Origin of the sequence: Gardnerella sp. DNF01198P (assembly GCF_049244165.1) — a bacterium.
GTDB classification, from domain to species: Bacteria; Actinomycetota; Actinomycetes; order Actinomycetales; family Bifidobacteriaceae; genus Bifidobacterium; species Bifidobacterium swidsinskii.
Window position 1 is genome coordinate 519042 of sequence record NZ_CP058382.1, and the last position, 57671, is coordinate 576712.

Here is a 57671-nt window from a genome sequence, read left to right on the forward strand (position 1 = left end):
GCTAACTTTTGCTGCAAATATGTTAGATAATGATGTTGAAACCGCGGATGCTTTAGAGCAAGAGTTTTTTGCTAAAGCTCAATCTTGGAGAGAATATAAATACTTGCAGCGCAACTCGTCTAAAACTAGTATGCAACAAAGCGATGCTGCAAATAGCAGATTGTGGAAGTATGATTCTCAAATCAATTGGCAGCAGGAATTATTAGAATCCGCGCGCTTAGGAGAATCCATTGTTGAACTTTCCGGATTTAACATCAACGAATCTTCGCAACTGCTATTGCGCTCAGATGCTTCCTTGAGAAATGTGTAAAACTTGCTCCTTATCAGACAATTCTACAGACTAAGCGGCTTTTGGAATTTGCGTTCTGGGATTGGCTTTAAACGGTAAATAGTTTTGGCATCAATGAACATTTCTTCGGCAGCTCTAGTGCCGTTTGCTGCAGGATCTCGAAGTAAATGAAGCATTACCCCGTCCCACTCGAGTACGTGCCCAATTGCATCATGATACTCGATTTTTTGTGTTCCATTGTTATTGTCTTCTATAATTTTGTAAGTTCTTACTACTATGCGCGAGCCTGCAGGTATTTGCTGTGGTAGTGTAGTTAAATTCCGTGTTTGTGTGTTCATAACATGCTCCTTGTTGTATTATGCATGTGACTGAAGTATATGGCAAACGTTTTGTTTTAAACTTTTATGGAAGGGTGAGTTAAGTATGAGCAACAATAAATTTGTTTCTGAAAATTTCTTAGGCTTACCTTCTAAATATATGAGTTTAATAGATGATTATATTGATTATGTTCGTGCTAATAAAGGCTTGGGTGAACGCACGCAGAAAGCTTATGCCAGTGATATTTTGCAATGTTTAGCATGGTGTAATCGGCACGGATTTAATAATATTTCGGAGCTTACTACGGATGATTTGCGTTCGTGGATGGCTGATGAGTCGCGAAGTCATGCGCGTTCAAGTTTGGCTCGCAAAGTAGTTGCGGTGCGTGGTTTTTTTGCGTGGTGTCAGCATGTTGAATACATAAGCGGTAATCCTGCAGAAATTTTAATGACGCCAAAAATTAAAAATATGCTGCCATCTGTTTTGGATGAATATCAAGCAGAATCATTAATGAATAATGTTGATTCTAAAGCTAATGTTTCAACTTCGTGTCCCAAAAATCAGAAAGCTATAGGACTTCGCAATGCTGCAATTCTGGAGCTTTTATATGCGACTGGTATTCGTGTTGGTGAGCTTACTAGTTTAAATATTCAGGATATTAATTTTTCCTCGCACACTATAAAAGTTACTGGTAAGGGAAATAAGCAGCGTGTTGTGCCTTTTGGGGTTCCTGCTTATAAAGCTTTATCTGCTTGGATTTCTAAAGATGGACGAGAAATTTTATTGCGAAATTCTGTTGAAGAGGCAGTATTTCTTGGTACTCGCGGAAAGCGTATTGATCAGCGTTTGGTAAGGCAGATTGTGCATGACGAGGCTAAAAGTGCGCATGTTCCGGATATTTCTCCTCATGCTTTGCGGCATAGTGCTGCTACGCATATGTTGAATGGAGGGGCAGATTTACGCGAAGTGCAGGAATTATTGGGTCATTCATCGCTTAATACTACTCAGCGTTACACTCATGTTTCTATTGAATCTTTAAAACGTAAGTATTCTCAAGCTTTTCCGCGTGCATGATAGTAAATGTTTTAAACATTCAATTATTCATATTTAACATGTTTTTTACATAATAAATATGTTAATTTACATTTTTGTAATATACATATATCTATAAAAAACAATAAATTTTACTATATAAATAATAAAATTTTCGGTATTTATAATTAAATCTAGACTTAAATAATTAATTATTACTAATATACAATATTTTTTTCAATTTTCTTTTACTATTGCATTGTTTGTAAAAATACGTATCATTGAATTTTAATCAACGAAGAGGCCTCGTCATTGGCTTGCGAGAATCCATCTGGCAATAAAAACCGGATGGATTTTTATGTTTTAGCTGATGTTTGGCTTTTTTGTGATATGACAATCCTGCCTACCAGACGTTAGGAGAAAAATATATGAAGAATAAGGCTTTGGCTTTCGCTGCTGCTGCCTGCTCGCTGGCAATGTTACTTGGTGGCTGTGGCTCTTCCGCTAAGAATGCACAAACAAACGGTGGCAAGGTTATTATTACCGTTTCAAACTCTGAGCCACAAAACGAATTAGTCCCTGGAAATATTAACGAAAATGCTGGCGCTCGTCCTGCCATGTTGGTTAATTCCACGTTGGTAACTTTCGATGAAAAAGGTAATCCTGTGAATGAGGATGCTGAAAGCATCACTCCAAATGCTGATGCTACCCAGTACACCGTGAAGGTTAAGAAAGGAAAGAAGTTCAGCGATGGCACTCCTATTACAGCCGAAAGCTTTGTGAAAGCTTGGAGCTTCGTCGCTAACGCTAAGAATGCTCAGAAGTGTGCTTCCTTCTTCCAAACCATTAAGGGTTATGCTGATTTGCAGAAGGATGGTACTAAGGGTGACGAACAGCTTTCTGGTTTGAAGGTTGTTGATGAAAATACTTTTACCGTTGATTTGGAACAGCCAGATTCTGTATTCCCAATTAAGGTTGGCTACTTGGCATTTGCTCCACTTCCGGAATCCTTCTACAAGGATCCAAAGGCTTATGGCGAAAAGCCTGTTTCTTCTGGTCCATACTTGTTCAAGTCTTGGGATCACAACAAGCAGATTGAAGTTGTGAAGAACCCAGATTACGATGGTCCACGTAAGGCTCAGAATGATGGCGTAACTTTCAAGGTTTATACAGATGGTAACGCTGCATACCGCGATGTGCAGGCTGGAAACCTCGATATGACTGATAATATTCCAGATACCCAAACTAAGACTTTCCAGAAAGATACAACTGTTAAGGCTTACAACCGTCCAGGTTCTGTAATCCAACAGTTCACTATTCCTTCAAGTCTCCCGCACTTTGATGTAAAGACTGAAGAAGGTAAGCTTCGTCGTCAAGCTATTTCTATGGCTATAGACCGTAAGGTGATTATCAACAAGATTCTCAATGGCACTGCTTCTCCTGCGAACGAATTTACTTCTCCATTGACTCCAGGCTATAAGGCTGATCTTAAGGGTCATGAGAACGTAGAATTTAATGCAAAGAAAGCTAAGGAACTTTGGGCTAAGGCAGATAAGATTTCTAAGTATGATGGATCTCTTACTTTCTCCTACAATGCCGATGGAAATGCAAAGTCTGTGTTTGATGCTGTTGTGAATTCCCTCAAGAATAATCTTGGAATCAAGGCTGAGACCACTCCAATTCCTACATTCCAGGAATTCCGTAATGCTTGCGCTAAGCGTCAGATTAAGGGTGCATGGCGTGCAGGTTGGATGCCAGATTATCCAAGTGCAGAAAATTACTTGACTCAGGAATTTGCTTCCGTTGCAGCTGATGGCAATGGTTCCAACGAAGGTGATTATAAGAATCCAAAGTTCGACGATTTACTTAAGAAAGCTGCATCTGCTAAGCCAGAAGAGGCTATTAAGCTCTATCAGCAAGCAAACGAAATCCTTCTTGAGGATCTTCCATCTGTCCCATTGTTCTACTCGAACGCTAAGGCTGTGATGGTTCCAACTTTGAAGGGCTTCACAATGGATTGGCAGAATATGCCGCTGTACTATCAGCTTCACAAATAAGCTGGTAGCTAATTAAGAAAACAGCATAGTGTTACATACTTTTTAGAAAGTTAGTAGGTAACACTAGTTGGTTCCTCTTAATAATTTAATATCGCTTATTGCGAAATTGCTGCTCCAGCTAAACTAGTTAAATAAAACTATTGAGCTGGAGCGGCACTTTGTTGTTTTTTGAGTAAGTTTTAACAATTCAAGGAGAATTCGATGGGTAAGTACATTCTGCGTCGTATTTTGCAGATGATTCCTGTTGTTCTCGGCACAACATTATTAGTTTATGCTTTAGTATTTGCTTTGCCTGGAGACCCAGTAAAAGCAATGTTTGGAGAAAAACCTGTTAATCCTGCAGTGGCTGCACAAATACGAGCCGAGTATAACTTAGATAAACCATTTATTATTCAATATTTACTTTTCTTAAAGAATGCTCTTACCCTCGATTTTGGTCATACTTTTGCAGGTCAACCAGTTATCGATGAAATTGGTCGTGCATTCCCGGTTACTGTTCAACTAGCAATTATGGCATTCGCTTTCGAGGCAATATTTGGTGTCATATTTGGCATAATTTCAGGTTTGAAGAAAGGCAAGTGGTATGACAGTGTGATTCTGGTTGTATCTCTTCTTCTTATTTCTGTTCCAACATTTGTGACAGGTTTCGTAGGACAATACTTATTTGGTGTTAAATGGCGCATATTACCAGTTACAGCTAGTAACGATCCTGGATTCTTCGATTTGCTTCTTCCTGCAATGGTTCTTGGTTCTGTGTCTATGGCGTATATCATTCGACTTACAAGATCTGAAATTTCTTCAAATATTTCGCTCGATTATGTGCGTACAGCTCGTGCAAAGGGCTTAAAAGAAGGCTCTGTTATTGTTCGTCACGTTTTGCGCAACTCGCTTATACCTGTCGTCACCTTCTTAGGTCAGGATTTGGGTGCTCTTATGGGCGGTGCAATGATTTCGGAAACGATCTTCAACATTCATGGCGTTGGATTCCTCACATATCAAGGGATTCTAAAAGGAGAAGGAAACCTTGTTGTTTCCATTGTCACGCTTTTGACATTGATATTTGTATTTAGCAATTTTCTTGTTGATATGTTGTACGCGGCTCTTGATCCGCGCATTCGTTACGCGTGAGGGGAGTACACTATGGAAGATAATTTGATGAAAAATGATTTGATTGCAAATAATGCTTCAAATTGCGATATATTACCGGGGCAAGAACGCTACGTTGCACCATTAGACGATACGCCTATTCAAGAAGTGGATTCCGTAGACGAATCCGCTGCTGCAACGAGTATGTGGGCAGATACTTGGAGAACTTTGCGCAGGAATCCATTGTTTATTGTTTCTGCAATTTTGATTATTGCAATTATTTTTGTTGCGTTCTTCCCAAGCATTCTTACAAAGCACAATCCTAATTATTGCGTTTTGGAACACTCTCTTGAGCCAGCTTCAGCCGCGCATCCATTTGGTTTTGATATGCAAGGTTGCGATATTTATGCTCGAGTTGTTTATGGTACTCGTACATCGCTAAGTGTTGGTTTGCTTGCAACTATTTTGGTTGTACTTGTTGGTTCTTTAATTGGTGCGTTAGCAGGATTCTTCGGAGGCTGGGTTGATACTATTCTCAGCCGAATAACTGATATCTTCTTGGCTTTACCAATGCTTCTTGGTGCAATCGTAGTTTTACAAATGTTCCGTACATCTAAATCAATTTGGAAAATTGTGCTTGTTATGGTGCTTTTTGGATGGGTTAGCGTTGCTCGTATTGCACGAAGCGCTGTTATGGAATCAAAAAATCTTGAATTCAATACCGCATCTACTGCTTTAGGATCTACTCCAATACGTAATCTTTTCAAACACATTATCCCGAACTCTTTGGCTCCAATCATTGTTGTTGGAACAACTTCGCTTGGAACTTATATTGTGTTGGAAGCAACATTAAGCTTCCTTGGAATTGGTTTACCAAGTACTACTGTCAGCTGGGGTGGAGATATTTCTACCGCTAGAAATGTTCTTACTACGAACCCAGAAGTCTTGTTCTATCCGTCTATTGCACTCGCAATTACTGTGCTCGCCTTTATTATGATGGGTGATGCTGTAAAGGATGCATTAGATCCGAAGAGCCGTAAGGCGTGAATTTAGCGTGGAGGAATAAAACTTATGAATACAACACGTAAAGATATAGACATTCGCGCCATGCAGCTAGAGCAAGGGCCATTGTTGGAAGTAAAAAATCTCCAGGTTGATTTCACAACAGACTCAAAAAAAGCTGTTCATGCTGTTAGAGATGCTAGCTTCTGTGTTTATCCTGGTCAGTGGGTTGCAATTGTAGGTGAATCTGGTTCAGGAAAGTCCACTTCTGCAATGGCTGTTCTTGGTCTTCTTCCTGGAACCGGTCATGTTACAGGTGGATCTATTAAGCTCAAGGGTAAAGAAATTAGCAGTTTGAAGCCAAAAGAGATTGCTGCCTTGCGTGGTACTGCAATGGGCCTAGTTCCGCAGGATCCTATGAGCAACTTGAACCCTGTGTGGCGTATTGGCGAACAAGTTAAAGAAGCATTAATCGCAAATGGTGTTGACGTTGATCACGAGAAGCGTTCTTCATTAGCTGAGGCTCTTGCAGGCGATTCTGTTCAAGTCAAAAGCAATGAGGATGAAACATTCCTTGGCTCTAAAGAATTACCAGATTTGATTGAAGTTGCTAAGAAAGCTTTGAAAGAAGTTGGGCTTGATGAGCATAACGATGCTGAAAAGTTCAATGAAGCTATTGATTACTACAAGAAAGAGTGGGTTCCAGGCTCTGAAACTCGTTGGCGCGTAGCAGACGATTTAATCAAATATGGTGTAAATGACGACGAAGCTTGGGAAATTGCCAAAAAGTATGTTGTAGGTGCAAGCGTTGAAGATCGTATTGCTGGTTTGCTCGATGAAGCTGGTTTGCCAGATGCTGCAACTCGTGCACGTCAGTTCCCACATGAGTTTTCCGGTGGTATGCGTCAGCGCGCTTTGATTGCTATTGGTTTGGCTTGCCGACCGGACTTGCTTATTGCAGATGAGCCAACTTCCGCTTTGGATGTTACTGTGCAAAAGCGTATTCTTGACCATTTGCATACACTAACTGATTCGCTCGGAACTTCTGTTCTCTTCATTACACACGATTTAGGTTTGGCTGCCTCTCGCGCGCAGCATGTTGTTGTTATGTATAAGGGTCGTGTTGTTGAGTCTGGCCCATCGTTGGAAGTTTTGCAGCATCCTCAGCATCCGTATACAAAGAGACTTGTTGCTGCCGCTCCAAGCTTAGCTTCTCAGCGCATTATTTCTGTTAAAGAACACGGTGGTAACGCTGATAACTTGCTTGAGCATCATGTAGTAGGTGAGCAAACTCTCGAAAAAAGTGAGCATATTATTACTGTGGATCACTTAACTCGTGAGTTTAAGCTTCCTCGCAAGAAAGAGCTTTTTAAGGCTGTTGACGACGTTTCATTCTCTATTAAGCGTGGTACGACGTTAGCTATCGTTGGTGAATCTGGTTCAGGTAAATCTACTGTTGCGAATATGGTTTTGCGACTTCTTAAGCCAACAAGTGGAACTGTTACTTACGAAGGTAAGAATATTTCCGATTTAAAGGGTTCGGATTTGCTTGACTTCCGTCGCCATGTGCAGCCAGTTTTCCAGAATCCGTATGGTTCTTTGGATCCTATGTACTCAATTTATCGTTCAATTGAAGAACCTTTGCGTATTCATAAGATTGGTGATAAAAAGAGTCGTAAAAACCGTGTGGTAGAGCTTCTAGACATGGTTCGTATGCCTGCTTCAGTTATGACTCGATTCCCGAACGAACTTTCTGGAGGACAGCGTCAACGAATTGCGATTGCTCGTGCTATGGCTTTGGACCCAGATGTTATAGTTTGCGATGAAGCTGTATCTGCTTTGGATGTGCTTGTGCAAGATCAGGTTTTGCACTTGCTTAACGATTTGCAGGCGGAGCGTGGTTTGAGCTATTTGTTCATCACACACGATTTGGCTGTCGTTCGTCAGATTGCAGACGAAGTTGTTGTTATGCAGCATGGAAAGCTTGTTGAGCATGCAACTACAGATGAGGTATTCGATCATCCACAGATGGAATACACTCGCGATTTGCTTGATGCAATTCCAGGAGGAAATTTGGAACTTGGTTTAGACTAAATAGTACAAGCTGATAAAAAGGTGCAGGTTTTATAGAATCTGCACCTTTTTATTTTTCTATTAATTCCGTGTTTATTGGTTGAGTAATCCATAACTTGTAATCTGTGTTGGTTGCGTGATTTATGTCTGTTGCTTAGTGGTGGAGCTGTTTGTGTTGTGTACATATTAGAGTTGATTACATGATTACAATTACGACTTCGAATTTAAACGGTATTCGTGCAGCTGAGCGCAAAGGTATGCTTAACTGGTCTGACGCGCATACTCCAGACGTGTGGTGTATGCAAGAAGTGCGCGCTCCGCAGGATGCAATCGACCCAATTATGACAAAAATTGAAATGGGATATTGTACGTCTGAAAATATCGTAAATTCTATAAAAAACGATAATTTTACTTATACAAATGAAGTTTGCCGTGTAAAAGGTCGAGCTGGAGTAGCTCTAGTTACGTCTCTTCCTGTAGTTGAAAAACGCTACGGTTTGCCTGGTTTAAGTGAGGATGTTGATTCTGGGCGATGGGTTGAAACTGACGTGCGTACCCCTGAAGGGTATGAAATTACTATTGCTTCTGTGTATGTTCATGCTGGAAATGTGGACGATCCGCAAAAAATGCAACAAAAATTCCGCTTTTTAGACACAATGCTTATACGCTTGGGGGAGCTTCGAAATATTGCAGCAAGTGGCGGAAATCAAGCGATTTTGTGCGGTGACTTTAATATTGCGCATACTTCACTTGATATTAAAAACGCTAAGGCTAATGAAAAAAGTGCAGGATTCTTGCCAGAGGAACGCGCTTATATTGATCGCTGGATTAACGAATATGAATTTGTGGACGTTATGCGCATGCTTGCAGGAGATATTCAAGGACCATACACTTGGTGGAGTCAGCGCGGTAAAGCTTTCGACAATAACGTTGGCTGGAGATTAGACTACCAGTTCGCAACTCCTGAAATTGCGGAAAGCGCTCGCGGATTTGTGATCGATCGTGCTGAAAGTTATGAGGCAAGATGGTCGGATCACGCGCCTTTAACCATAAAATACGGTGTGTGATTATTAATCACATTAACTGAAATAAATAAAGTAATAGCATTTGCTCATATGCATATTTTCAGTGCTTTGTTTATGATAATCTGGTGAAGTTGAGCAATTTACGACGATTAGCATTATGCTTATTGTTGTGCTTGTTGTTTTAAGAAATGAGGAATAATGGGTTGGTTATTTGGCCGACATGAAGAAGAAAAATCTTCAAAAGTTGAAGACAAAATCGTAGAGGTAAAAACTGGTCCATGGGATTTCAATGATGAAGATGCTCCTGATTTTAGCGATTATCTAGATTTTGGTTCAATCTATATCCCATATTTTCAAGGCATTGAGTTGCGAGTAAAAAAGCAGCATGAAACATCGCAAGTTCTTGGTATGACAGTAACTTATGGTTCTTCAAGCGTAGAAGTTGAAGCTTTTGCTGCGCCTAAAACATCTGGTATTTGGCTAGAAGTGTGCAAAGATTTGCTTGATGGTAATAGTCAAGCGTGTACAGTACAAGGCGAATTTGGTACTGAGCTACTGTTACCTGTAAAAGTTGGAGAAAAAACCATTACAACGCGTATTGTTGGCGTTGATGGTCCTAGGTGGATGCTTCGCGGAGTATTCTCTGGACCTGCAGCAACAGAGCTTGCAGATAATAATAACGAAACAAAACAATTAGACGAATGGTTTAAGGGGATTGTTGTAAATCGTGGTGAAGAGCCGCTTGCGCCTCGCGATTTTATTCCTATGCATGATCCAGTAACTAGAGAAGAAAAAGAAGCTGCTTTAAATGCAGAAAATAGCGGTAAAGATGGGGAAAATAATACGTCTGATGAAGATGCTAATAATGCACTAAAAAAAGACGATAAACCATTAGGTTACGACCAACAAGTAGAAGTAAAAACTACGCTTACACGCGGTCCAATGTTTGCTGAAATTAGATAATGCAAATAGTAGAAAGTTAATTGAATGGATTCACAAGAATCTTTACAGAAATCCGAAGAAGAGTTTTCTTCGCAAGAGTTTTCAAATGCAGTAAAACTCAACGATTCTGCGCAAACCAACGATTCTGCGCAAACCAAAAAACGCTCAGGACTAGCGACATTGGCTTCAATTGGAGCCGAAGGATCTACATTTTCTGTAATTGATTCAATGGGTGGCGTTCGAGGCGTAATCGAATCCATGCTTCCAGGCTTGCTGTTTGTTATTTGCTTCGTTGTAACACGAAATGTGCAAACAACGGTTATTGTTGCAGCTGTGATTGCTGTTTTGCAAGTTGTGATTCGTCTTATTCAAAGGCAATCGCTTATGGGAGCAATTAGTGGGCTTGTTTCCATTGGAATCTGCCTTGTTTGGGTGTGGACGAGTCACCAAGCGCGCGACTACTATATGATGGGCTTTATTACGAACGCTGTTTATGGTGTGCTTCTTGCTATTTCGCTGATTGTGCGCGTGCCTGCTTTAGGGCTTGTGATTGAGTCAATTCGCAAAATGCCTACGGAAAACTTTGGCTCGTGGCTTCACGAATGGCTCGATTATAAGCCGCTTAAGCGAGCGTATATGTATGTGACAGGATTGTGGATTGCTGTTTTTGTGCTGAGGCTCGTTTTGCAAGTGCCATTATATTTGACGAATCACGTTGTGTGGCTTGGTACCGTTCGCTTGATTATGGGATTGCCGTTCTGGGCACTCGCAATTTGGGTTTCTTACTTGATTATCGCAACGCCGTTTATGCGTCTTCACCATAAAAATCGCGAAGAAAATTATCGCGAAGAAAAGCAGATTGACGAAGATGAAAACGATGTAAATTCAGTGAAGTAAAATCATCTTAACAAAAATCAGCGTTAGAAAATCAGCGTTAGAGAATCAGCTTAACAAAACGCAAAACTAAGGGGTAGTACATGCAAGTAACGATGCGAATCGAGCGATATGCGGATCAAGGTAGATGCGTAGGTCATCTCGAAGGACGCGTTGTATTCGTGCGATTTGCCCTTCCTGGTGAGCTGGTTGTTGTGCGCATGGATGAGCCGATGCGTGCAAAAGCGCACTTTTTTACTGGCGAAGTTGTAGAAGTTTTGGAGCCTAGTGCGGATCGTGTGGAGCCGCAATGGAAGCTCGCTGGTCCTTTGGCTCAGGGCGGCGGAGTTGGCGGCGCGGATTTAATTCACGTTTCTTTGCCTGGTCAGATTCGTTGGAAGGCTTCCGTAATTGCCAATCAATTCCAGCGTTTAGCGCATATGGATGTTGCGGAAAGCGATGTTAGTGTTGAGCGCATGCCAGGGGACGAGGAGCTTAACGGGTTTAATTGGCGTACGCGCATGGAGTTGGTTGCGGATGATGAAGGGCGATTGTCTATGCGTAAGCGCGAGTCGCATGATCGCATTGCGATTGATACTATGCCGCTTGCGTCGCGCGCAGTTTTGGCTGTTGCGGATTCTTTGGACTTGTGGAATCGTTCTTTTTCGCCAAATGCGCAAATTCGTCTTGCTGTTCCAGAGCCTAGGGTTGATGGTTTGGATTTTGGTGTTTCTGGCGATAAGGCTGCGCTTCTTAGTGCGATTGGCGAAAATTATGCGCTTATAGTAAATGATGAGTTGGTTGCAGGCTCGGCTTTGCTGCGAGAGCGCGTGCGAGTTGCGGTTGATGGTGATTCGTCGCGTATGCGTACTTTTGATTACGATGTTGACGCGCGCGGTTTTTGGCAGATTCATCGCGCAGCTCCAGAGCATTTGGTGAACTACGTTTTGGGATTAGTTCGTTCTGCGCTTGGTGGGCGTAGTAAGAATACGGTTTTGTGGGATTTGTATTCTGGATCTGGTTTGTTTACGATTCCGCTTGCAACTTTGGCTAATGTTGGCGGAGATTCTTATGGTGCTTATGATGCTGTAGGCGCTTTTGGTGCTGCTGAACCAGCTCGCGTGCTTAGCATTGAGGGTGCGCCGATTGCTGTAAAGAATGCAAGGCGAAACATTGGGCGTGCTGGTCTTAGCAGGGATGTTGTTGAAGCGCTTGAAGGCGATGTTGCGCAAACGCTTGAATCGCAGGTGTTTAAGGCGAGTAAGTCGTCTAAGATTGTTCGCCGATTTGCGCATCCTGATGTTGTTGTGTTAGATCCTCCGCGCGCTGGTGCTAAAGCTCAAGTTTGTAAGCAGATTGCGAAGTCTGGAGCAAGAAGCGTTGTGTATGTTGCTTGCGATCCGACTAGTCTTGCTCGCGATGTTGGAACGTTTAGTGAGCTTGGCTACAGCGTTCAGTCTTTGCGTGTGTTCGATATATATCCCAACACTCACCACGTCGAGACTGTCGTATTGATGTCAAAGGCTTAATAGGTGGGTGCATTTTTGCCTTTGTGTAGCAAGGCTTAGCGAGGGCTATCGTTAAAAGGTTTAATGCGAAGTGGCTTCAAGCTGGGTTCTTGCGGTTTTTGAGAGTGATTTTGCTGTATGAGGGAAGATATCAACGCTCTAGGGTCGAGTGCACAGGATGTTAACGTTAAAAAGTGCACACACTTTGCACCCACCCTGTGAAGTGGGAAAATATAGCTCAAAAGGTAAAATGAAACCTGATTATTAGTATGTGCACGAGGAGGTGCTTAAGGAATGGATAATAAGAAGTTTATCGCAGAGACGAAAGATGTTCGTTTAACGGTGAAACGTGCTGATACCTTTGGTGTGAGCTTTGTTAACTGTGAACAAGATATATTGAGGGTTGAGGAAGCGCAAAATGTTATAAGGCTTATTCAAACTAAAAAAGTCTCAGCTTCGAATTGGGTGAGGTGGCTTACTCAGGGTATGCCTGAAATTGTTGTGAGTTTGCCACATGATGTGGAAGTTTGTGAGGTTGAATCTGATTCTAATCAAGTGCTCATCACGGATATTGAGATTGGTAAGCTTTATGTAGAAGTGAACAATGGCAAGGTAGAAGTTGTTAATTTGAAGGCGGATGATGTCTTTCTTAAATGTTATAATGGGTTGGCTTCAGCAACAAACGTAGAAGTAACTCATGTTTGTACGCTTGATACGTTAAATGGCATGAGTATTTTAGAAGGAACAATCACCAAGGATGCAAGCCTTGAAGTAGATTGTGAGAATGGTGTCACCGAGGTTTCAGATAAGAAGAAGGTAAATTGTAAAAACGATGGATTTGCGCATTACATGGTGCACTGTCTTAATGGGAAAGCTATTGCGAAGTAGCAGACATATAGATCAAAAAAGAAGCAATAAAACTTGATATAAGTTGGAATTAGAGCGTATATAGACATACCGATAAAGGAGGAAGCCGTATATGCTCTATGTAAAATTTGATGATTTCGAAGATGTTAGCGTCATGGGAAATGAGAAAGATCATGGAATGTTTATTCCGATTAAGGATGGGAATGTGTATGCTGAGTGCGAACGGTGCGGTGTAGTTGAAAGGATCACCTCACCATGCGAATTCATTGCTAGCACATTTAGGTCAAGAGTGAACTTCAATGAAGGTTATGAACTTTGCGAGAAGTGCTTGCAAGAGGTTGAGTTTGTTACTGTCGCTTTGAGAACTGGAAAATTACCTAATCGAGAATTGAAATGACTGAAAAGCAAAGCAGTGATAACCGTAGTAATACATGAAAAACTAAACGTTAAAAGGTGCACACACTTTGCACCCGGGCGGTAAATGATAATTTAGGGAGGCGTTTTATGTCAGTAATTAAAATTGAAAACCTCACTTTCTCATATTATGGATATGTAAAACCCATATTTAAAAATGTATCGTTTTCCTTTGATACAAACTGGAAAACGGGATTGATAGGAAGAAATGGAATCGGTAAATCAACTCTATTTAAGTTACTTTTAAATCAAGAAACTTATCAAGGTAAAATAAGCAAGGATGTTGAATTTATTAAATTTCCACCAAATATAAGCGATACTTCAAAATTAGGAATTGAGTTATATAAAGAACTAATATCAGATGATGAAGAATGGAAGTTATTTAGAGAACTCAGTTTGCTAAATGTAGATGAGAACCTTGTTTACAGAGAGTTTGAAACGCTTTCTAAAGGGGAACAAACAAAAATCCTTTTAGCTATTTTGTTTACAAGAGAAGATGGCTTTTTACTTATTGATGAACCAACAAACCATTTAGATATGGACGGAAGAAAAATTGTAAGTGAATATCTGAAAAGTAAAAAAGGATTTTTGCTTATATCTCATGATAGAGATTTTTTAGATGGTTGTATCAATCATGTTATTTCTATTAACAGGAATTCTATTGATGTCCAATCGGGAAATTTTACATCATGGTATGAAAACAAAGTGATGAAAGACCAATTTGAAATTAGTCAAAATGAGAGATTAAGAAAAGATATTAAACGATTAAAAGAGTCTGCAAGACAAAGTCAAATTTGGTCTGATAAAATTGAAAATACTAAAAATGGTGTAAAAGTATCAGGTGTAAAACCAGACAAAGGACATATAGGTCATCAATCAGCCAAGATGATGAAAAAATCTAAGAATTTGGAGAATAGACAAAACAAGGCAATAGAAGAAAAACAGAGTTTACTAAAAGATATCGAAACAAAGGAAAGTCTATTATTGCATCCATTACATCATCATAAAAATCCTCTAATATCGGTTAGCAATTTATCATCATGCTATGGAGAGAGACAGATCCTAAATAATGTAAGTTTCGAGATAAAGCAAGGCGACATAGTGGCTATATATGGGGGTAATGGTAGCGGAAAATCAACCTTGATTAAAATTTTATTAGGTATAAATCACGAGTATACAGGTGAGATAAAATTAGCAGGTAATTTAAAAATCTCGTATATTCCTCAAGACACATCTAATTTAACAGGTAGCCTAAATGAATATATTCACAAGCAAGATGTTGATGAAACATTGTGTAAAACAATTCTAAGAAAATTAGATTTTTCAAGAGAATTATTTGAAATGGATATGAAGAATTATAGTGATGGACAAAAAAAGAAAGTTTTAATTGCTGTAAGTTTCTCAAAGCCAGCTCATATATTTGTTTGGGACGAACCACTGAATTATATAGATGTAATATCAAGAATACAGATTGAGGAAATTATAAAAGAAGCAAAGCCTACACTCATATTTGTGGAACACGATAAGCGATTTGTAGAAGATATCGCTAATAAAATAATACAATTTTAAGTAAAATCCAAATCCCAGTTTGTAGTGCCTTAGACTTTTATCATCATACGACATTCCCCTTGCCAGTTTCTCTCCTGCAATGAACGTTAAGGCTCTTTTATTGATGCATGGTTATCATAAGGGTAGTCTTGATACATGATGAAGTTGAATATTTTATCGAGGACTTGAAAAAGCAGGACTTGTTGACAGTGTTCGATGAAAACGTCTTGCTTAGCATGGTTGACTATCTAACTGTGCATCAAGATGGAAAGGTTGAGTTTACTTTCCTTGATGGGAGCAAGACAGAACTAAAGCGTTAAGTTTGCAGGAAATGAGATAAGTCAAAATAAAAGCACATCAGCAAGTCACTGACGTGCTTTTTTGTTGTTAAAAGAGTTACACGTTGAGTATAATAGGATTAGTTGAGTATCGATGGAGAGAAGGGGGTGTGGCTGTCTAAAAAAATGTCCGCACCTCCTGTAGACAAATTTGAATTTTTGGAGGAGAAAATGGTGGATGAATTAAGAAAAGAAATTGCAATTCAGCAGAAAAAAGGATTGCCATTTATCATGGCATCGGTGATTATATGGCTTCTGATAGTACTTGTGTCAATTTTAAATATCAATATGGATATGAAAAATTTATTGGTATTTTGCTGTTCATGCCCATTATTACCGCTGGCTTGGCTCATTGGTAAACTTATAAAGGTGGATATCTTTTCAAAACAAAATCCACTTGGACAATTAGGCTTCATTTTCACCCTAAATCAAATGATTTATTTATTAATCGTTATGTGGGTGTTTAGTGCGGTTCCGGAAAAGATGATTATGGTATACGCTATGGTCTTTGGCGCACATTTACTGCCGTATTCATGGCTGTACAAATCAAAGGGATATACAGTTGCTGCAATTTCCATTCCGATGATTTCCTTGATTTTAGGATGTGCATTAAACGGCACAACGGTTGCTGTTGCGGCATGTATTATTGAGATAGTATTTGCTTGTGTATTACATATGGAATTAAAGAAAATGGGAGATAACTACAACAAATCCCAGTTTGTAGAGCTTAGCAAGGATCAGGTTTCTATGAAATAGAAATCTAAATCTAAAAGCGCTATGTGTAAATAATTAAGGCGGTAGTAATACCGTCTTTTTTGATGCCTGAAAAAGTTTCAGAGTTCAAAGCTAAGGTTTCATTGTATCCAACACGTAATGAAACTAGACCACTCAATCTCATGTGGAGATGTTATAAAATCCAGACTATTGAATTTTCTTTAGTCTATTCTTATGTTCAAAAATCAACCTATAGAATAGATGGAGTTATCGCCGGCATCATAGTACTTGACTGTGCTATAAAAAGCGGTAATACAAAGGCAATGCGAAGGTAACACGAACACGAAAAACATGTATGGCAGCTGAGGGATCTTATTCATATAAATTGTGTTGCAATATGCGACACAATAATTTATTATATGCGTATGGAGGTTGGTTTATATGGCAGTTACTAAGACAGCGAATGTGAATGTGAGAATACAAGAAAATATTAAGCAGCAGGCGGAGCAGATTCTGGAAACGATTGGAGTTCCTAGGGCTACGGCTATTGACATGTTTTATCGTCAAATCATTCTTAATAAGGGTATTCCGTTTTCGCTTACTATTCCAAAGTCTCTTCCAGCACAAGATGATATGGATGAGAAAACGTTTAACGCGTTGATGGCTAAAGGTTATGATCAGGCGGTTCGTGGTGATAGTTATCCGATAGATGATGTTTTTGAAGATCTTGAACGAGGTCTTTAATGGATGAGTATAAGATAAAAGTCACTCGTCAGGCGAAAGAGCATCTTGCACTTATTCGAGAATATATCGCCACGGAGTTACAAGCACCGATAGTGGCTAAAAGAATGCTCGAGCTGTTGAAGTCGGAAATGATGTCTTTGCAGACGATGCCTTATCGTGTGAAGTTAATTAGTGAGCAGCCGTGGTGTGAACTTGGTTTTAGAAGAATACGCGTAAAAAATTATTACGTTTATTTTTGTGTTGATGATAGTAGAAAAGAAGTTCAAATACTCGCGGTTATCTACGTGAGAAGAGACCAGACTAAACAACTGGAAGAATTGTAATGTAACGCGCTATCAAGCCAATCTTAAACTTTTTAACGATAGCTTTTCCTATCGTTAAAAAGTGCACACAATATCCATAGTGTGCACTCAAAAAAGTGTAGCTATACTCGGAGTTATCTCAATCCACGTCGAGACTGTCGTATTGATGTCAAAGGCTTAATAGGTGGGTGCATTTTTGCCTTTGTGTAGCAAGGCTTAGCGAGGGCTATCGTTAAAAGGTTTAATGCGAAGTGGCTTCAAGCTGGGTTCTTGCGGTTTTTGAGAGTGATTTTGCTGTATGAGGGAAGATATCAACGCTCTAGGGTCGAGTGCACAGGATGTTAACGTTAAAAAGTGCACACACTTTGCACCCAGCTTGTGAAGTGGGGAATGTCAATCAACGTTGAAGCTCTAACCCTGCTATCGCGCGATTAGCAAAGCTAATCGATGCGAAGCAGAGGTAGGTCTCATGTCAAGAATCTCCAAGAGAAGCGACCGAATAGGAAGCTTCGATTGGAAAGATTCGACGGCGGAGGCTCTAGTATTGATGACAAGAATAAATTAGAGTTTGTGGAGGACTGGATTGAATATAAAAGTAAAAGAAATTGAGAATAAACTAGAAAAGGAATCTGTATCGAGAGAAGTATTGTATGATCTTCAAGAATGGTTTGGAATGCCAGAAAGTACAGAAGAATATATTCAAGATTCACAGGAAAAGCCTTTTCTTGCTTGTTATATTAATGATAAACTTGTTGGGTTTATTGTGTTAAACGCAACCAGCAAGGATTGTGCAGAGATTTTTGTGATGGGTATAAAAAAGAAATTCCATAGAATGGGAGTTGGCTCGGTACTTAACAAAGCATACGAAGCTATGGCAAGGAAGATGGGTTACACATACTCACAGGTAAAAACTGTTCAGATGGGACACTACAAAGAATATGATATTACAAATCATTTTTATATCGCGATGGGATATAAAGAATTGGAATGTTTTCCAACTTTATGGGATGAGTGGAATCCGTGTCAAATATATATTAAATATCTAGGAGTGTGAGAACTCTAAGTTTATTTGCTTGAGACCTTTTAACGATAGGCAGAGATAATTGTTAAAAGGTTCATGGATATGTTTCTGCATACGAACATGTCGATAAGACATACCTAGTGTTTACTCGTTTAATGTGAAAGCTGCGGCGGAGGCTCTAGTATTGATGACAAACGAATAGAAAAAAAGAGAATTGAGGGAAAGTGTATGTTAGAAAGTAGACCTGAATTTAAAGATATAAAATCATTTGAAGAATTCAACAAATATTATTGGTATCGAGAGGAGTTATCAAAAGTTTGTAAGTCTCTTGGATTAGAATATAGAGGAACAAAAAAGGAACTGAATTATATTATAGAAGAATATTTTAAGGGAAATAAAATAAAAAAATCTTCAAGGAATAAAAATAAAAAGATAACTGATAATATAACATTAAATACTCCATTACTAGAATGTGGATTTTCATTCAATCAAAAATTTAGAGACTATTTTTCAGAGCAAACTGGAATTAAGCCATTTAAATTTAATGCGAATATGGCAGAAGCTTGGCGAAAAGTAAAAAGAAAGAACGACAAAAATTTTACAATTAAAAATATGCTTGATGTATATAATGGAGACTCTGATTACGCAAAATATGATAATACTACTAACCAATGGAACCAGTTTGTAAAAGATTTTAACTTAGATGAACGTAGTGATAAATTTTCTAATAAGATGAAAGTTGCTGCAATTCTTTGGAACGAAGTGAGAGAATCTAACCAAAGTAAAGTATATTCAAAAGAGCTTTTAAGCAAATATGCAGATAAAATAAAAGGATATTGTAAATGAGTAAATTCTACATTATATAATGTGCATTATATATCAAAAATATAAAACTAGATATGTTTCCAAATACGTACTAGTATAAAAAACCTATGATATGTTTACCAATACGAGGAAAACATTAAAAAAAGTCAATGATATGTTCGCGAAAACGAAAAAATGAACTTTTTATCCATAGTGTTGACTCCAGGCAACTGGCGACAATGAGTTTAATGTAACCTACAGTGTAGACCAGCTCATTACAGAGGGAGAAAATACAAAGACCGTCCACTCTGCTTATATAGTGAGTGTCTATGTAGATGGTTCTGGAAATATGGTACTGGTTAAGAATCCGACCATTACCAACATACCTAAGAAATCAAGTTATAAACCAAAAGCCATTGAAAGTGAGGGGACGGTTGATTCCATTACAACCAATGAAATCAATGAGTTTTTAACGACGTTCTTCAAGCTCTATCCTACAGCGACAGCCAGTGAACTTTCCTACTATGTGAATGACGGGATATTAAAACCAATCGGAAAAGAGTACATCTTTCAAGAACTGGTAAATCCTATTCACAATCGTAAGGATAATCAAGTCACGGTATCGCTGACAGTGGAGTATATCGACCAGCAGACCAAAGCAACGCAGGTATCTCAATTTGATTTGGTACTTGAAAAGAACGGGAGTAATTGGAAGATTATAGAATAACAAATATTGGTACATTATTACAGCTATTTTGTAATCACGTACTCTCTTTGATAAAAAATTGGAGATTCCTTTACAAATATGCTCTTACGTGCTATTATTTAAGTATCTATTTAAAAGGAGTTAATAAATATGCGGCAAGGTATTCTTAAATAAACTGTCAATTTGATAGTGGGAACAAATAATTGGATGTCCTTTTTTAGGAGGGCTTAGTTTTTTGTACCCAGTTTAAGAATACCTTTATCATGTGATTCTAAAGTATCCAGAGAATATCTGTATGCTTTGTATACCTATGGTTATGCATAAAAATCCCAGTGATAAAAGTATTTATCACTGGGATTTTTATGCCCTTTTGGGTTTTTGAATGGAGGAAAATCACATGAAAATTATTAATATTGGAGTTTTAGCTCATGTTGATGCAGGAAAAACTACCTTAACAGAAAGCTTATTATATAACAGTGGAGCGATTACAGAATTAGGAAGCGTGGACAAAGGTACAACGAGGACGGATAATACGCTTTTAGAACGTCAGAGAGGAATTACAATTCAGACAGGAATAACCTCTTTTCAGTGGGAAAATACGAAGGTGAACATCATAGACACGCCAGGACATATGGATTTCTTAGCAGAAGTATATCGTTCATTATCAGTTTTAGATGGGGCAATTCTACTGATTTCTGCAAAAGATGGCGTACAAGCACAAACTCGTATATTATTTCATGCACTTAGGAAAATGGGGATTCCCACAATCTTTTTTATCAATAAGATTGACCAAAATGGAATTGATTTATCAACGGTTTATCAGGATATTAAAGAGAAACTTTCTGCCGAAATTGTAATCAAACAGAAGGTAGAACTGTATCCTAATATGTGTGTGACGAACTTTACCGAATCTGAACAATGGGATACGGTAATAGAGGGAAACGATGACCTTTTAGAGAAATATATGTCCGGTAAATCATTAGAAGCATTGGAACTCGAACAAGAGGAAAGCATAAGATTTCAGAATTGTTCTCTGTTCCCTCTTTATCATGGAAGTGCAAAAAGTAATATAGGGATTGATAACCTTATAGAAGTGATTACGAATAAATTTTATTCATCAACACATCGAGGTCCGTCTGAACTTTGCGGAAATGTTTTCAAAATTGAATATACAAAAAAAAGACAACGTCTTGCATATATACGCCTTTATAGTGGAGTACTACATTTACGAGATTCGGTTAGAGTATCAGAAAAAGAAAAAATAAAAGTTACAGAAATGTATACTTCAATAAATGGTGAATTATGTAAGATTGATAGAGCTTATTCTGGAGAAATTGTTATTTTGCAAAATGAGTTTTTGAAGTTAAATAGTGTTCTTGGAGATACAAAACTATTGCCACAGAGAAAAAAGATTGAAAATCCGCACCCTCTACTACAAACAACTGTTGAACCGAGTAAACCTGAACAGAGAGAAATGTTGCTTGATGCCCTTTTGGAAATCTCAGATAGTGATCCGCTTCTACGATATTACGTGGATTCTACGACACATGAAATTATACTTTCTTTCTTAGGGAAAGTACAAATGGAAGTGATTAGTGCACTGTTGCAAGAAAAGTATCATGTGGAGATAGAACTAAAAGAGCCTACAGTCATTTATATGGAGAGACCGTTAAAAAATGCAGAATATACCATTCACATCGAAGTGCCGCCAAATCCTTTCTGGGCTTCCATTGGTTTATCTGTATCACCGCTTCCGTTGGGAAGTGGAATGCAGTATGAGAGCTCGGTTTCTCTTGGATACTTAAATCAATCATTTCAAAATGCAGTTATGGAAGGGATACGCTATGGTTGCGAACAAGGATTATATGGTTGGAATGTGACGGACTGTAAAATCTGTTTTAAGTATGGCTTATACTATAGCCCTGTTAGTACCCCAGCAGATTTTCGGATGCTTGCTCCTATTGTATTGGAACAAGTCTTAAAAAAAGCTGGAACAGAATTGTTAGAGCCATATCTTAGTTTTAAAATTTATGCGCCACAGGAATATCTTTCACGAGCATACAACGATGCTCCTAAATATTGTGCGAACATCGTAGACACTCAATTGAAAAATAATGAGGTCATTCTTAGTGGAGAAATCCCTGCTCGGTGTATTCAAGAATATCGTAGTGATTTAACTTTCTTTACAAATGGACGTAGTGTTTGTTTAACAGAGTTAAAAGGGTACCATGTTACTACCGGTGAACCTGTTTGCCAGCCCCGTCGTCCAAATAGTCGGATAGATAAAGTACGATATATGTTCAATAAAATAACTTAGTGTATTTTATGTTGTTATATAAATATGGTTTCTTGTTAAATAAGATGAAATATTTTTTAATAAAGATTTGAATTAAAGTGTAAAGGAGGAGATAGTTATTATAAACTACAAGTGGATATTGTGTCCTGTATGTGGAAATAAAACACGATTAAAGATAAGGGAAGATACTGAATTAAAAAAATTCCCCCTCTATTGTCCGAAATGCAGACAAGAAAATTTAATTGAAATAAAGCAGTTCAAAGTAACTGTGATTACAGAGCCAGACGCAAAGACGCAGAGCCGATAAAATGAGATTAATACAATCTCATTTTATCGGCTCTTTCCGTTATGTATGGATTCTTTTAATTAGTCTTCGATGTTTCTTGCTTCGTTGATACCGCTGGCTAAAGATTCCATTAAGGATAGTTCTTTGTCTGTAAAGCTATCCATGTATTTCTCTATCTGTAATCGTCGGGTGCTTTTTACCAAGTTATTAGCAGGTAAGAAAAATTCGGCAGTGTCAAGAATTTTGTGTAAACTCCACTAGTTGTCAATCAAGCTATCAATCCAATAATATTTGCTTTTCTACGAAAAGCAAATATTATTGGATTTCGAATTTTTCGTGCAGGTCATAAGACGCTAATCCAAATCCTCTATGAATTCTTTCTTTAGATAATTCATTTTGTTCAATACAAAATACTCCTAGATAACGATTTAAACTATCCTCTGCTGGAAACTGTTCCTTTGCTTTTAATCGTTTTTTTAGTTGCTTATTGAGACTTTCAATTAAATTAGTCGTATAAATACTTTGACGAATTTGTTTAGGGAAGTCAAAAAAGACTAATAAATCGTCATAAACTGAATCAATACTTGCACAGACTTTAGGATAACGTTTGTGTATGTTTTCTAGAAATTCGTTTAATTTTTTCTCTGCATCTTCTTTATTGTTTGATTGATAAACTTTCTTAAGTGAATCTACTAATTCTCTTTTATCTTCAACTCTTACCTTCTTTTGTAATTGTCGGATTAAATGAACCCAACAAGTTTGATATTTTGCGTTAGGAAACACGCTTAAAAGAGCAGTCTTAACCCCACTAAGTCCATCTGTAATAAATAGTAAAACTTCTTGTAATCCTCTTTGTTTCAATGATTCCAACATTTCTTTATAGTGTTCAGCAGATTCAGTAGGATAGATTGCATAATCAAGAATTTCTTTACTGCCTTCTGGAGTAATTCCTACTAAAAAGTGAACAGCTTCCTTTTGAACAGTAGCTCTTCTTAAATGAACATACGTTGCATCAGCATAAATCACTGCATAACGAGATTGAACTTTTCTTTGATGAAATTCTTTAACAGAGTCTTCAACTTGTTTTGTAATATTTGTTACGGTAGTAGGGCTATAGTGATGACCGTAAATATCGGGTGCATTGAAAGCTTTGTGTAGCAGGGCTTAGCGAGGGCTATCGTTAAAAGGTTTAATGCGAAGCGGCTTCAAGCTGGGTTCTCGCGGTTTTTGAGTGCGATTTTGCTGTATGAGGGAAGATGTCGACGCTCTAGGGTTGAGTGCACAGGATGTTAACGTACTTCGCTCGCGTTGAAAGCACACTGTGCTTTCAACTTTGAGCAAGCTCAGCGAATCGAAGGCGTAAAACAAAAATAAGGATTGGAGTTATAGGTTAAAATTGTCCTAAGCCCCCTTTACGTCATATCTCTCATGCTCATTCTTGACAAACCCATACAACAACTTTAATATTTTTAATAAAAGTTTAATTTAATTAAAGTTTTGTAGGTTGAAGAAAGGGGTGATATGGATCATATTCCAAAATGGATGGCTAATCTCACAGATGAAGATATGTCGTTTATAAAGAACTTTGTATTATCGTCTGGGTCGTTAAAAGAAATGTCGCAAATGTATCAAGTCTCTTACCCAACGATGAGAATCAGGCTTAACAGGCTTATTGAAAAACTGCGCATAAGCGACAATGAACCAGAAGATCCGTTCGTTCTTTTGGTAAAGAGTCTTGCTATTGACGATAAATACGATGTTGACACAGCTCGAACACTCATAAACGAATATAGAAAAAGGAAGGATGAATCATGAGCTATGCATTATTTGGTCCGATAATTGACATTCTTATCGCACTTGCTATATGTGCTTTAGTGTTCTTTATTGCAAGAAGTCTTATTCGATATGCGCATTCTCTTAAGAAAGACGATAAGTCATCTAAGCAGTCTGCAGAAGATAAAAGAATCGCATTACAGGACTTATAAAACACAAAAATAACAAGTTATCGTGGCAGAAATTGCAAAATTAGCAAAAACTGCCACGATAGCTCCATAAATATGTCTTTATTTAAGAATGGTTCCAAAATGTAAATATTTTTAAATGTTGGTTGTTAGGAACATACAAACTACTAATAGTAAAAGTTTTTTTAAAAAGTTTTCTAAAAGCACTATCGTTAAAAATAGGTACACCTATTTGTGTAGATAAAATCTGCACGTTAGTATGTTGGTAATTTACGAAACGAGAATCACGAGGAGGTGCTTATTATGACTAATCCTTTGCGCGGTATACGAGAAGAAGATATCGTCAAGTATTTTAAAGATCACAATCTTTCAGTTGATAAGACGTATGTATTTACAATGAAATACGACCCTTGGTGGAAAGATTTAATCAAACTATTTTTGTTACCTAAATTATTCTATGTAGCGCAAGGCGTTGATGCGCGTATTGTCGCTGCCACTAATAATGAGTTTATTGTGGTTAATCCGAATGCCATTTTAGGCTCGGGTAATCTAGCTAAATTAGACGATAAGCATCTTCGTCGCATTCCGTGGAATCAACTCACTAATTTTGAAGTTATAAATAAGCCAACAACTCAAATAATTCGCTTTACTGTCAATAGTAAAACCGAAGAATGGAGTGTACCAACGGAAAGTGCTAGCGTATGGCACTTTAATGTGTACAATCTTGATAATTTGAGAAAAACAATACAATCGCACATTAAGTAAGGAGATACGGTTATGTTAAAGGTAAAAAAGATTGTAACATCACTGATTGTGACTGTTTTGTCTTTCGGATTCTTGTCAACAACAATTTCAGCTGCGGAAGCGACTGAAAATAAGTCTACAGCTATTGTACAACAGGATGTTAAGAAAATTGAACAAGAAGTTCGTTTTATTTTTGAAGAAGCTAGCAGTTATAAGAATGGCGTGGTTTCTGTTAAAGATGAGCTCCTTAAGATGAAATATGGAAAAGTAATGGCAGCATACATTGCTGAAGGTATTCGACAAGTATATACAAATGATAACCTGTTGGACGCAATCCGCGCGAATAGCCAAGATAAGGATTTTTGGTCTTGCATGGGCGGCGAACTTATAGGTTTAATTCCTGGGATGGATATTGCTCAACTGCTTTCCAGTGGTGATTTTAAAGCTTATATTGAAGGGCATGCTTGGGATAAGCTTGCTAAATTCCTTGCAAAACAAATCGCTAAATTTGGATTGAAGGTGAATGTTGCAGGTATCGTAGCATCAATCGCAATTGGCGCTGGGAAATGTCTCATTTTTGGATGAAATAGTAATAAATTGTTCACTTTTGTCATAGATTTATGATGCATGTATTGCAATTTTGTATTGCAAAATATGAAAATAATGCTTTGGCTTTATCGCACAATTACTTTGCGACAGAGCCGAAGCATTTTAATCATCATTCTAAACATCTATTGACAAGCAAATTCCAAAACAAGATATCATATATTGTATGAACACTACTTATGCAATTGTTGATAATGACACGTTTGTATTGCGATATATGCAACTTCTTTTAAAAAGTCGTTTGCCTGAAAACTTTGTTTGTGCATGGATGTGTTCTTCTGCAAAACAAGCTATTCATCGTTGCGTTACAGAAAATACTCCTGACGTACTTTTAGTAGATATGTCAATGAGAGAAATGAGTGGTGTTGATGTAATTAAAGCAATTCGCGAGCGCAATAGCAATATTGTTTTAATTGGCATTACTTCCTACATGCTGGATGAATACGTATTGCAAGTTGCTAAGTCGGGTGGTCAAGCGCTAGTGCATAAAGACAATTTAGCAGACGTAGTTGCAGCTATCCAATCGCGCGCAACGAGCTACGGGTGTCCAGAATTGCCACAATATATTGACTATTTTCACACTCCGCAAGAATCATTTAATATGATTTCTCAACTTCCGAAGACTTCAGTTTTGTCTCCTCAAGAATCGGAAATTATGCGCTTGTGTAAACAGGGGTATTCGTCAAAAGAGATTGCAGATCAGCTTAATGTGAAAGTTTCAACAGTCAACACGCATTTACGGCGTATTTATGGAAAACTTCAAGTTAAAAGTCGCATGCAGGCGCTTGCTGTGCTCGCAAAATATTCACATGACATATAACGTGTAAGAAATTAACGTGTAAAAGTAGGTAGTTATGAAATTATTAACGCGTATGATCAATTTTTTGCCGCATGATGCCTGGCAGAAAATTGGAATTGGTGTAATCATAAGTTGTACTTTGATTCTTGAGATTTGTTCCTATAATAATCTTCATTACTACTCTAATTGGCATGCAATTACAGTTGAAATAGTATGGATTGTAATCTGCTTATGCATTGCAATATGGCCACGTAAAGCATCTTTTATTGTACTTATTTGGATGCCGTTGGTAATTATTGCGCCAAATATCAACTACTCATCTATGATGCTTACCATATTGATTTGTTTGGCAATTGCTGTAATTACTCAACCTTGGTACACCGTGCTTTCTTCTTGCGGAGTATCTTCATGGTTCTTTATTATCTGCGATTTTCAAAACGCCTATGTGTTAGCGTGGTGGCTTCTTATCACTCTTATTTCTAGTGCAATCGTAAAATACTATATTTCTACTATTCACCAACAGCAGGAACAGTTATTTGCGCAGCGTTACAACGTTTTTCAAAAATATGCCACTATTGCAGCAATTCGCATGCATGATGAAGTAACTAATGAGCTTTCCAGCATTATGATGATGGCTCAACAATCTATTGAACCTCAAACAACTCATGAGCAAGAGCATGAAAATTCGCGAGAGATTCTTCAACGTGCTACTACAACTGTTCATAGAGCACGTAATATCATTTCTCTTCTTGACAATGCTACAACTGCAAGCACTGGCGATGTTATGCAATCGACTACATGTTATAAAGATTTTTGTACAGGCTTACGCGTTTTATTTGACTGTGAACAAAAGTCATTTGAAAAGCTTGGCTATATTGGTTCCATTGACTTGAGTAGTGATTTAGCTACTGAAGATTCTCAATCAATCCATTTGCCTTTTGAAGAATGTGCTCAAATTGAGTATATTTGCCGAGAACTGCTTGCGAACGTAAAAAAGCATGCTGCAAAGCCTAAAGAATACGCCATGAATGTAATGCTTAATGACCATGAATGTCATATTACGTGTATAAATAGTGCGCAACGAGGTATTCTTGCTAACTTGCAATTAGGATATGGACTGCGTTTTCATAAGATGCTTGCGGAATGCGTTGGTGGAACTTTTAAAGTTATTGAAGATGACGATTCGTGGATTATTAATGTACATGTTCCGCTTCATGCAGAGAAATAGCCATTGCGCAAGATGCTTATTGTGCTTTCTTGCGCTTCAATCGAGTATTTGGACGAACCTTTGTGCAGCAGATGCAAGTAGGTGGTTAATTTGCAATGCAGAATGCTGCTTCGTTGCTATGTTATACCAGTTATCGTGGCAGTTTTTGCTAATTTTGCAAAAACTGCCACGATAACTTGTGATTTAGTAATAATTGTGTACACAATGGTGCTACTTTGGTATTACGTTGGGTGCTGTAGGTCTGTTATAATAAAGCAAAGCATGAATAACAAATTCATGATTTTGAGCTTAAAGGAAACGGCATGGCTTCTACAAAAACAGCTAGAACAGGCAGATTAAGTGTAAGAGTTAATCCAGAAATACGGGATAGCGCATCGCAAGTTCTTGAACATTATGGTCTTGATATGAGTTCAGCAGTCAACCTATTTTTATATCAGATTGTAAATACGCAACGTTTCCCATTTTCACTTGAAAGTTCTCCATATGAGCATGCTATTGATGAAGCTATGAAAGAAAAACCAATAGCTGCAGGTACTGTAGACGATTTTGCTGAGCTGATGCGCAATGCCTAAACCGCCATTTTATAGTCCAATCTATCTGCGAGATGTTAAGAAATATAAGCAGAAGCATTACGATATTGAGCAAGTAATCAATATTGTAAGACTTATTTGCAATGGTGCAGATTCTCGCGAACTTGCAACTTATAGAGATCATATTCTTAAAGGCTCATATAAAGGCGTGCATGAATTGCATGTGTCTGCAGATGTTCTACTGTTGTATCAAGTTAAAGAAGATTGCATTATATTTCTACGCTTAGGATCTCACGACGACTTATTCTAGATAGCAAAATCTACCACGATAACTTGCTTAAAAATATAGTTATACAAAAGGAATCACATTTTCAAGCGTACTTGATGAAATTATAAACTTATTGAACGTTCTTAACTCTAAGCAAAATGACTAAATTTTGTATCCGTTGGCGACAAAGCGACAATTTTGGCGACATAAAAATGTCGCTTGGGGCTTAGTACAATTTTTAGACATTTTGTGCAACCATAGCACGATGTTCCATAATTGTCTTTTAATCCCCATTTTAATTCTGTGATTGTTGTAAAAATCAATATAAGTATGAATAGCTTGACGTAATTCTTCTGTACTATCCCAGTTAAGTGGATAATACATTTCTGTTTTCATTTGTCCAAAAAAGCCTTCACAGGCAGCATTATCTCCACTGTTTCCTTTTCTTAACATGGAGCGTGTAATACCAAGACCTTCTAATCTCTCAATCCACCTGCCATCTCTATAGTGACCTCCTCTATCTGTATGAATAACTAAGCTTTTACATTCTGTAATCTTAAGGGTAGTTAAAGCCCCTTCTAACATTTCATCTACAAGACACTGATCTGGGTGGTTTGAAAGAGCGTAAGAGACCACTTTACCATCAAAACAGTCAATCATAGGGCTTAAATAGAGTTTTGACTCTTTTACTGAAAACTCAGTAATGTCTGTAAGACAAATCTTATTAGGTGAATCTGCATGAAAATTATTGTTAACAATGTTACTACATGCGGGAGTAATTTCTCCTATGTAACTTGAATAGCGTCTTTTACGCCTGGCATATCTAACCTCAATTAACTCTTCTTTCATGAGCCGTCTTACTACTTTTTCAGATACTTTAATACCTTTAGTTCTCAACGCTAACCATATTCTAGGAGAGTCATAAGTAAAGAAGTTTTCTTCTGCAATCTTGTGTATGCAACCTCGTATATGTGCGTATTTGTCAGGTTTTTGAAGAGCATTTTTAGCATAGTAATAACTTGAACGTTTTATCTGAAGTGTTTTAATCAGAAGCTCTAACGGTAACACTAAAAGTAGTTAGGCCTATAACACTTTTTGCGGAGTGAGGATTTCTGATATTAATACGGTTGGGATTATATTAGATTTGTTGGGATTGTATTAAATACAGTTGGGACTTTATTGGCCACGGTTGGGACTCTATTAGAGCGTGGCTAATGCTCGTTTTGTTTTCTAAAACGAGTGTTGTTTAACGAGAAGGGGGGGGTGAAAACATTGTTAACGCTTAAACCTCAAAGCACGTAGCTTTCAAGGCAAGTGTGGTTTTTACATGTCAAACTGTTATAAAAACGAGATTATTCCACTCTTTTTTACACTCATGATACGGGTTTTAAGAAAGAGCGGGTAAATGTTATAAGAATTTTTGGAACAATTAACAAGATTGTGGTTAATGATTAATCAATAAGACACTACTAATAAACAGTTAAAGCCTGATTAGCTATAGGGCGATGAGATACGTCAATAGGATCCTCATGGTTTTTTCATGACTCCTATGAAGTACCTCTATTCTACTATGGCTGTTTTTCAGGTATTAGAGTCGGTACTTCATAAAGTATCGGCTCTTTTTTGTATGTGTCTTCACCCTACCGCTGCAGGCGGGAAGGGTGAGCATGAGGACTCGCAAAACTAATAGCAATGATCGAGCAACGTATAAGTATACAAGTTGTGTTCGTAATGAAGATGGTAGTTATAGTGAAGGAACTATCGAGATTAAACCTGGCGAAAATGGTGTAACTGAAGCGGATATTAAGATGCTTCACTCAATGGATGACAGTGAGGTTTATTACAACAATAAGAACCTGCGTCCTACTAGAACTGTTGAAGAAAAAGCTGAGATTAGGGCGTGGAAAGAAGAATATATCCGGCGTTTTAATCTTAAGCATGGTTATGAGCCTAACAAGGATGATGTTGAGTATGCTGCTGAAGAGCATTTTCCACGTAACTATAATCTTTCACTTGACTTTGATGCACGTCGAGAGTGTCGTATTGATGTCAAAAGCTGATTAGGTGGGTGCAAGTTTGCCCTTGTGTAGCAGGGCTTAGCGAGGGCTATCGTTAAAAGGTTTAATGCGAAGCGGCTTTAAGCTGGGTTCTCGCGGTTTTTGAGTGCGATTTTGCTGTATGAGGGAAGATATCAACGCTCTAGGGTCGAGTGCAATAAGTTCAATGATTGTTGCTTGTGCACAGTGTGATATACAAATGTATCAATCACTTGGATTTTCAATTCAGATTGGGAACTTGTTTGCATTTGAACCATAAGTCACAGTCATTAGATAAAAAATAAAGGAGTAAACTATGGAACATAATTGCGGATTTATTAACGATAAAAAAGCATTTAGATATAGAGCAGCAGCCATCATAGTAGAAGAAGGTTGTGTGCTATTTGCAGGAAATGATGAGGACGACTATTACTACTCAGTTGGCGGAGCGGTTCACATGGGCGAGACATCAGAAGAAGCCGTTAAGAGAGAAGTATTTGAAGAGACAGGTCTTAATTATGAAGTAGATCACCTTGCTGTCATACACGAGAACTTATTCATCGGCAGCTCTGGCTTAAAAGGAGTAGACTTCCATGAGCTGACATTCTACTACATGATGAAGCCCATGGGCAAAAGAGATTTTACGAGCCAAAGCACTACAGAGTCAGATGCTAAAGAGACAATGCATTGGTTACCTATAGATGAGCTTGATAAGTTCAAGGCTTACCCGACATTTATGAAAGAATATCTTAAATCGGAGCATAGTGGAATAGAGCATATAATTTCAGATGAAAGATATTAATGAATTCCGCTATTATGGCAAGAGATCGTTACATAAACATTAGTTCTAGTTTCTTAACTCTTGTATGCAATGAAACTTTTCCTTTTATACTCTGAAACTGTTGCTTTCTATGTTATATATCTCAGCATGCTCTTGACAACAAACTTATGTTTCTGTTGCCTTATTCCGTACGTTTGTTGTTGGGGATTGGCATGAATGAGAGCAGAGCAATGAGGTGGATATCGGTCTTCGGCGCGTTGTGTTGTATGGCTCGTGCACCTTGGATTTTGTACATTCTCTGTTAGTTTTGTATAAATTTCTTTTGAAACAGCTATTTTCACATAATTATGTGCGCGTGTGCTAAGAAAATGCCATGTTACGATTCGTAACGCTTGTGTTCTAGTTAGTTCCTTTTCTATTCATATGTTGCTCGTTAGCATGTAATTACGCAGTGCGGTTATTAATTGCATTACGAGCAAAACAAATAATCGTTAAGAACGAAAGCTCATAGCCAATGAAAGGAGTTATACGATGTTGTTGGGAGAAAAAATCAGAAATGCGCGCGTGGAAGCGGGTTTAACTCAGGAAGAACTTGCTGAAATGATTATGGTTTCGCGTGCTGCGGTAGCGAAGTGGGAAGGTGGTCGCGGTCTGCCGGATGTTGCAAATTTGAAGGTGATTGCGGATGCGCTGGGTGTTACTGTCGACCATTTGTTGGATAAAGACAATGCTATTGATTTGTCAATCATTAAGAAGCCTATTGATTTAGCGAAGTATGGTCTTAATGAAAAATTGAGTGTTCGTAAGAAAATCAAGATGAAGGAACAAATTATTCGTGATGAATATGCAGACGCTGAAATTATTATGCTCACGGTGACGAAGTTTATTCCAAATTCGTCTGAAAAGTTTATGGATAATTTTATCGGGTGTATTACTACTTTGTTCGGTGATATTCCTTTGTTTGATACGTTTGCATTCGGTAAAGCGGTAGAGAGTATTGGCAGTGAACAGTATTACTTGGTGAATAAAAAAGAAAAGCAATTTTTTGTGCTGATAACGGATGAGTATATTATTAGCAGAATGATGCGAGTAAAGTTCACTGATAAGAAGATGTGTGTTGGGGATAAGGAATTTACGCAAGTTGGTAAGTTGCGTGATAAGTAAGAACCGGGAACCGGTAGTTGGTTGGGAATTGGTCAGAAGAATGTGTTTTTCAGTTTTGATTTCCGCATTCTTCTGATTTTTAGTTTCCGGGTTTTGTACATGCTTTTAGTGTTTTACATGACAGTTGATCATAAGAAATGAAATTCGATTTTTGCACACATATAAAAATGCATATTCTTTGCATCTGGCTAGTCTACTGAAATTATTTGACCTGTGCGTCAAAAAAGTTCATTGGCACCAAGTCATGATTTTGACTATATAAAACGTTACATTGGGCTTTTAGAAAGATATGTCACATATTGTCGAATTTCCATTATTTGTTGTTGATAATATTTTCAATGTTTCTGCCTGTATAAAAGATACGAACAATCGTCACGCTACATTTATCTTCATCTAAGAGGTAAAAAGCTGTGTAGCTATCTATGGGAACCCTGTGTATTTCCATAGAACACCAAGGCTCCCAGCCAACAATCTAGTATTGCATGGGCATGGTGTTAGTAGAATGGATATCATGCCTGAAATCAGGCTATAAAGTCAATTTTAAACCTTTAACGATAGCTTTTTTAATAACCGTTAGCATAATAATGATTGTTATTAGGAATAGTTATTCCAGTAGTGCGTCAATATTTCGTTTTGAGTATAGAAGTCTTCGCACTTCCATAGTGTCGTCGATGACAACGTAAAAAATAGAAAAGTTGCGTACACTAATCCTGTAGTAAGGGTGTTCTCGTGTTGATTAATCCCTTCTCCTTACACTATCAAAGACGTCGTCTTTAGAAAGACGCGTAGAAGTATTTGCGGCAAAAGTATCTGCTTCGTCGAGTTTTCTTTCGATGTCGTCAGTGAGAGCAGAGTATTGTTTGATGCTCATGAGAACCATAGTTCCATAACCGTTTTTTGTAAGGAATACTGGTGTATTTGAATTTATAACTGTTTCTTCTACTTCTGGGAATTTATTTCTTAAATCGGAAACTGGGCGAATATTGATCATAGTATCAACCTCCTTTTATCAAAAAAGTATCATAATATTATCAAGATTACAATAGTTAGCGCGCTATCGAACTTTTATTCCGACGTTTGGCGAGATATTATTCCAATGTTTGGCGGCATCAGTGAAGATGATTGGAAAGTGCGGTGCAAACATGAGAGAAAACGAATTGGTGGTCGGTTGCGCTCATTTGTCGGCAGAAATTGCGCTTTTAACGGTAATTGTCAATCGCACTTGCTACTACGCAACTGCTGTTTCAGCTATAATTTCACCATAATCATGATGAATTCTAGTTTGAAATGGAGATGTTTTTATGATTTTAGCAGATAAAATATTGGAACTGCGTAAACAAAACGGTTGGTCGCAGGAAGAATTGGCGGACAAATTGGGCGTCAGTCGCCAAGCTGTTTCCAAATGGGAAGGCGCACAAAGTATCCCGGATATGGAACGGATAATTGCATTGAGCCGTTTGTTTGGTGTTAGTACAGATCTTCTGGTAAAAGATGAAATTGATGTTATGGGGAAGAACGTCAACGCAGGTGAAAATGCCTGCCAGGAAGAAGCCGGCGTTCGCATGCGGGTAATTGAGCTGGAAGAAGCCTCCGCTTATATTGCTCACAGAATATCATTTGCCGCCTATGTTGCTCTAGGCGTTCTTCTTTGTATTCTGGCGGCAATACCGTTGGTCGGCAGTGATCTTTTGCTTTCTCACACAGTAAATGCACAAGTCGGTAAAACTATGGGCTTAGCATTCAGTGTTGCGATTATTACCGTAGCTGTAGCTATTTTTATTATTCAGAGTTTCCACGGAAAGCGTTATCAATATTTGGAAAAAGAGGACTTTGAAACGGCTTACGGCGTTGACAGTGTGCTCAAAGAACGCTTGGAACGGTTCATGCCGTCGTATGTGCTGCGGACGGTCAGCGGTGTCGTTTTATGTATGGTTGCCTTTATTTTTCTTATAATTTCGGATATAGCACCGAAATTTTATCAACTTTCATCCGGCTTTTTTGTAGTTATCGCTATTGCCCTGGTGGCAGCAGCTGTCTATTTATTCGTACAGGCGAATATTGTCCGCTCGTCCTATTGCCGTTTGCTGCAACCGAAGAAAAAAACTGTCTATCCTGCAAAGATTAGCTTATTCCTCCAAGCTTACTGGCTTATAATTATCTGCATTTATTTAGCCTACAGTTTCATCACGTCCGATTGGGGAAAAAGTTGGATTGTTTGGCCGTTGGCCGCATTGACTTACGGAGTAATAGAAGTAGTGCTCAAAGCGTGGAGGCTCGGAAAGAAATAAGTGACTTTCGGAGCCGATTTTGTGGCGAATAATGTTAAGGCTGTTGCTTCTTGCATGGTGGATACGTTAAATGGTACGAGTGTTTTAGAAGGAGAAATACCTAAGGATGTATGTCTTGAAGTAGTTTGTGAAAATGGTATTAGCGAGGTTTCTGATAAGAATAAGGTCAATCTTAGTTGTAATAATTTTGGGCGCAAAACAGATGGATGTGCTCACTATGCTGTGCATTGCTTGAATGGGAAAGCTGTAGTGAAGTAATACTGTTGCGGTGTTTTATGTCTGTCACTGTGACTAGTCGCACGAAATATAGTTTGGCATATTCTAAAAATGCTTAGGAATGTTGGAGTATTAGGCTTGGTGGTTTTTTAATCCAAGTGTAAAGGTCATTTTCATTTGCCTTGCCTGATGCAACTTTGAGAATAAAAAAGTTTCGTATTAGGGATAAGGAATTTATGAAGGTTGGTCAGCCTTGTAATAAGTAGTAAATGAGCGGGTTATGTCTGGTTTTAATATTTTTTCTCATAATATTTGTTGATAAAAAACATGATTAATGGAGAAAAGGCAATCGAAATAGCTAAAAGAGCAGCTGGCAAATATGCTTTCGTGATAAATGCAATTATGGCAATTATTCCCATTAGGTGCATCAGTATGAATGCCATTGTTGCATTTACTTTATCTTTGATTTTCTCATTTCTTTCATCGTTCACATTTATTTTGTAGTTGTGGTCTTTTTCTATCATCTTATAGTGCATGATTTTTACGTGTGAAAGTGAGATAATTGCAACAAAAACAACTGACAGTACAATTCCTACGGATTCGTTCAGTTTAAGAGTCAGCGCAAGAATTAGTCCGCAAATTCCTATTACATAACCTATGTACCAAAAATTCTGTGTTTTTTGTTTTTTCATTTTTTATCTTCCTCGTAGATAAATATTTCTTCGATTGTTAAATTAAAGTACTTAGCAATTTTGTATGCCAATATGATTGATGGATTGTATCTTCCATTTTCCAAAGAACCGACTGTCTGTCTTGATACTTCAAGTGCATCTGCAAGTTCTTCTTGTGTTATGCCTTTTTCTCTTCTAATTTGTTCAAGTCTATTTTTCACATTACATTCTCCTTCCTAATGGAAAGCTAGCTTTACATATAAGATAATTATTTCGAAAGCAAATTTCAAGTTAGCTTTCCAGTGTATTTAATAAAGATGTGGTGGAGCACCTGCCGTGAGTTTTGCTTTGCTAATGCTGATGTTAATGCAATGCCAATGCAATGTCATATAATCATTGTAAGAAACAAGGGGTGATTGTATGGCGAAAACAGCTAACTTGTATACTCGTATTGATCCAGAGTTAAAAGAGCAGGCAGAGTATATATTGAATTCTTTGGGTCTTCCTCCTTCGAGTGCTATTACCATGTTTTATAAGCAGGTTGTTTTGCAGCAGGGGCTTCCTTTTGATGTGAAATTGGGTTATAGAGAGCCGCGTGATGTGAGTTCTATGACTCAAGGTGAGTTGAATGATGAGTTGGAAAAGGGTTATAAGTCAGTTTTATCTGGTGATGTGAAGCCTGCGGATAAGGTTTTTGAGTCCTTGCATAAGGCATAGGGTTCGTGTCGTGTGATAATTTTCTTATTTTTTATTTTGTTTTTGAAGAAAAGTATGAAGTTGTGGTTTCTCGTGTGCTTTATGGGAAAAGAGATATTGAGAAAGTTATAAATGGCAATTAAACCTTTTGCAATATCTCGCTTCTATCGTTAAAGCGTGTACTCATTTTGCCACACATTTGTTTATGTATGGAAATAAAATCCTGTAGATTATCGGATGATTTTTAGCTATAGTTATTTTGTAGGCTGTATATCTGCATTCTTTGTCCATAATTTACATCCCGTCAGTTTTATTAAACTCAAAGATGATTTGTACTCCGAGATGAATAAATATTTGGCAGATGATGGTGAAGAACAAAGTGAAGATTGAACATGAGAATCGTAGCTGCAATTAGGTAAAGATTAAGTTGTAGAGGAGGCATAAATGAAGAATATCAAGCATTATGCTTTTTTGACTATGGTAGTTTGCCTTATGTCACTTATTTCAGGTTGTAAGAGTCAGAATAATTTTAGTGATAATAATAGAGAAGTAAAAACAGAAAATCAAAAGTCTGCAAGGAATGAAAGACACTCAGAAAATAATGAAGATGTTGACTGGAAAGAGGTAAGTAAAAATGGTGTTGATGAAACTTTGCTCATAAAAAACATAGATGAAAAGGTTCTCACGTATGTTGCTAAACAGTTACAAAATCTATGCGACGAGATTGGTGAAAAGGGGGTCAAAGATAAATACTATCGGCTGACAGGGTGGTATAACGATGTAGTATATTCTAAGCAATACAAGAGTGTTGTGTCGTTGGGTAAAAAAGCAATGAAACCATTGTTCCTAATAATATATAAAAGCAAAGAGGCTGGAATGTATGAATGGGTTTGTAGTAAAGCGTTAGATGAAATATCTGGTTTTGATTTCTCGGGATTAAACAATGGCGCAGGCTGGAGTAATTCTAGAGAATTTTTAAAGGCATTTACCGATAAAATTATTGAACAAAAAAATTAACAACTCTCTGTTTACAATTGTCTTGGATGTTTACACTCCTACAATATTCCCAATATTAACTTCCATTCTGCAATGAGCATTAAGACTATTTTGCTGTCGAGTGATTATTAATTTAGTTGTTTATGTTTTGGGGATCAAATCGGTTAAATAATTGTAAAAAAGTTCCCTACACTGTTTGATTTCTCATGGTAATGGCTTGTTGGTTATTCCAGAAAATAGGGTTCCTGAGTTTAAGAAGTTGCTTGTTGGGTATTATGAAGGTGAAGATTTGCAGGTAATTGCTTCGTTTATGAGGGAATATTGTTGGAAGCATTAAACGCTCACAATTATGTTGGTTCCTCTGGCTCTGCGAATCTTGCTGTTTATAAAAATTATAGTTTGCTAGTAAATGAAGAGATTAGTGTCAATAATCTAGACAAATTAATAAAAAAAATAATATATTTATTAAGATTATTACAGTAATCAGAGCGAATGGTAGATCTTGTTTACTTAATAATCTGTTTTATGATCATTTGATACAGAGTCGTGTTAACGAAAAGGAGGCTAGTAGTGTTATGAGAAGTAAAACTATTTTTTGTAAAACCATTTTTCAAAGTTGTCTTGTTATGCTTCTGCTGCTAGGTACTCTCTTTTCTCTTGCGGGATGTGCCGACGATGATGAGAAGGCGGAGCTTGCGTCGTATCATTGGGAGACGGTGGCGGTGTCTCAAGAAGAGTTTCGTATACCAGAAAACTATATAAATAAGGATGAATTGTATCTCTTTGTGTCACGAGACATTCTTGATTCTCACTATGATTTGTCTAAAGTTACTCTTGGAGATAAGCGTATTAAGTTAGTTGACTCATCGTTCAATTTACCTGGTCCAGGACTTAAAGCTTTATTTTTAGTTGGAAAATTTGATTTAAAAGACAAGCCAGGCTCTTGTAAGTCAAGCTCTTGTGTTCTTAAAGTACCAGGGCTTAATAAAGCAGGTAATGTTGCTATAGGTTATAAGAAGAAATAGTAATATTTTGCACATGTTAAACAAATGTTTTGTGATTGCTTATATTTGAGTTTTTTGCGGAATGCTAATATAATTTTCCACGTAAAGCACATTTAAGTTTATGAGGTGTTGCGCTATGACTGCCCAAATGATCGCTAGTCTTAAGAACGGTTTGAAAGGCATATAAAAGCACATAAAACAGCTTAAGATACATATTCTTTAGCAGTATTAAACACGCATTGCACATGGTGTTTTGTTTCATTATGTTTGCGCATGCGCGTTGGTTTTTGTACGTTTTTTTTTTGCATGTTTTTGCGCGTTCTTATCGTTCTTGTAAGCAAGCGTTATCTCTTTATCTAATTAATTTTCATTGTTGAAATTTATTCAATAACAGTAAAAATTAAGCTTTAATAACACGTAAGAACGAAGTAATAATAATGAATAATAATATAGAAAACGCAACTGATAGTCGCGATAACAATAATAAGCAGTCAGCTAGCAACTTAATATTGCGTATTGATAATATAACAAGATCTTATTCTCGTGGATTTGGTCGTAAGAAGACAACTCGCCAAGTTTTACATAACGTATCTTTTGATATTCATTCTGGTGAAATATTTTGCTTGCTTGGCCCTAATGGTGCAGGTAAAACAACTACCGTAAAAATTGTTGGTACGTTGTTAGCTCCTGATAGTGGTAGTGTTCGTATTGCCAATATTGATGCTGTGAGTAATCCTCGAGAAGCGCGTAAGCATGTGTCGTTACTTCTTGGAGGTGAGCGAGGATTTTATCAAAAGTTAAGTGCATTAGATAATCTTCGTTATTTTGCGGATCTTTCTGCTGTTCCATATAGGGAGCAAGGAAAGCGTATTCACGATGCTCTTGAGCAAGTTGATTTACTTGATAAAGCTCATGATGCTGTTCAAACTTTTTCAAGGGGAATGTGGCAGCGGTTGCATATTGCTCGATCGCTGGTTGCTAGAACGGATCTTATGCTTTTAGATGAGCCTACCACTGGTTTGGATCCTGAAAATGCTAGGAAAGTACGTGAAATTATTCATGCTTTACGAGATCAAGGAATAGCGATTTTGTTAACTACGCATGAGATGAGTGAGGCTGAGAAATTAGCTGATACTGTTGCTGTAATAAATCACGGTAATATTATTGCTCAGGGAAGTGTTCAGCAGTTGGCTTCTTTGCAGCATATTGATCATGTAACAATGTACGCGTATGAAGGTGAAACATCAAGTGGAACTCCTAGTGTTAAGGAAGAATTGCAAAAACTTGATGGAGTGTTGTGGTGTGATGTTTTTGAATCGCATGGAGTGTTAAATATTACTATCGCGTGGAGCAAAGCATTATCTCAAGAACGAAATGTTAAAATTCCTGTTGATGGGATTACACGTTTAGGTGATCGCGCTGCAAGTTTGGAAGAAACGTATCTTGCTATTGTGCAAAATGATAATATTTCTGCATCAAATACTTCTACTTCTTCTGCTGCTACGTCGTCTTCTTCGTCTTCTTCACTTTCATTGAGTAAGTAGGAGGCTTAATATGAATACTTCTACTCGTTCATGCGCTTCTGTGATTCGTGGCATGTGGTTTCAGCTTAAAAGCTTAGCGAAAACAACGTTTTTCTTGCAAAATGCGATACTTGCTCCAGTATGTTTTGCGTTGATGAAAATTGTTGCATACTATGGTTTTTCTCATAATTGTGCCAACTTCCTTAATAATATTTGGGTTGATTCTTCTATAGCTGGATTATGGTCTGCTACAACTACTGCTGTTGGAATTATTGGATACCAGCGTTATTTAGGAACATTACAATATTTAACTTTAAGTGTTATCTCACCTTCTGAAGTGTTTCTTCCTATTGTAGGATCCGCAGCTTTACTTGGGTGCATTGGTATGCCGCTTGCGATTATTACCGTTGCTGTTTTCTGCCATGGTTTCTTTATGATAACATTCACGCAGTTAGTTGGATACTTACTTTCTATGCTTGCTTGCGTAGCTTCTGCTGCATTATTATCTGGAATTTTTGTATTATGCCGTAAAGCTACAGTTTATGAAGGTTTGATTTTAATTCCTGTATGGATGCTTTGTGGAATAGTGATACCTGTAGAATCAATGCCATTGCCTGCTCGCATTATTGCGTTTATTCATCCGCTCACGTCTGCAGTGTGGGTGGTTCATGCGCAATCGTTTAATACTACTACTGTGTTAGCAATTGTGTTATGCGTTGTATTATCCAGCGTTCTGCTTGTTATTGCAGGTTTTATGTTACGTCATGCTATTCGACTTGCAACGCTTAATGGAAGTTTGAACATAATATGATACGAAATAATAATCAGGTTGAAACTATGCAAAATAAAATTATTAAAAATAGTAAGTACGCTGAATTGCATCAATATAATCAATATTCTCAGTATGGTCACGTGAGCGTGTTATCTAGTATACGAACTGGCGCAAGAGTGAGTATACAGAGTATACCTAGCTTAAATAGTTGGAATACTGCTGTTATTCGTATGATTATTGAGCCTCTTTTATCCACGTTCTTATACGTTTTTCTAGCTGGGGCTGTAAGTGGAGGATTCAATGGAGCAGCTAGTGCTGCAACTAGCGCTGGTTTTAATCATAGTTTGATTGCTTCAACTCTTGCTGCTGTGATGTGTGCATGTTCTATTTCCACAAGTATGACTGTGTCAGAAGCACTAGCATGGGATCGTTTTGAAGGAACAACACCATTCGTGCTTACAAGCGCGAAAGTTGCATTACCATTATGGTTCGGCCGTATTGTTGCGCTCGTGACTATTTCTTTAGTGAGTGATGCTGTGACTTTGTTTATAACAATGCTTGTAGTAAGCCCGAGTGCTTTCTTGATGATTAATATGAGTGCGTTGATGCTGTTGTTCCTTATTGTTCCTGTTGCTTCTACGGGATTTGGTATTGCTGTAGCTGCTATAAGCATGATGATGAATGATGTTTATACTATTTCTAACGCGCTTAGTGCAATACTTCCTATTGTTTGTGGTGTGATTGCTCCAATTAGCGTATTTCCTAAGATGATGCAATACGTGTTATATGCGATTCCAGTAACTCATGTTACTCAAGCATCTCGTAGTATAGTTGATGGTTCTGTAAATGTTGGCGTATCGCTACTTGTGATTCTTGTTGTTGGCATGTTATGGGCAATTGTTGGCGTGATTATATGGAATGTTGGTGTGGCGGTTCAACAGCGTAAAGGTACTTTAACAAATATAGGGTTTTAGGTAATAAATATGGGATTTAGTTAATTATATAAAGATTAAATTCGCGTATGGAGAGTGGGTGTAATGCTAGTGGCATGTTGATTATTGCGTAAGATTGTTCAGCAAGCTATTAAGCAGGTCTTAAACCTTTTTGCGATATTTCCTATCGTTTAAAAGTGCACCCACTTTTTGTTTGTATATTTGGCTGTATCATACATTATTTTTCTAGTAGAAGCTGTGCTTTATGGAAAAGAAAAATTTTATGGATTTGAAAAGCTCGCACTAATTGAAAGAAAAAATAAAAAAATTTTTCTTTAATAAAGCTTGTATGTGTGGTTTTTTTAAACAGTAATACTATTAAAGCTAAACAGACTATTATGGACTCTAATTTTAATAGAATTGTATTCTTATTAGAATCACATATTAAGAATAAGGAGAACTTATGAAATTAATTAGACCAGATAGTAAATATATCCAAGGTTATATAGAAGCAAATGAAGAAGATGAAATTTTTAGGCCGAATGCAGAAAGACGTTTTATAAACCCCGAAACAATTATAGAGAGTTCTTATAATATTGAACATGGTATAAATTTGCCTGAAAATTATGTTAGAGCTACTACGTTTTGGCTGATAGATAATGAAAAATTTATTGGTGAAATTAATATTAGGCATGAATTAAATTCTTTTTTAATTAACTATGGTGGTCACATAGGATACGAAATTAGACAATCTGAATGCATGAAGGGCTATGGAACAAAAATGCTTTCTATGGCACTTACATATTGTAAAGAGACTTTGAATCTGCATAAGGTTTTGATTACGTGTGATGATGACAATATCGGATCGATAAAAGTTATAGAAAATAATGGTGGAATTTTAGAAAACAAAGTGAAAAATAACTTATCAAGAGGAAACGTTACAACAAGAAGGTATTGGATTAATATATAGGAAAAATATTAAAAACAGCGAATGTGAATGTGAGAATACAAGAAAATATTAAGCAGCAGGCAGATCGAATTTTGGAAACGATTGGAGTCCCTAGAGCTATGGCTATTGACATGTTTTATCGTCAAATCATTCTTAATAATGGTATTCTGTTTTCGCTTACTATTCCAAAGTCTCTTACAGCACAAGATGCTATGGATGAGAAAACGTTTAATGCGTTGATGGTTAAAGGATATGATCAGGCGGTTCGTGGTGATAGCTATCTGATAGATGATGTTTTTTTGAAGAGCTTGAATGCTGATTGGCAGTCGTGATGTGAGATTGGTTTTAGAAAATTAAACCTTTTTGTGATTGCTCGCTTCTATCGTTAAAAAGTGCACCCACCCTGTGAAGGTTGGTTCATCAAGATCTGAATTTAATCGAATGATTGATGAGTGTGAGAAAGGTAATCTTGATATTATTCTTACTAAAAGTGTGAGTCGTTTTGGTCGTGATACGAAAGAAGGCTTAGAGGCTATTAGAAAGATTCGATCATGTGGTACAAGGATTATCTTTGAGACCGATAAGATTGATACGGAAACTGTCGATGATGAACTTTTAATCAGTGTGGTTCAAGCGTGCTGTCAGGCTGAAAATGATTGGCGTAGCGAGAATATTGTTTGGGGATTAAGGCGTAGAGCAGAAGATGGCACGTCGGGTCTTTATAGTAGGGCTTGTTATGGTTATAAGAAAGATAAGCATGGCATGCTGAATGCAGGCATTATTTCTAAAGAGAAGTTTGAAGCCGTTGAGCTTGAGATGGCGGTTCGTAGTAATGTGGAAGTTGGAGAGGACGGAACGGTCAAACGCAAGTCTAAGAAATATAGTTCGAAAAGATGAAGATCATAGGAGAATGTATATGAAAGATAAATTTTCTAAATCAAATATTAACACCGTTTCAGGGAATGTTTTTAATGGACCCACTAATATTGTTTCCGGAAACAATACAGATTTTAATGGGAATTCATCGGGAAAAACTGCGACATATACGCCTGAACCTGTTTGGAGAAGCCCTATAACAATGGCAATTCTATCATGGATGGGAATCTTTATTTCCCTGATAGGAATTTTCCCGTTTTATAAACTATTTGAACCTTTAATTAATTTATTTACCAATAAAAGTATTCAAATAAATGCAAACAATAATATTATATATTGGGGAATCTTAGCTATAGTAATAATTATACTTTTGGCAATTATTGTATGGTTAAGAGATATTACTAAAAGAGAAACTAGGCATCCGTTATTCTTTAATTATGCAATTAGTGGTCTTGGAAGAAAACTTACGATAGAAAAAATTCATATTGAAAAATGCCCTATATGTGGTGGCACAATGAAATATTTCAATAAGGCTGTAGAATGGAGAGATACAACATATCCTAATGGAAAAACAAAACGTGAGGTTACAAAAAAAGTGCCTGCTTTGCAATGTAAGCGAAACCCAGATCATTTCTGTGAAGTTGATCCAGCTGCAGATAAAATAAATTAGGTTTAATGAAAATAAGTATACTGTTATTGTAAAGTTGCAACTCTATGCAAATTAAAAAATTGCAGATGATGCTGGACAAATATTTCGAGCGATAAATCTCTAAAAAAGATTAATAGTTTATATAATATATACATTAGTCTAATCAAAACTTATATGCTCGAAACAACAGAAATCTTATAGTTTTTATAAAATCAAATGGGTTTTGCAGAGATATTTAATTTTTCAAAATAGCCTAATAATCTTACATGGAGAGTGTTGTTTTGATGTTGAGAGTGACAGAAAATAGCCGCAAAAGCTCGGTAACGCTGCGGTTTTCTGGCAATCGGGGGATTTCGGAATTGGGCAGACAAAACACTCTGCGGAAATTTATCTAAAGGAGAACCAACCAAGAGTGTGATGGTAGAGTTGCCAAGATAGATGTCAATAAATGGAGTTGCCGGGTTAGATGTCGGGTAGTTGTGGTCGTGAGATAGATATCAAGATTGGTGAGGCTTGATTTATTCGCAAAATTTACTATTCCTATTATAGAACGTTAAAAGGAGGAACTTTGAATATAGAGTATGTTGTAGTTGGCATATGTATTGTGGCAGTGGTGATGATTGCTGCTTTCCTAATTAATAGGCTAAAGAAAACAAATATTCCCAAAGACGAGAATAGCTCTGATTTGAATAATAGTGCGATGATAGTAAAGAAAACAAGTAAATTATCTCAGCCAGATCAAAAGCTCGATGAACTTGTCATTCAGATGGAAATGCTTCCGGTAGAAGCAATATCTGATGATAGTAAGCTGGTGGAGATAACTGATAGTAAAATTCTGGGGCGTGTGAACAATTTGTTTTCCGGATTGGTGCAAGCTAGTATAGCAGGTTCCAATGCAGTCCAAACTGCAAAAGCGGGAAGCGAGGTTTTGTATCGCGCTATAATCCCGGCTGGTGCTAAACTTACCAATTCTAAGGCTATGGAAGGAGCGGTTCGAGGACTCTATTTTGGTGCTAATGGAATCAAGGGTCATGCAAACCTTGTAGCGGTTAAAGCTAAAAATGTAGTAGCGAATAATGTGGGTGTAGCCATGGGATTGGCATCAATTGTTGTTGGGCAGTATTACATGACGCAGATAAATGCAGAGCTTGGAGCAATCCGTGATGGAATTTCAAAAATATCTGATTTCCAAGATAACGAATTTCGAAGTCGGATTTTTTCACTTGTTGCTCATGTTAAGAAAATTGCCGACTTTCAAGTAGAGATCCTTGAGAATGATGAATTGAGACTGTCAAAGATTGCGCAGCTCGATAATCTAGAAGAAGAATGTACTCAGTTACTTGGTCAGGTTAATTTAACTTTGGCGGGCTTTACAAAGAAAAATGACCTGGATTATGCATCTTATGAAAAGGAATTAAAAGAAGCGCAAAACTGGTATACATACCAAAAAGCATTGCTTGATGTGCTGTATAAGATTTCCGACTTGAGGTATACGCTTCATCTGGGGGCTGTCTCAAGAAAGCAGTGCCTAGCGCTTTTGCCGACATACACAAAGCAGGTGGAAGATACTCAAGCATTATTGACTGGCTGGCATCAGACATCCGTAAATCGTTTAAGCATTGATACAGATGAGATCAAGCGTAAAAGAGATGGAATTGATCGCGTCATTCATTTTATTCCTGGATTATTTGATGATGACCTTAATTTTAGGGCGATTAACAAAAAAACAGTAGATATGATAACGGCTCAAGCATCAGTCAAATCCATTAAACATCCGCAGGACACCTCTGACCTGTATGCCGAGGATGTGCAATTGATTTCTAAAGACGGTAAAATCTACTACTTACCAATGGGTAAGGCAGAATGAATGTGAAAAAAGAAGAATGATAAGGTGACAGGTACGTTGTAACAAAAAGTATGACAGTATTCGTCCTCTTGACATGAATGGTGCCACCGTCACTCAGAATGCCATTCACGCCAACTATGATAATTTGTTAATTAGTGAGAGAGGTACTTTAGCACCGTTAGTTTCAAATAGTTGAATTTCATCAGTGGACGTTAGCATTATTATTATATTATCGTCCACTTGAGACCCTGGTGATTCTAAATGCACCAGCTTACTAGGAAAGCATCTAAATGAGTAAATGTTCAAACGGTCGTAAGCAAATGCAGCTAGTTTCTATTCTAACAAACGTAATGGTTCCAGTTATTGCAGCTTTCGCTATTATGGAGTTATATCATCTGCTTGGAGTAGCCATTGCAATGGAACTGATTCTTATCGCTTGGGCAGTCGTGCTTATTAAGTCAAGCAAGTAAAACAATTCTCCGACTAGACAGCGAGACTAATTAAATGGATGACATCATGCAAGTACGTGTTTTGCAACTCCTAAGTGGAGTGGACGCGATGTATTTATTCTAAAGAGTGTCCACGGCTAGCTTGGGTGAGGTCAGAGACTTTTTTGCGATAGATTTCTAAATAGCGTTGAGTTCCATGAGCTTATTCTTCATAATGTATTTAGATTAAATTCCGAAATGGAAATAATTCTAAATAGGAAGAGGCGTACGTTTACGAGATGTTGTTCACAGATATAATATACGTTTAATATTAATAATAAAGGCATCAAGAAACAGTTAGAAGTTGATTTCATAGCTAATCTTGGAAGTAAAAGATATTATATTCAATCTGCCTATAGCCTTCCTTCAATCGAAAAGATACATCAAGAAAAAGCGTCCTTGTTATATATTGATGATTCATTTAAGAAAAAATAATTATCGTAAAAGATAGAATAAAACCTTTTTGGATGATGGAATACTTACTATTAGTTTATTCGACTTCCTATTGGATAGGAATAGTTTAGATTTGTAGTGAATAGCTTAACGTATTAGTTATGCTTATATTCCCACACATATTCCCGAGCACGAGCTTTTGAAAACTATTAACTTTTATTCATTTCATATTTGTCTCTCAATCCACGTGGAGACTGTTGTATTGATGTCAAGAGCTGATTAACTGGGCAAATTTTGTCTTTGTGTAGCAGGGGTTTACAGGGTCTATCGTTAAAAGGTTTAATGAGTGGCGGCTGTAAGCTGGCTCGGCGTGCTTTTTGAGTGCAGTTTGGCTGTTTGAGGGAAGATATCAATGCTCTAGGGTCGAGTGCACAGGATGGTAACGGTAAAAAGTACACACGACTTGCTCACAGGCTACAGCGTCAAAGATAGGCAATTTCTTATAATGTAAAATATCTAGTAATATATACAAATATAATGAAATATATCCAAATACAACCAAATACATTGACCTTTTATAAAAAGCAGATATAATGGTAGTTGGGTCTGTAGTGATGAAAATTTAGAGGTGGTATAACACAGATGAAAAATGAAGAAGGCTATATCAGCATTGATGAAGCGGCAGAATACTTGGGGATAAAAACTGTCACTCTGAGAACCTGGATAAGAAAAAAACCAGATATGCCAGTATATAAAATAGGAAAACTTTGGAAATTTAAACGCTCGGAATTAGATAAATGGATTGCCAGTGGAGAAAGTGCAGAGTAGCTGTTAAGTTAGGAGAGTGATTCATATTGTCTAAAATAGAACTTTACAACGATGACTGTATTGTTGCTATGGATAATCTTAGGGCAAAATCAATAGATTTAATTGTTACAGATCCGCCATATAATCTTGGTAGTTTTATGAAAACTAGAGATACTAATCTAAAAAAGATGAGAGACAATTTTTTTGCTGCCGCAGGTTGGGATGACATGGGTTTTGAGGAATGGAAGAAATCCATGGAGTCTTTTTTTGAACTATCTTCTAGAGTCATGAAAAAGGGTGGCTCTATGATTGTGTTTATGGCTATTATAAAAGTTGAAACGATTATAAAGTTAGCTGAGGAATATGGATTTTACTATAAGACAACAGGGATTTGGCATAAAACTAACCCTATGCCCAGAAATATGAATTTACATTTTGTAAATTCTACAGAAGCATGGGTGTATTTCACTTATAAAACAAAGACTGGAACATTTAACAATGGTGGAGCTATGTTTCATGATTTTATAGAAACATCCGTCACTCCGAATAGCGAAAGAAAATATGGAAAACATCCAACGCAAAAGCCAGAAAGTTTGATGCAGCACTTTGTAGAAATACTTTCCAACCCTGGTGATAATATTCTAGATCCATTTATGGGCTCTGGAACAACGGGAGTTGTTTCAAAACGAGCTGGTCGCAATTTTATAGGTATAGAATTAAACTCAGAATACTACAACATTGCTAAATCTAGGATAGAGGGCAAATAAATGCAACCAACGGTAATAGATTTATTTTCAGGCGTAGGAGGATTATCGTTAGGCTTTGAAGAAGAAGGATTCAGTGTTCTTTTAGCTAATGAGTATGATGAATCCATTGCAAACGCTTATATGAAAAATCATAAAACAACAAAAATGGTCGTTGGTGATATTACCTCTCTTGATTTGGATGCTGTTTTTGGAACATATAAAAATAAGATTGACGTCATTATAGGAGGGCCACCTTGCCAAGGCTTTTCGCAAAAAGGTCAGCGGAAAACAATCTACGATAAAAGAAATTTTTTATTTGAATATTATGTAAAGGTAGTTGAGCTTGTAAAACCTAAGTATTTTGTAATGGAGAATGTCCCAAACCTGCTTACTGCTGAAAAAGGTTATTTTTTTAATGAAATTGAGACGCTATTTAATGCTATGGGGTACTTTTTGCAGCATGGAGTACTTAATGCCGCGGATTTTGGAGTACCACAAAATAGAAAAAGAGCAGTTATTATTGGCAAAATGAATGGGGTTGCTCCGTCTTTACCATCCTCGCTGAATGAGAAAGTAACTATATGGGACGCAATTAGCGACTTGGCATTTTTAGAATCAGGAGAAGGTGATGAGGTGCAAGAATACAGATATGCGCCTCAAAGCGAGTATGAAAAAAAATTACGTGGACATGCTAACCTTTTGTATAATCATAAGGCAACAAAACACTCTCCACTTTCATTAAAAAGATTGAGAATGATTCCTCCTAATGCCGGTAAAGAAGTTTTACCAAAAGAGCATCTAACTAAATCCATATATAGTGGTACGTGGACCAGGATGAAAAAAGATGATATATCCGTCACGATAACAACAAGATTTGATACACCTTCTTCAGGCAAATTTACTCATCCTTTTTTAAATCGGGCAATAACAGTAAGAGAAGCGGCCAGGATACAGTCATTCCCAGATGAATTCATATTCATTGGTAGTAAGAGTTCTCAAATGAGACAAGTTGGTAATGCTGTTCCGCCACTATTGGCATCAGCAATCGCTAGAGTAATTAAAAATGATATTATGGAGGGAAACATTGATGAATAGACCAGATAATATGTCCGCTTATAGTGCATTGGATTTAAAGCTTGGTATTAAATCTTCGCTCCCACATGTTAAGAGTGCTGTCGCGCTAATACTTTTGTTTTGGGAGTGCTCTATTAAGTCTGCTGAGCTTCAGTATTCCGTGCAAAGTGGAGACAAAATAGTAATTAATCCAAATTTGAAAACTGCTATTAAAAATAAACTAGCACAAATTTGTAAACAAGATGGTATTAACATTGATACAGTAATAGATGCTATAAATAATAATTCACTATTTAAGTCTCAAATGGAATCGCTAATAGTAGCCTTTGAGCTAATTTGGAAGTTAGCAAAAATCAGCTTTATTGATGAAGATAAAACTGCTGGTGCAGAAAGGACAGGTGGAATAAGGTATCCCAAAAAATTAATCTATACGGTCAATGCTGACATTATCGATACTCTAATTGACAATGATTGGGATGCTTATGTACGTATTTTGATTTTGTGGATTGGTGTTGATATTAATTATGATAAGCAGATAGAGACTCGATTGAGTCGCTTGTTAACTGCAATATCTGAAGGCGCAATCTTTAAATTAGTTGATGGTACTAATGATGTTATTTTTAATCAAAACGACGTGTATAAGAAACTAATGCAAACTAAAAATAATGTAGACTTAAATGGAGATGAAGAAGCTAAAGGTTCTTTAAGAATACTTAAATCTCTGCTTTCGGATGGACTAAACCCATACCTTGAGGGCCATAATGGAGATGTTCAGATATTAAAAGGTCAGTTTAATAATCTAGAGGAATATCAAAAAAGGGTAGAAACCTTTCTGCAGCTATCAGCCACAAAAATAATAGGCTTCAAGGATGCAAATATAGATAAAGAGACCGATAGACAAGATTCGCTTGAAAATAATCGCGTTGTAAGTGGGCGTAATATTCTTCTATATGGTGTTCCGGGTTCTGGTAAGAGTTGGACTATTGAGCATGAATATTGCAAACCTGGAAGTGTTGTAGAAAGACTTGTATTTCATCCTGACTACACTTATTCAGATTTCATTGGACAGATTCTTCCAGCAGTTTCAGATGATGGACAGGTAAGTTATAAGTTTACTCCTGGACCTTTTACGAATATCCTTCGTGAATCATATAACAATCCGAGCAAGGAATACATCCTTATTATTGAGGAAATTAATCGTGGTAACGCTCCTGCTATCTTCGGAGAAGTGTTCCAGTTGCTTGACCGTAAAGTAGAAATTCGTGATATTGATGACAACGGATATCCCATCGGTACAAGTGAGTACGGTATTACAAATATGAATATTGCTGAGGAGATGTACGGCAAGGATAGAAAAACAGAAAAGGTTCGTATTCCTTCAAACCTTTCCATCATAGGTACGATGAACACATCAGATCAAAATGTTTTCACGTTAGATACAGCTTTTCAGCGCAGATGGGATATGCGTCTTATCGAGAACGATTTTGCCAGTGTCGACAGTTCGCTTGCTGATGCAGAAATCCTTGACACTGGAATAACATGGAAAAATTTCTGTGTTGAAATCAATAAGATTGTTGTTGGGAATAGTACAAGGATGACTTCTGCGGAGGATAAGAGACTTGGAGCATATTTTGTTCATGTTCATGACCTTAAATACGATGACACTATGGGAGATCTGAAAGAATACGATGCTCTTCGTGTGAAAGAAACCAGTGGTTCCCTTACAGATGATGAGAAGTCCAGAATTGCAGTGATTCGTGATGCAATGCGACAAAATAGGAAGTTCCCTGAAAAGGTAATAAAATATCTTTGGGATGATGCATTTAAATTCAACCGTGAAATTATTTTTGATGTTGATAAATATCAAAGTCTTGAACAAGTAATACATGCTTTTATGTATGCCAATGGTACTGAGCGCTTTAAGGTGTTTAAAGATAATGTCAGGGATGCATTTGCTAATGTAGAAGAAGATTAAGTCGGTGATTTATATGGATTTAGACTCAGCATCAAATTCAATCAAGGAATTTGATATTAAAAAACACTGCCATGTTAACACAAATGAAGATGGTGATCGTTTTGTTGGTATCAAAGCTGATTCTGATAATGCTATGGTCTATTTTCCAATCGGATATGAGTTGCCAAAAACCGATGCTGAAATCAGAACAGACATAAAGCATTTAATACAAGTGTTATCTGAATTTACAACAAAAGATGACAGATTATTGGCAATTAATAAGTTTACAGCACCACAATTGGTAGGCTTCCCTATCAATGCGTATAAAAATGTTATAGAATATTATTTTTCAATTGGTGGCGCCTATTATGTTGAGAAAGAGCAAGTATATACTACTGCTTCAACTGGTAAGCAGGATTGGGCAAGAACTGCACGAAAGCAAATGCCTCTTGTTCAAAGCAGAAATGGTGTGAGTTCTTTTGTATTTACACAGTTTGAAGTTCGATCTTCAACTCCAAATGACACGAAAGAAATAACGCAGATTAATAGATTCTGTGTGTATGAAGCGTTTAAGAGACTTGGATGGCTGTATGTTCCCTATATGCCAGAGGAATCAGGGTCACATCCGGATATTAAGACGTCAATAAGAATTGTCCAAAACAAGCTTGCTACTACAAATGACGATAGGAAGAAATCCTTATTTCGTAGCATGAATGACATGCTTGAGTATATGGATGAGAAGACTTCCGATAAGCAATTCTACTTTGGTACAGATGACTTTGATCACGTGTGGGAAAAATTAATTGATCGAGCATTTGGAGAGAAGGACAAAAATAAATATTTTCCTCGTTCAAGATGGTTGCTTGACTACGGCAAATACAAAGAAAAGAGGCCTTTGATACCGGATACAATCATGATATATAACGATAAATATTACGTTCTTGACGCTAAGTACTATAAATACGGTTTGACTGGGATTCCTGACCATCTGCCTAACGGTTCGTCAATCAATAAGCAAATTACATATGGCGAATATTTGGAAAAGAATAAGAATGTAGATGCGAAATCTCTATTTAATGCTTTCATCATGCCGTACAATATGGCAAAGAACTATTTTAGTCTGACGTCTTTTGTTGGAAACATTGGTGAGGCAATTGGCGACTGGAGACGCAACAAAAAATACTATGAACGAATCCAAGGAATTGTGATTGATACAAGATATCTAATGTACCATTATTCAGGTAAACCGATAAAGGAAAAGGCTGCACTTGCAGAATCTATAGAGTCTGTTCTGAGCAGGAAGGAAATAAAATTTACAAAGGAATCATCTCTTTCTAAAATAGTATCTTATGCGCGTAAGCCTACTGATTCTATGGTTGCCGAAGACCGTGGCACGTACGATATAGATTAAATATAAAAAATACTATTGCAGAATCTCTGTTTGTAGTACTACAGACAGAGACTTTATTTTATAGTTCTTCTTTTTCCTTTTCTTTTCCTATATCGGTCTTGTGTAACTCTGTTGCAGCATTCTTTGCTACAGAAACGTTTCCTTGTTGATGTGGTATTTACAAGGAAATACCGACCACATCTAGGATTATCACAGGGGCGATATAACTCAAGATCTGGTTTCAAGTAAAATATGGAGAAATATACAGCACTAAGAAGTGAATCTACTTTCCAGGAAGGAGTCATGGTTTCTGGATCATAAACAGGATGTATATCTTTAATATTGTAATTAATTTCTTCCTTAATTAGAAACTTAGCGATTTCAATTACTGCTACTTTCATTATTTCAGAGAAATTATTGGAGCTATCTCCATTCATGTCATAAAAGAAGTGAAATAGGAAATCGGAAATTTTCTTAGCTGTATCTTGTTTCTCATAATTAACAAACATCAAAGTTACTTTAATATATAGCTCGTTTTGAAATCCTTGAACAGATTTATAACCTCCAATACTATCGTTATAATCATTGATGCTCAGATTATATGTGCCATATAAAGAGTCTGCAATAGTGTAGGTATCTCCATCAAATTTTTCCTATTTTCTTTTAGGAGATAATTCAGATGGAGAGTTGTTAATCGTTTCAAGATAAGAATTGTGGCAGCTTGAATAAGGTTTATTCATAAAATCTGTATTTATAGAAATATCCTTACGGAGGAGTAAAGAGATAACCAATTCGCAAATCTTTTTATAATTCTTTCTAATTTCACTACAGCAGTCATTAACTCAACTGTCGCTTTCAATCGGTTGATTATTTCATACAAAATTTTTTCATCGAATCCAGTATAGGAAGTTTCTGATACAGGAAATAAGAAACCATTGCTTTTAAAGAAAGAAAAAAGTTCTTTAGTTAGTTTGTTAGATAATGAAATTAATTTACCAAGTATATTTCGATCCTCTGTGCTTACATTAGATGCAATCCGAAATAAACCACCTTTGGCAGTGTAACCAAATTTCAGGTATTGCTTGTAATTTTAATCTGATTGTAGGCTCTTTCCCTGGAGATGTGTGTTCTATATCTTCAACGCAGTCACAACTACAGCTTTCAAACATAAATAAAAAATTTTCAAAATTATTTACGGAATTTTTTCTTTGATCAAGGGCATTTTGAATCCTTTCTATTGTAATAAAGTCATGGATTATAGCATGGCTTTATTTTTTGGTTGCAAAAAGTAATGTCAATTTATTTGGAATATATCGCTTATATACTTTAATGACGAGTAATGTAAATAATTTAGCATTACTTTTCCATTAAAGTTATGCTATTTTTTACTATCTTCTATTACTTTCTTTACTTGATTATATTTAATTCAGAGTTAATCAATAACTCTGATGTGATTTCAACTAATGAAATGAATATCGTTGCATAGGTTGAGAACATCAAATTTAAATCACAAAGCCTGATTAGCTATAGGGCGATGAGATACATCGTAGAGTCTCTACGGGTTTATTCCGTGGGGTGCTATGTGAAGTACCTCTATTTTCCTATGGTTATTTTCAGTTAAGAAAGCCGGTACTTCACCTAGAGTACCGGCTCTTTTTGTATGTTCTCTCCATCGCTCCGACCGCTACAGAACGCCTGCTTATTACACGTAAAAACATATAAGGAGAAAAATTATGATAGAAAAAGTAAACCCGTCACATGTCGACAAGATTGCGGATCGTATTGCTGGAGCAATTGTTGATCTGGCTTACAAGCTGGATGAGAATCCGAAGATTGCTGTTGAAGTGATGCTCGGGCATGGTAAGTGTGCCGTGTGTATTGAAAGCACGGTGATGTTTAAGTTTAAGGATATTAAAAATATTATCCACCGTTTAAGTCCTGGGAAAGTAAAGATTGATATTACGGTCGTGCCGCAGGATAAGCATTTAAGCCGAAACCAGGATGGTATGGTTCGCTGCGCTGATAACGGGATTTTTAAAGGCATGCCACTAACAGCTGAGCAGAGGAAGCTTTCTGCTATTGCTCGAAAGGTTTATGAAAAGTATCCGTATGACGGCAAGTATGTTCTTGATGGTGAAAAGCTTATCATCTGCCAGTCTCACGCTAAACGAGAAGACTTATTGAAAGACTATCCGAATGCGTTTGTTAATCCTTTAGGCGACTGGACGGGTGGTATCAGCGTGGATACGGGAGCGGTTAACCGAAAACTCGGGTCAGACATGGCTTATGCTGTTACGGGCGGCGGACTTCATGGTAAGGATCTTACGAAAGCTGATGTGTCGGTTAACATTTACGCGTTTTTGAAAGCGCAGGAAACCGGCCGGGTGGTTGAGTTTTCTTGTGCTATCGGGGATGAAATGGTTGATGGTAAACCGTATTCGCAGATTGTGAAAATTGCGAAAGATTATATTGACTCGGTGGGTGGTTTTGAAAAGCTGGCTTGCTGGGGTCTTTTCTAACGGGAGGAAAGCTTATGGAAAAAGAAATGCAGTATTATCTGGCTGACGTAAGTGAGCTTATCCCGTATGTGAGAAACGCTCGCACGCACTCTGAGGCACAAGTATCTCAGATAGCGGCAAGTATTCGCGAGTTTGGTTTTCTATCCCCAATTCTAGTGGCGGAGGATAATACGATTCTCGCAGGCCACGGCAGGCTTGCCGCGGCATTAAAACTGGGTCTTAAAAAAGTTCCGTGCGTGAAAGAAAACCATTTAACTGAAACACAAAAGCGTGCTTATATTATTGCGGATAATAAGCTTTCACTTAACGCAGGCTGGGATAGTGAGCTTTTAGCAGTCGAGTTATCGGAGCTTGAAGGGGCTGATTTTAATCTTGATCTTCTCGGGTTTGATGAGGCGGAGCTTTCCAGTATTTTTGATGCTGATAAAGACGTGAGTGATGATGATTTTGATGTTGAAAAAGAGCTGGAAGAACCGTGTTTTTCTAAAACGGGTGACATATGGATGCTTGGTAAGCATCGTGTTATTTGCGGTGATGCTACTAAGTTAGAAACATTTAAGACGCTTCTTGAGGATACTAAAGTGAATCTGGTGGTTACTGATCCGCCTTATAACGTGAACTATGAGGGTTCTGCTGGGAAAATTAAAAACGATAATATGGAGGATGATAAGTTTTACCAGTTTCTTTTCAACTCGTTCGTGAACATGGAGCAGGCGATGGCGGATGATGCGTCTATCTACGTGTTTCATGCTGACACGGAGGGGTTGAATTTTAGAAAAGCATTCCAGGACGCGAGGTTTTAGGCTTATACCCTTTAATGCCTGATCGTATGAGAGTTGACCGGGATGATAGTGGCCAAATTTTTTACGAGTATACGTTAAATGATAGTGATGTTTTAGTGGGTAAAGAAACGAGTGTGAAACTTAAGCCTTTTGATGTGCTTCATATTCCCGGTCTTGGTTTTGACGGGCTTGTTGGCTATTCGCCTATTGCGATGGCAAAAAATGCTATCGGTATGGCGATAGCTACGGAAGAGTATGGTGCATCGTTTTTCGCTAACGGTGCTACACCAAGTGGAATCTTGGAATACCCCGGTACAGTAAAAGATCCGTCTGGTATGAGGGATAGTTGGAATAAGGGGTTCTCGGGTTCTAACTCGCATAAGATAGCGATTTTAGAGGAAGGCATGAAGTATACGCCTATTTCTATTTCGCCTAACGAAGCACAGTTTCTTGAAACTCGTAAGTTTCAGATTAACGAGATCGCTCGTATTTTTAGAGTCCCACCACACATGGTTGGTGATTTAGAAAAGTCGAGTTTTTCTAATATTGAGCAGCAGTCGCTGGAGTTTGTGAAATACACGCTTGATCCTTGGGTGGCGCGTTTTGAACAGTCTATTACGAGACGGCTTTTTACTGATAAGGAGAAAGAAACTTATTATGTGAAGTTTAACGTGGATGGTCTTCTTCGAGGAGACTATCAGAGTCGTATGAATGGTTATGCTACCGCTCGTCAAAACGGTTGGATGAGCGCGAACGATATTAGACAGTTAGAAAACTTGGATAAGATTCCCGCCTGTGAAGGCGGCGACTTGTATTTGATTAACGGCAACATGCTCCCACTTAACCGTGCAGGAGCGTTCACTGTAATTGGTAGAAATAAGTTAGGTGATTAAGATGAATTTGTGTCTTGATAATATTAATATAACATGTTAAATTAATATTATTATAGTATAACTGTTTAGACAGTGGATGAATCATTTAGGCAACGAAGACATAACGAATTATCTTAACGTTAAGCGAAAAATAGAATTTAATCTCTATGGATACTTAACTAAGATAATATCCTACACTATGAGAGTATACAACAAATTAAGAATATAGAATTCTAGGAGGTGTAATACTATGTCTAAGAAAAAAATGTATATTTCGCTAGGAACTTTACTTTTATTGGTTCTATTTGTATTTACTGGAATTTTTATTATTGGAAATAATCAAGCATCAAAGAATAGTGGGAATATAGCTCATAAATTGATGCCAGTAAACGTAGCTTATGCTGAAACGTTAGATGATATAAAGGGATCCATGAATAAGTTGATGGTGGAATTAGAAACTGAGACGAAGACTAATCCACAAGTGGCTATGCAGGCACATCCAGGAAAGTTTATTAGGAATTCTAAAAACTATCAAAGAATATTGAAACTGGGACTGAAGGCAATTAAACCTCTTTACGATGCTATTTATGATAGTAGAGATGCTGGATGCTATGAGTATATTCTAGCTATGGCTATTGAAGACATAACTGGTGAAAAGTTTGTTTACAATTCTGACTATGGTTGGAAAAATTCGTTAGAGTTTAGGATGGCTTATGACGAAAAAGTAAACAATACAAGGTTTAATGTTGAAAGAATCAGTAATAATGAAACTTTGAATGATCATGACCGAACTCAGAAATTTAAGGAATTAGGGATTTTTGCAGTTTCTGATTTAATTAAAGAGTATAGGAAAAGTGATTCCAAAG

Annotated in this window: 59 protein-coding genes and 7 pseudogenes (2 of these 66 cut by a window edge); 58 read left to right on the forward strand and 8 right to left on the reverse strand. The window is 37.3% G+C overall.

Annotation, left to right across the window (positions count from 1 at the left end; all coding sequences use genetic code 11):
* Positions 1–310: the 3' end of a prephenate dehydrogenase gene (locus HXT44_RS02310; RefSeq protein ID WP_116440548.1), read on the forward strand. The gene continues 776 nt to the left of window position 1, outside the view; 310 of the gene's 1086 nt are visible here — the last part of the coding sequence; the start codon falls outside the window, past its left edge; its stop codon occupies positions 308–310.
* 23 nt (positions 311–333) lie between these two features.
* Here the strand turns inward: HXT44_RS02310 and HXT44_RS02315 are convergent, their stop codons facing one another.
* A complete protein-coding gene (locus tag HXT44_RS02315; RefSeq protein ID WP_012913969.1) occupies positions 334–627 on the reverse strand; it encodes a DUF6725 family protein in 294 nt (97 codons plus the stop codon).
* A gap of 85 nt (positions 628–712) precedes the next feature.
* On the opposite strand from HXT44_RS02315, the gene HXT44_RS02320 reads away from it, so the two are divergent.
* From HXT44_RS02320 to HXT44_RS02425, 22 genes and pseudogenes are all read left to right on the forward strand, one after another.
* Complete coding sequence (locus HXT44_RS02320; protein ID WP_116440549.1) at positions 713–1681, forward strand: tyrosine recombinase XerC; 969 nt, start codon at positions 713–715, stop codon at positions 1679–1681.
* 386 nt (positions 1682–2067) lie between these two features.
* Complete coding sequence (locus HXT44_RS02325; protein ID WP_004110383.1) at positions 2068–3696, forward strand: peptide ABC transporter substrate-binding protein; 1629 nt, start codon at positions 2068–2070, stop codon at positions 3694–3696.
* 201 nt (positions 3697–3897) lie between these two features.
* On the forward strand, positions 3898–4824 hold the full coding sequence (locus HXT44_RS02330) for an ABC transporter permease (RefSeq protein WP_004105077.1): 927 nt from the start codon (positions 3898–3900) through the stop codon (positions 4822–4824).
* Between the two features lie 12 nt (positions 4825–4836).
* Complete coding sequence (locus HXT44_RS02335) at positions 4837–5829, forward strand: ABC transporter permease (RefSeq protein WP_064621766.1); 993 nt, start codon at positions 4837–4839, stop codon at positions 5827–5829.
* Positions 5830–5853: 24 nt separating this feature from the next.
* Positions 5854–7878 carry a dipeptide ABC transporter ATP-binding protein gene (locus HXT44_RS02340; protein WP_421783070.1) on the forward strand — a complete coding sequence of 675 codons (2025 nt, stop codon included), beginning with the start codon at positions 5854–5856 and terminating at the stop codon, positions 7876–7878.
* Between the two features lie 179 nt (positions 7879–8057).
* On the forward strand, positions 8058–8924 hold the full coding sequence (locus tag HXT44_RS02345) for an exodeoxyribonuclease III (RefSeq protein ID WP_116440551.1): 867 nt from the start codon (positions 8058–8060) through the stop codon (positions 8922–8924).
* Between the two features lie 156 nt (positions 8925–9080).
* Positions 9081–9845, forward strand: a complete 765-nt coding sequence (locus tag HXT44_RS02350) for a DUF3710 domain-containing protein (protein WP_102703420.1) — start codon at positions 9081–9083, stop codon at positions 9843–9845.
* A gap of 24 nt (positions 9846–9869) precedes the next feature.
* The gene (locus tag HXT44_RS02355) at positions 9870–10721 is read left to right on the forward strand and encodes a DUF3159 domain-containing protein (RefSeq protein ID WP_240318290.1); all 852 of its coding nucleotides are present in this window, start codon (positions 9870–9872) and stop codon (positions 10719–10721) included.
* Between the two features lie 80 nt (positions 10722–10801).
* Entirely contained in the window at positions 10802–12226 is a 1425-nt protein-coding gene (locus tag HXT44_RS02360) for a class I SAM-dependent RNA methyltransferase (protein WP_421783072.1), read from the forward strand.
* Between the two features lie 273 nt (positions 12227–12499).
* Entirely contained in the window at positions 12500–13093 is a 594-nt protein-coding gene (locus tag HXT44_RS02365; RefSeq protein ID WP_004111245.1) for a DUF4097 family beta strand repeat-containing protein, read from the forward strand.
* A gap of 91 nt (positions 13094–13184) precedes the next feature.
* Entirely contained in the window at positions 13185–13469 is a 285-nt protein-coding gene (locus tag HXT44_RS02370) for a hypothetical protein (protein ID WP_004114737.1), read from the forward strand.
* A gap of 107 nt (positions 13470–13576) precedes the next feature.
* On the forward strand, positions 13577–15055 hold the full coding sequence (locus HXT44_RS02375; RefSeq protein ID WP_004113321.1) for an Lsa family ABC-F type ribosomal protection protein: 1479 nt from the start codon (positions 13577–13579) through the stop codon (positions 15053–15055).
* 128 nt (positions 15056–15183) lie between these two features.
* A complete protein-coding gene (locus HXT44_RS02380) occupies positions 15184–15354 on the forward strand; it encodes a hypothetical protein (protein WP_421783240.1) in 171 nt (56 codons plus the stop codon).
* A 189-nt stretch (positions 15355–15543) separates the two neighbouring features.
* Positions 15544–16128, forward strand: a complete 585-nt coding sequence (locus HXT44_RS02385) for a DUF7010 family protein (RefSeq protein ID WP_421783202.1) — start codon at positions 15544–15546, stop codon at positions 16126–16128.
* A 399-nt stretch (positions 16129–16527) separates the two neighbouring features.
* Positions 16528–16830, forward strand: a complete 303-nt coding sequence (locus HXT44_RS02390; RefSeq protein ID WP_004133089.1) for a type II toxin-antitoxin system RelB/DinJ family antitoxin — start codon at positions 16528–16530, stop codon at positions 16828–16830.
* The gene (locus HXT44_RS02395; RefSeq protein WP_004133090.1) at positions 16830–17153 is read left to right on the forward strand and encodes a type II toxin-antitoxin system RelE/ParE family toxin; all 324 of its coding nucleotides are present in this window, start codon (positions 16830–16832) and stop codon (positions 17151–17153) included. Before HXT44_RS02390 ends, HXT44_RS02395 begins: the two co-directional genes overlap by 1 nt.
* 562 nt (positions 17154–17715) lie before the next feature.
* The gene (locus HXT44_RS02400; protein WP_004111719.1) at positions 17716–18186 is read left to right on the forward strand and encodes a GNAT family N-acetyltransferase; all 471 of its coding nucleotides are present in this window, start codon (positions 17716–17718) and stop codon (positions 18184–18186) included.
* Positions 18187–18381: 195 nt separating this feature from the next.
* A complete protein-coding gene (locus HXT44_RS02405) occupies positions 18382–18999 on the forward strand; it encodes an SAP domain-containing protein (protein ID WP_004574894.1) in 618 nt (205 codons plus the stop codon).
* Positions 19000–19177: 178 nt separating this feature from the next.
* Positions 19178–19684 (forward strand): annotated as a pseudogene (locus HXT44_RS02410) (conjugal transfer protein); the annotation flags it as partial.
* 313 nt (positions 19685–19997) lie between these two features.
* Positions 19998–20045, forward strand: a pseudogene (locus tag HXT44_RS02415) (hypothetical protein); the annotation flags it as partial.
* 15 nt (positions 20046–20060) lie between these two features.
* Positions 20061–21980, forward strand: coding sequence for a tetracycline resistance ribosomal protection protein Tet(M) (gene tet(M) / locus HXT44_RS02420; RefSeq protein WP_000691736.1), 1920 nt, complete (start codon positions 20061–20063; stop codon positions 21978–21980).
* 118 nt (positions 21981–22098) lie between these two features.
* Complete coding sequence (locus tag HXT44_RS02425; RefSeq protein WP_000336323.1) at positions 22099–22266, forward strand: cysteine-rich KTR domain-containing protein; 168 nt, start codon at positions 22099–22101, stop codon at positions 22264–22266.
* 59 nt (positions 22267–22325) lie between these two features.
* Here the strand turns inward: HXT44_RS02425 and HXT44_RS02430 are convergent.
* Both HXT44_RS02430 and HXT44_RS02435 read right to left on the reverse strand, forming a co-directional pair.
* Positions 22326–22472: pseudogene (locus HXT44_RS02430) on the reverse strand (XRE family transcriptional regulator); the annotation flags it as partial.
* A gap of 88 nt (positions 22473–22560) precedes the next feature.
* Positions 22561–23379 (reverse strand): annotated as a pseudogene (locus tag HXT44_RS02435) (IS256 family transposase); the annotation flags it as partial.
* A gap of 387 nt (positions 23380–23766) precedes the next feature.
* On the opposite strand from HXT44_RS02435, the gene HXT44_RS02440 reads away from it, so the two are divergent.
* From HXT44_RS02440 to HXT44_RS02475, 8 genes are all read left to right on the forward strand, one after another.
* Complete coding sequence (locus HXT44_RS02440; protein WP_004110367.1) at positions 23767–24060, forward strand: DUF2089 family protein; 294 nt, start codon at positions 23767–23769, stop codon at positions 24058–24060.
* Entirely contained in the window at positions 24057–24230 is a 174-nt protein-coding gene (locus tag HXT44_RS02445) for a hypothetical protein (protein WP_004110365.1), read from the forward strand. Before HXT44_RS02440 ends, HXT44_RS02445 begins: the two co-directional genes overlap by 4 nt.
* 279 nt (positions 24231–24509) lie before the next feature.
* On the forward strand, positions 24510–24971 hold the full coding sequence (locus HXT44_RS02450) for a hypothetical protein (RefSeq protein WP_004110362.1): 462 nt from the start codon (positions 24510–24512) through the stop codon (positions 24969–24971).
* A gap of 12 nt (positions 24972–24983) precedes the next feature.
* Positions 24984–25535, forward strand: coding sequence for a hypothetical protein (locus HXT44_RS02455; RefSeq protein ID WP_012913982.1), 552 nt, complete (start codon positions 24984–24986; stop codon positions 25533–25535).
* A gap of 187 nt (positions 25536–25722) precedes the next feature.
* The gene (locus tag HXT44_RS02460) at positions 25723–26376 is read left to right on the forward strand and encodes a response regulator transcription factor (RefSeq protein ID WP_004110353.1); all 654 of its coding nucleotides are present in this window, start codon (positions 25723–25725) and stop codon (positions 26374–26376) included.
* A gap of 34 nt (positions 26377–26410) precedes the next feature.
* Positions 26411–27583 (forward strand): exodeoxyribonuclease V, encoded by a 1173-nt coding sequence (locus HXT44_RS02465; RefSeq protein ID WP_012913983.1) that lies wholly within the window; start codon positions 26411–26413, stop codon positions 27581–27583.
* Between the two features lie 302 nt (positions 27584–27885).
* Positions 27886–28155: a type II toxin-antitoxin system RelB/DinJ family antitoxin gene (locus HXT44_RS02470; protein ID WP_102703432.1), complete on the forward strand. Its 270-nt coding sequence runs from the start codon at positions 27886–27888 to the stop codon at positions 28153–28155.
* Positions 28148–28423 (forward strand): type II toxin-antitoxin system YafQ family toxin, encoded by a 276-nt coding sequence (locus tag HXT44_RS02475; protein ID WP_012913985.1) that lies wholly within the window; start codon positions 28148–28150, stop codon positions 28421–28423. The genes HXT44_RS02470 and HXT44_RS02475 overlap by 8 nt, the downstream gene beginning before the upstream one ends.
* A 120-nt stretch (positions 28424–28543) precedes the next feature.
* On the opposite strand, the gene HXT44_RS02480 is transcribed toward HXT44_RS02475, so the two are convergent.
* Entirely contained in the window at positions 28544–29449 is a 906-nt protein-coding gene (locus HXT44_RS02480) for an IS3 family transposase (protein ID WP_421783075.1), read from the reverse strand.
* Between the two features lie 599 nt (positions 29450–30048).
* On the opposite strand from HXT44_RS02480, the gene HXT44_RS02485 reads away from it, so the two are divergent.
* The 3 genes from HXT44_RS02485 (at position 30049) to HXT44_RS02495 (ending at position 32362) form a co-directional block, all read left to right on the forward strand.
* Positions 30049–30441 (forward strand): hypothetical protein, encoded by a 393-nt coding sequence (locus tag HXT44_RS02485; protein WP_421783076.1) that lies wholly within the window; start codon positions 30049–30051, stop codon positions 30439–30441.
* Between the two features lie 292 nt (positions 30442–30733).
* Entirely contained in the window at positions 30734–31219 is a 486-nt protein-coding gene (locus tag HXT44_RS02490; protein ID WP_076002746.1) for an NUDIX hydrolase, read from the forward strand.
* A gap of 510 nt (positions 31220–31729) precedes the next feature.
* Positions 31730–32362, forward strand: coding sequence for a helix-turn-helix domain-containing protein (locus tag HXT44_RS02495; RefSeq protein ID WP_012913988.1), 633 nt, complete (start codon positions 31730–31732; stop codon positions 32360–32362).
* 736 nt (positions 32363–33098) lie between these two features.
* Here the strand turns inward: HXT44_RS02495 and HXT44_RS02500 are convergent.
* Positions 33099–33353: a type II toxin-antitoxin system Phd/YefM family antitoxin gene (locus tag HXT44_RS02500; RefSeq protein WP_004110957.1), complete on the reverse strand. Its 255-nt coding sequence runs from the start codon at positions 33351–33353 to the stop codon at positions 33099–33101.
* A gap of 310 nt (positions 33354–33663) precedes the next feature.
* Here HXT44_RS02500 and HXT44_RS02505 point away from each other — a divergent pair, with 310 nt between their 5' ends.
* Positions 33664–34650, forward strand: coding sequence for a helix-turn-helix domain-containing protein (locus HXT44_RS02505; RefSeq protein WP_004110953.1), 987 nt, complete (start codon positions 33664–33666; stop codon positions 34648–34650).
* Positions 34651–34671: 21 nt separating this feature from the next.
* Positions 34672–34908, forward strand: a pseudogene (locus tag HXT44_RS02510) (hypothetical protein); the annotation flags it as partial.
* A gap of 248 nt (positions 34909–35156) precedes the next feature.
* On the opposite strand, the gene HXT44_RS02515 reads toward HXT44_RS02510, so the two are convergent.
* Positions 35157–35558: a hypothetical protein gene (locus HXT44_RS02515; protein ID WP_012913990.1), complete on the reverse strand. Its 402-nt coding sequence runs from the start codon at positions 35556–35558 to the stop codon at positions 35157–35159.
* Positions 35555–35758 (reverse strand): helix-turn-helix transcriptional regulator, encoded by a 204-nt coding sequence (locus HXT44_RS02520; protein WP_004110950.1) that lies wholly within the window; start codon positions 35756–35758, stop codon positions 35555–35557. Before HXT44_RS02520 ends, HXT44_RS02515 begins: the two co-directional genes overlap by 4 nt.
* 199 nt (positions 35759–35957) lie before the next feature.
* On the opposite strand from HXT44_RS02520, the gene HXT44_RS02525 reads away from it, so the two are divergent.
* The 18 genes from HXT44_RS02525 (at position 35958) to HXT44_RS02610 (ending at position 52653) form a co-directional block, all read left to right on the forward strand.
* The gene (locus HXT44_RS02525) at positions 35958–36254 is read left to right on the forward strand and encodes a type II toxin-antitoxin system RelB/DinJ family antitoxin (RefSeq protein ID WP_004110949.1); all 297 of its coding nucleotides are present in this window, start codon (positions 35958–35960) and stop codon (positions 36252–36254) included.
* A gap of 423 nt (positions 36255–36677) precedes the next feature.
* Positions 36678–37250 (forward strand): hypothetical protein, encoded by a 573-nt coding sequence (locus tag HXT44_RS02530; RefSeq protein ID WP_004110943.1) that lies wholly within the window; start codon positions 36678–36680, stop codon positions 37248–37250.
* 175 nt (positions 37251–37425) lie between these two features.
* Entirely contained in the window at positions 37426–37566 is a 141-nt protein-coding gene (locus HXT44_RS02535; RefSeq protein ID WP_004110941.1) for a hypothetical protein, read from the forward strand.
* A 238-nt stretch (positions 37567–37804) separates the two neighbouring features.
* Complete coding sequence (locus tag HXT44_RS02540) at positions 37805–38254, forward strand: hypothetical protein (protein WP_004110940.1); 450 nt, start codon at positions 37805–37807, stop codon at positions 38252–38254.
* Between the two features lie 416 nt (positions 38255–38670).
* Positions 38671–39777, forward strand: a complete 1107-nt coding sequence (locus tag HXT44_RS02545) for an ABC transporter ATP-binding protein (RefSeq protein ID WP_004110938.1) — start codon at positions 38671–38673, stop codon at positions 39775–39777.
* Between the two features lie 10 nt (positions 39778–39787).
* On the forward strand, positions 39788–40567 hold the full coding sequence (locus HXT44_RS02550) for a hypothetical protein (protein WP_004110937.1): 780 nt from the start codon (positions 39788–39790) through the stop codon (positions 40565–40567).
* Complete coding sequence (locus HXT44_RS02555) at positions 40564–41502, forward strand: ABC transporter permease (protein WP_076002751.1); 939 nt, start codon at positions 40564–40566, stop codon at positions 41500–41502. Before HXT44_RS02550 ends, HXT44_RS02555 begins: the two co-directional genes overlap by 4 nt.
* 421 nt (positions 41503–41923) lie before the next feature.
* Positions 41924–42430 carry a GNAT family N-acetyltransferase gene (locus tag HXT44_RS02560; protein WP_004110930.1) on the forward strand — a complete coding sequence of 169 codons (507 nt, stop codon included), beginning with the start codon at positions 41924–41926 and terminating at the stop codon, positions 42428–42430.
* Positions 42431–42435: 5 nt separating this feature from the next.
* Positions 42436–42741: a type II toxin-antitoxin system RelB/DinJ family antitoxin gene (locus tag HXT44_RS02565; protein WP_049762315.1), complete on the forward strand. Its 306-nt coding sequence runs from the start codon at positions 42436–42438 to the stop codon at positions 42739–42741.
* A gap of 109 nt (positions 42742–42850) precedes the next feature.
* Positions 42851–43306 (forward strand): recombinase family protein, encoded by a 456-nt coding sequence (locus HXT44_RS02570; RefSeq protein ID WP_004110928.1) that lies wholly within the window; start codon positions 42851–42853, stop codon positions 43304–43306.
* Between the two features lie 19 nt (positions 43307–43325).
* Positions 43326–43955, forward strand: a complete 630-nt coding sequence (locus HXT44_RS02575; RefSeq protein ID WP_012913997.1) for a hypothetical protein — start codon at positions 43326–43328, stop codon at positions 43953–43955.
* A 547-nt stretch (positions 43956–44502) separates the two neighbouring features.
* Entirely contained in the window at positions 44503–45801 is a 1299-nt protein-coding gene (locus HXT44_RS02580; protein WP_116440570.1) for a hypothetical protein, read from the forward strand.
* Positions 45802–46070: 269 nt separating this feature from the next.
* A complete protein-coding gene (locus HXT44_RS02585) occupies positions 46071–46250 on the forward strand; it encodes a hypothetical protein (RefSeq protein ID WP_119504731.1) in 180 nt (59 codons plus the stop codon).
* A 1053-nt stretch (positions 46251–47303) separates the two neighbouring features.
* On the forward strand, positions 47304–47489 hold the full coding sequence (locus HXT44_RS02590) for a helix-turn-helix domain-containing protein (RefSeq protein ID WP_012914000.1): 186 nt from the start codon (positions 47304–47306) through the stop codon (positions 47487–47489).
* Between the two features lie 26 nt (positions 47490–47515).
* A complete protein-coding gene (locus tag HXT44_RS02595) occupies positions 47516–48235 on the forward strand; it encodes a DNA-methyltransferase (protein WP_004110918.1) in 720 nt (239 codons plus the stop codon).
* Positions 48236–49309, forward strand: a complete 1074-nt coding sequence (locus HXT44_RS02600; protein ID WP_012914001.1) for a DNA cytosine methyltransferase — start codon at positions 48236–48238, stop codon at positions 49307–49309.
* A complete protein-coding gene (locus HXT44_RS02605) occupies positions 49302–51263 on the forward strand; it encodes an McrB family protein (RefSeq protein WP_076002754.1) in 1962 nt (653 codons plus the stop codon). The genes HXT44_RS02600 and HXT44_RS02605 overlap by 8 nt, the downstream gene beginning before the upstream one ends.
* Before the next feature lie 13 nt (positions 51264–51276).
* Entirely contained in the window at positions 51277–52653 is a 1377-nt protein-coding gene (locus HXT44_RS02610; protein ID WP_004110911.1) for an LlaJI family restriction endonuclease, read from the forward strand.
* 53 nt (positions 52654–52706) lie between these two features.
* Here HXT44_RS02610 and HXT44_RS02615 read toward each other — a convergent pair whose 3' ends face one another.
* Positions 52707–53141, reverse strand: a complete 435-nt coding sequence (locus HXT44_RS02615; protein WP_033888673.1) for a CGNR zinc finger domain-containing protein — start codon at positions 53139–53141, stop codon at positions 52707–52709.
* 1224 nt (positions 53142–54365) lie between these two features.
* Here HXT44_RS02615 and HXT44_RS02620 point away from each other — a divergent pair.
* The 4 genes and pseudogenes from HXT44_RS02620 to HXT44_RS02635 form a co-directional block, all read left to right on the forward strand.
* Positions 54366–55151: an S-adenosylmethionine synthetase N-terminal domain-containing protein gene (locus HXT44_RS02620; protein WP_421783085.1), complete on the forward strand. Its 786-nt coding sequence runs from the start codon at positions 54366–54368 to the stop codon at positions 55149–55151.
* Between the two features lie 14 nt (positions 55152–55165).
* Positions 55166–55951, forward strand: a pseudogene (locus HXT44_RS02625) (ParB N-terminal domain-containing protein); the annotation flags it as partial.
* A pseudogene (locus tag HXT44_RS02630) lies at positions 55945–56826 on the forward strand (phage portal protein); the annotation flags it as partial. The pseudogenes HXT44_RS02625 and HXT44_RS02630, both read left to right, overlap by 7 nt.
* A 229-nt stretch (positions 56827–57055) precedes the next feature.
* Positions 57056–57671 carry the 5' portion of a hypothetical protein gene (locus HXT44_RS02635; RefSeq protein WP_064621841.1) on the forward strand. Its footprint extends 152 nt past the window's final position, so only the first 616 of its 768 coding nucleotides appear in the window; the start codon lies at positions 57056–57058; the stop codon falls past the right edge of the window.

Excerpts from the sequence above, each read along its gene's own strand:
- HXT44_RS02475 (WP_012913985.1), top strand. The coding sequence starts at position 28,148 with ATGCCTAAACCGCCATTTTATAGTCCAATCTATCTGCGAGATGTTAAG.
- HXT44_RS02550 (WP_004110937.1), top strand. The coding sequence starts at position 39,788 with ATGAATACTTCTACTCGTTCATGCGCTTCTGTGATTCGTGGCATGTGG.
- HXT44_RS02350 (WP_102703420.1), top strand. The coding sequence starts at position 9,081 with ATGGGTTGGTTATTTGGCCGACATGAAGAAGAAAAATCTTCAAAAGTT.
- HXT44_RS02540 (WP_004110940.1), top strand. The coding sequence starts at position 37,805 with ATGAGAAGTAAAACTATTTTTTGTAAAACCATTTTTCAAAGTTGTCTT.
- HXT44_RS02505 (WP_004110953.1), top strand. The coding sequence starts at position 33,664 with ATGATTTTAGCAGATAAAATATTGGAACTGCGTAAACAAAACGGTTGG.
- HXT44_RS02365 (WP_004111245.1), top strand. The coding sequence starts at position 12,500 with ATGGATAATAAGAAGTTTATCGCAGAGACGAAAGATGTTCGTTTAACG.
- HXT44_RS02465 (WP_012913983.1), top strand. The coding sequence starts at position 26,411 with ATGAAATTATTAACGCGTATGATCAATTTTTTGCCGCATGATGCCTGG.
- HXT44_RS02315 (WP_012913969.1), bottom strand. The coding sequence starts at position 627 with ATGAACACACAAACACGGAATTTAACTACACTACCACAGCAAATACCT.
- HXT44_RS02405 (WP_004574894.1), top strand. The coding sequence starts at position 18,382 with ATGTTAGAAAGTAGACCTGAATTTAAAGATATAAAATCATTTGAAGAA.
- HXT44_RS02615 (WP_033888673.1), bottom strand. The coding sequence starts at position 53,141 with ATGTTTGTTAATTATGAGAAACAAGATACAGCTAAGAAAATTTCCGAT.
- HXT44_RS02605 (WP_076002754.1), top strand. The coding sequence starts at position 49,302 with ATGAATAGACCAGATAATATGTCCGCTTATAGTGCATTGGATTTAAAG.
- HXT44_RS02600 (WP_012914001.1), top strand. The coding sequence starts at position 48,236 with ATGCAACCAACGGTAATAGATTTATTTTCAGGCGTAGGAGGATTATCG.
- HXT44_RS02460 (WP_004110353.1), top strand. The coding sequence starts at position 25,723 with ATGAACACTACTTATGCAATTGTTGATAATGACACGTTTGTATTGCGA.
- HXT44_RS02470 (WP_102703432.1), top strand. The coding sequence starts at position 27,886 with ATGGCTTCTACAAAAACAGCTAGAACAGGCAGATTAAGTGTAAGAGTT.
- HXT44_RS02335 (WP_064621766.1), top strand. The coding sequence starts at position 4,837 with ATGGAAGATAATTTGATGAAAAATGATTTGATTGCAAATAATGCTTCA.
- HXT44_RS02575 (WP_012913997.1), top strand. The coding sequence starts at position 43,326 with ATGAAAGATAAATTTTCTAAATCAAATATTAACACCGTTTCAGGGAAT.
- HXT44_RS02330 (WP_004105077.1), top strand. The coding sequence starts at position 3,898 with ATGGGTAAGTACATTCTGCGTCGTATTTTGCAGATGATTCCTGTTGTT.
- HXT44_RS02385 (WP_421783202.1), top strand. The coding sequence starts at position 15,544 with ATGGTGGATGAATTAAGAAAAGAAATTGCAATTCAGCAGAAAAAAGGA.
- HXT44_RS02620 (WP_421783085.1), top strand. The coding sequence starts at position 54,366 with ATGATAGAAAAAGTAAACCCGTCACATGTCGACAAGATTGCGGATCGT.
- HXT44_RS02585 (WP_119504731.1), top strand. The coding sequence starts at position 46,071 with ATGAGTAAATGTTCAAACGGTCGTAAGCAAATGCAGCTAGTTTCTATT.
- HXT44_RS02515 (WP_012913990.1), bottom strand. The coding sequence starts at position 35,558 with ATGAAAAAACAAAAAACACAGAATTTTTGGTACATAGGTTATGTAATA.
- HXT44_RS02570 (WP_004110928.1), top strand. The coding sequence starts at position 42,851 with ATGATTGATGAGTGTGAGAAAGGTAATCTTGATATTATTCTTACTAAA.
- HXT44_RS02340 (WP_421783070.1), top strand. The coding sequence starts at position 5,854 with ATGAATACAACACGTAAAGATATAGACATTCGCGCCATGCAGCTAGAG.
- HXT44_RS02320 (WP_116440549.1), top strand. The coding sequence starts at position 713 with ATGAGCAACAATAAATTTGTTTCTGAAAATTTCTTAGGCTTACCTTCT.
- HXT44_RS02495 (WP_012913988.1), top strand. The coding sequence starts at position 31,730 with ATGTTGTTGGGAGAAAAAATCAGAAATGCGCGCGTGGAAGCGGGTTTA.
- HXT44_RS02395 (WP_004133090.1), top strand. The coding sequence starts at position 16,830 with ATGGATGAGTATAAGATAAAAGTCACTCGTCAGGCGAAAGAGCATCTT.
- HXT44_RS02390 (WP_004133089.1), top strand. The coding sequence starts at position 16,528 with ATGGCAGTTACTAAGACAGCGAATGTGAATGTGAGAATACAAGAAAAT.
- HXT44_RS02610 (WP_004110911.1), top strand. The coding sequence starts at position 51,277 with ATGGATTTAGACTCAGCATCAAATTCAATCAAGGAATTTGATATTAAA.
- HXT44_RS02545 (WP_004110938.1), top strand. The coding sequence starts at position 38,671 with ATGAATAATAATATAGAAAACGCAACTGATAGTCGCGATAACAATAAT.
- HXT44_RS02555 (WP_076002751.1), top strand. The coding sequence starts at position 40,564 with ATGATACGAAATAATAATCAGGTTGAAACTATGCAAAATAAAATTATT.
- HXT44_RS02355 (WP_240318290.1), top strand. The coding sequence starts at position 9,870 with ATGGATTCACAAGAATCTTTACAGAAATCCGAAGAAGAGTTTTCTTCG.
- HXT44_RS02325 (WP_004110383.1), top strand. The coding sequence starts at position 2,068 with ATGAAGAATAAGGCTTTGGCTTTCGCTGCTGCTGCCTGCTCGCTGGCA.
- HXT44_RS02450 (WP_004110362.1), top strand. The coding sequence starts at position 24,510 with ATGACTAATCCTTTGCGCGGTATACGAGAAGAAGATATCGTCAAGTAT.
- HXT44_RS02375 (WP_004113321.1), top strand. The coding sequence starts at position 13,577 with ATGTCAGTAATTAAAATTGAAAACCTCACTTTCTCATATTATGGATAT.
- HXT44_RS02490 (WP_076002746.1), top strand. The coding sequence starts at position 30,734 with ATGGAACATAATTGCGGATTTATTAACGATAAAAAAGCATTTAGATAT.
- HXT44_RS02560 (WP_004110930.1), top strand. The coding sequence starts at position 41,924 with ATGAAATTAATTAGACCAGATAGTAAATATATCCAAGGTTATATAGAA.
- HXT44_RS02455 (WP_012913982.1), top strand. The coding sequence starts at position 24,984 with ATGTTAAAGGTAAAAAAGATTGTAACATCACTGATTGTGACTGTTTTG.
- HXT44_RS02485 (WP_421783076.1), top strand. The coding sequence starts at position 30,049 with ATGAGGACTCGCAAAACTAATAGCAATGATCGAGCAACGTATAAGTAT.
- HXT44_RS02530 (WP_004110943.1), top strand. The coding sequence starts at position 36,678 with ATGAAGAATATCAAGCATTATGCTTTTTTGACTATGGTAGTTTGCCTT.
- HXT44_RS02345 (WP_116440551.1), top strand. The coding sequence starts at position 8,058 with ATGATTACAATTACGACTTCGAATTTAAACGGTATTCGTGCAGCTGAG.
- HXT44_RS02500 (WP_004110957.1), bottom strand. The coding sequence starts at position 33,353 with ATGATCAATATTCGCCCAGTTTCCGATTTAAGAAATAAATTCCCAGAA.
- HXT44_RS02360 (WP_421783072.1), top strand. The coding sequence starts at position 10,802 with ATGCAAGTAACGATGCGAATCGAGCGATATGCGGATCAAGGTAGATGC.
- HXT44_RS02445 (WP_004110365.1), top strand. The coding sequence starts at position 24,057 with ATGAGCTATGCATTATTTGGTCCGATAATTGACATTCTTATCGCACTT.
- HXT44_RS02525 (WP_004110949.1), top strand. The coding sequence starts at position 35,958 with ATGGCGAAAACAGCTAACTTGTATACTCGTATTGATCCAGAGTTAAAA.
- HXT44_RS02590 (WP_012914000.1), top strand. The coding sequence starts at position 47,304 with ATGAAAAATGAAGAAGGCTATATCAGCATTGATGAAGCGGCAGAATAC.
- HXT44_RS02370 (WP_004114737.1), top strand. The coding sequence starts at position 13,185 with ATGCTCTATGTAAAATTTGATGATTTCGAAGATGTTAGCGTCATGGGA.
- HXT44_RS02440 (WP_004110367.1), top strand. The coding sequence starts at position 23,767 with ATGGATCATATTCCAAAATGGATGGCTAATCTCACAGATGAAGATATG.